Annotated in this window: 52 protein-coding genes and 2 pseudogenes (1 of these 54 running past the window's edge); 32 read left to right on the top strand and 22 right to left on the bottom strand. The window is 62.8% G+C overall.

Annotated elements, in window-relative coordinates:
• The 3 genes and pseudogenes from J7S20_RS15600 to J7S20_RS15610 form a co-directional block, all read right to left on the bottom strand.
• Positions 1-172: transposase (locus tag J7S20_RS15600; protein WP_284055234.1), on the bottom strand; the 172-nt coding region annotated here is incomplete at its 3' end.
• 198 nt (positions 173-370) lie between these two features.
• Positions 371-856: pseudogene (locus tag J7S20_RS15605) on the bottom strand (DDE-type integrase/transposase/recombinase); the annotation flags it as partial.
• Positions 857-895: 39 nt separating this feature from the next.
• Complete coding sequence (locus J7S20_RS15610) at positions 896-1,282, bottom strand: hypothetical protein (protein WP_284055175.1); 387 nt, start codon at positions 1,280-1,282, stop codon at positions 896-898.
• Between the two features lie 109 nt (positions 1,283-1,391).
• On the opposite strand from J7S20_RS15610, the pseudogene J7S20_RS15615 reads away from it, so the two are divergent.
• The 3 genes and pseudogenes from J7S20_RS15615 (at position 1,392) to J7S20_RS15625 (ending at position 3,156) form a co-directional block, all read left to right on the top strand.
• Positions 1,392-2,158, top strand: a pseudogene (locus J7S20_RS15615) (IS5 family transposase).
• Positions 2,159-2,175: 17 nt separating this feature from the next.
• Positions 2,176-2,616, top strand: coding sequence for a hypothetical protein (locus tag J7S20_RS15620; protein ID WP_284055176.1), 441 nt, complete (start codon positions 2,176-2,178; stop codon positions 2,614-2,616).
• Between the two features lie 72 nt (positions 2,617-2,688).
• On the top strand, positions 2,689-3,156 hold the full coding sequence (locus J7S20_RS15625; RefSeq protein WP_284055177.1) for a hypothetical protein: 468 nt from the start codon (positions 2,689-2,691) through the stop codon (positions 3,154-3,156).
• Positions 3,157-3,240: 84 nt separating this feature from the next.
• Here the strand turns inward: J7S20_RS15625 and J7S20_RS15630 are convergent, their stop codons facing one another.
• Together J7S20_RS15630 and rpsU are read right to left on the bottom strand one after the other, a co-directional pair.
• On the bottom strand, positions 3,241-3,840 hold the full coding sequence (locus J7S20_RS15630; RefSeq protein ID WP_284055178.1) for an FKBP-type peptidyl-prolyl cis-trans isomerase: 600 nt from the start codon (positions 3,838-3,840) through the stop codon (positions 3,241-3,243).
• Positions 3,841-3,939: 99 nt separating this feature from the next.
• A complete protein-coding gene (gene rpsU, locus J7S20_RS15635; protein ID WP_055983274.1) occupies positions 3,940-4,146 on the bottom strand; it encodes a 30S ribosomal protein S21 in 207 nt (68 codons plus the stop codon).
• Positions 4,147-4,377: 231 nt separating this feature from the next.
• On the opposite strand from rpsU, the gene J7S20_RS15640 reads away from it, so the two are divergent.
• A complete protein-coding gene (locus J7S20_RS15640; protein WP_284055179.1) occupies positions 4,378-5,667 on the top strand; it encodes a dicarboxylate/amino acid:cation symporter in 1,290 nt (429 codons plus the stop codon).
• A 514-nt stretch (positions 5,668-6,181) separates the two neighbouring features.
• On the opposite strand, the gene J7S20_RS15645 is transcribed toward J7S20_RS15640, so the two are convergent.
• From J7S20_RS15645 to J7S20_RS15655, 3 genes are all read right to left on the bottom strand, one after another.
• Positions 6,182-6,400, bottom strand: coding sequence for a hypothetical protein (locus J7S20_RS15645; protein WP_284055180.1), 219 nt, complete (start codon positions 6,398-6,400; stop codon positions 6,182-6,184).
• Positions 6,401-6,741: 341 nt separating this feature from the next.
• On the bottom strand, positions 6,742-6,954 hold the full coding sequence (locus tag J7S20_RS15650; protein ID WP_284055181.1) for a hypothetical protein: 213 nt from the start codon (positions 6,952-6,954) through the stop codon (positions 6,742-6,744).
• Between the two features lie 7 nt (positions 6,955-6,961).
• Entirely contained in the window at positions 6,962-7,117 is a 156-nt protein-coding gene (locus tag J7S20_RS15655; protein WP_284055182.1) for a hypothetical protein, read from the bottom strand.
• 157 nt (positions 7,118-7,274) lie between these two features.
• Here J7S20_RS15655 and J7S20_RS15660 point away from each other — a divergent pair, with 157 nt between their 5' ends.
• The 3 genes from J7S20_RS15660 (at position 7,275) to rfbB (ending at position 10,740) form a co-directional block, all read left to right on the top strand.
• Positions 7,275-8,570, top strand: a complete 1,296-nt coding sequence (locus J7S20_RS15660; protein WP_284055183.1) for an MFS transporter — start codon at positions 7,275-7,277, stop codon at positions 8,568-8,570.
• A gap of 174 nt (positions 8,571-8,744) precedes the next feature.
• Positions 8,745-9,656, top strand: a complete 912-nt coding sequence (rfbA, locus tag J7S20_RS15665; protein ID WP_284055184.1) for a glucose-1-phosphate thymidylyltransferase RfbA — start codon at positions 8,745-8,747, stop codon at positions 9,654-9,656.
• Positions 9,649-10,740, top strand: coding sequence for a dTDP-glucose 4,6-dehydratase (rfbB, locus tag J7S20_RS15670; RefSeq protein WP_284055185.1), 1,092 nt, complete (start codon positions 9,649-9,651; stop codon positions 10,738-10,740). The genes rfbA and rfbB overlap by 8 nt, the downstream gene beginning before the upstream one ends.
• A gap of 24 nt (positions 10,741-10,764) precedes the next feature.
• On the opposite strand, the gene J7S20_RS15675 is transcribed toward rfbB, so the two are convergent.
• The 3 genes from J7S20_RS15675 to J7S20_RS15685 all read right to left on the bottom strand — a co-directional run bounded on the left by J7S20_RS15675 (position 10,765) and on the right by J7S20_RS15685 (position 15,167).
• Entirely contained in the window at positions 10,765-11,157 is a 393-nt protein-coding gene (locus J7S20_RS15675) for a response regulator (RefSeq protein ID WP_284055186.1), read from the bottom strand.
• A 65-nt stretch (positions 11,158-11,222) separates the two neighbouring features.
• Positions 11,223-13,727: an ATP-binding protein gene (locus J7S20_RS15680; protein ID WP_284055187.1), complete on the bottom strand. Its 2,505-nt coding sequence runs from the start codon at positions 13,725-13,727 to the stop codon at positions 11,223-11,225.
• Positions 13,728-13,772: 45 nt separating this feature from the next.
• Positions 13,773-15,167 carry an EAL domain-containing protein gene (locus J7S20_RS15685; RefSeq protein WP_347709246.1) on the bottom strand — a complete coding sequence of 465 codons (1,395 nt, stop codon included), beginning with the start codon at positions 15,165-15,167 and terminating at the stop codon, positions 13,773-13,775.
• A 597-nt stretch (positions 15,168-15,764) separates the two neighbouring features.
• Between J7S20_RS15685 and J7S20_RS15695 the strand changes: the two genes are divergently transcribed.
• The 9 genes from J7S20_RS15695 to J7S20_RS15735 all read left to right on the top strand — a co-directional run bounded on the left by J7S20_RS15695 (position 15,765) and on the right by J7S20_RS15735 (position 25,908).
• Positions 15,765-17,072, top strand: a complete 1,308-nt coding sequence (locus tag J7S20_RS15695; protein WP_284055190.1) for a UDP-glucose dehydrogenase family protein — start codon at positions 15,765-15,767, stop codon at positions 17,070-17,072.
• Between the two features lie 128 nt (positions 17,073-17,200).
• A complete protein-coding gene (locus J7S20_RS15700) occupies positions 17,201-17,965 on the top strand; it encodes a metallophosphoesterase family protein (RefSeq protein ID WP_284055191.1) in 765 nt (254 codons plus the stop codon).
• Positions 17,966-18,272: 307 nt separating this feature from the next.
• Entirely contained in the window at positions 18,273-19,277 is a 1,005-nt protein-coding gene (locus J7S20_RS15705) for an NAD-dependent epimerase/dehydratase family protein (protein WP_284055192.1), read from the top strand.
• 111 nt (positions 19,278-19,388) lie between these two features.
• Positions 19,389-20,285 (top strand): sulfate adenylyltransferase subunit CysD, encoded by an 897-nt coding sequence (gene cysD, locus J7S20_RS15710; protein WP_284055193.1) that lies wholly within the window; start codon positions 19,389-19,391, stop codon positions 20,283-20,285.
• Positions 20,285-22,210 (top strand): sulfate adenylyltransferase subunit CysN, encoded by a 1,926-nt coding sequence (gene cysN, locus J7S20_RS15715; RefSeq protein ID WP_284055194.1) that lies wholly within the window; start codon positions 20,285-20,287, stop codon positions 22,208-22,210. The genes cysD and cysN overlap by 1 nt, the downstream gene beginning before the upstream one ends.
• The gene (locus J7S20_RS15720) at positions 22,207-22,938 is read left to right on the top strand and encodes a 3'(2'),5'-bisphosphate nucleotidase CysQ (RefSeq protein ID WP_284055195.1); all 732 of its coding nucleotides are present in this window, start codon (positions 22,207-22,209) and stop codon (positions 22,936-22,938) included. The genes cysN and J7S20_RS15720 overlap by 4 nt, the downstream gene beginning before the upstream one ends.
• Before the next feature lie 70 nt (positions 22,939-23,008).
• Entirely contained in the window at positions 23,009-23,377 is a 369-nt protein-coding gene (locus J7S20_RS15725; protein WP_284055196.1) for a hypothetical protein, read from the top strand.
• 51 nt (positions 23,378-23,428) lie between these two features.
• A complete protein-coding gene (locus J7S20_RS15730) occupies positions 23,429-24,307 on the top strand; it encodes an HpcH/HpaI aldolase/citrate lyase family protein (protein ID WP_284055197.1) in 879 nt (292 codons plus the stop codon).
• A gap of 59 nt (positions 24,308-24,366) precedes the next feature.
• Entirely contained in the window at positions 24,367-25,908 is a 1,542-nt protein-coding gene (locus tag J7S20_RS15735; RefSeq protein ID WP_284055198.1) for a tetratricopeptide repeat protein, read from the top strand.
• A gap of 22 nt (positions 25,909-25,930) precedes the next feature.
• Here J7S20_RS15735 and J7S20_RS15740 read toward each other — a convergent pair whose 3' ends face one another.
• From J7S20_RS15740 to J7S20_RS15750, 3 genes are all read right to left on the bottom strand, one after another.
• A complete protein-coding gene (locus tag J7S20_RS15740) occupies positions 25,931-27,337 on the bottom strand; it encodes an alpha-amylase family glycosyl hydrolase (RefSeq protein WP_284055199.1) in 1,407 nt (468 codons plus the stop codon).
• Positions 27,334-28,827 (bottom strand): MFS transporter, encoded by a 1,494-nt coding sequence (locus J7S20_RS15745; RefSeq protein WP_284055200.1) that lies wholly within the window; start codon positions 28,825-28,827, stop codon positions 27,334-27,336. The genes J7S20_RS15740 and J7S20_RS15745 overlap by 4 nt, the downstream gene beginning before the upstream one ends.
• A gap of 171 nt (positions 28,828-28,998) precedes the next feature.
• Positions 28,999-30,027, bottom strand: a complete 1,029-nt coding sequence (locus tag J7S20_RS15750) for a LacI family DNA-binding transcriptional regulator (protein WP_284055201.1) — start codon at positions 30,025-30,027, stop codon at positions 28,999-29,001.
• A gap of 238 nt (positions 30,028-30,265) precedes the next feature.
• On the opposite strand from J7S20_RS15750, the gene J7S20_RS15755 reads away from it, so the two are divergent.
• From J7S20_RS15755 to J7S20_RS15775, 5 genes are all read left to right on the top strand, one after another.
• Positions 30,266-33,106 carry a TonB-dependent receptor gene (locus J7S20_RS15755; RefSeq protein ID WP_284055202.1) on the top strand — a complete coding sequence of 947 codons (2,841 nt, stop codon included), beginning with the start codon at positions 30,266-30,268 and terminating at the stop codon, positions 33,104-33,106.
• A 121-nt stretch (positions 33,107-33,227) separates the two neighbouring features.
• Positions 33,228-34,748 (top strand): tryptophan halogenase family protein, encoded by a 1,521-nt coding sequence (locus J7S20_RS15760; RefSeq protein WP_284055203.1) that lies wholly within the window; start codon positions 33,228-33,230, stop codon positions 34,746-34,748.
• Positions 34,745-36,559, top strand: a complete 1,815-nt coding sequence (locus tag J7S20_RS15765) for an alpha-amylase family glycosyl hydrolase (RefSeq protein WP_284055204.1) — start codon at positions 34,745-34,747, stop codon at positions 36,557-36,559. The genes J7S20_RS15760 and J7S20_RS15765 overlap by 4 nt, the downstream gene beginning before the upstream one ends.
• A 14-nt stretch (positions 36,560-36,573) precedes the next feature.
• The gene (locus tag J7S20_RS15770) at positions 36,574-38,193 is read left to right on the top strand and encodes an alpha-amylase family glycosyl hydrolase (protein ID WP_284055235.1); all 1,620 of its coding nucleotides are present in this window, start codon (positions 36,574-36,576) and stop codon (positions 38,191-38,193) included.
• Positions 38,190-40,253 carry a glycoside hydrolase family 97 protein gene (locus J7S20_RS15775; protein WP_284055205.1) on the top strand — a complete coding sequence of 688 codons (2,064 nt, stop codon included), beginning with the start codon at positions 38,190-38,192 and terminating at the stop codon, positions 40,251-40,253. Before J7S20_RS15770 ends, J7S20_RS15775 begins: the two co-directional genes overlap by 4 nt.
• Before the next feature lie 46 nt (positions 40,254-40,299).
• Here J7S20_RS15775 and glmS read toward each other — a convergent pair whose 3' ends face one another.
• On the bottom strand, positions 40,300-42,123 hold the full coding sequence (gene glmS, locus J7S20_RS15780) for a glutamine--fructose-6-phosphate transaminase (isomerizing) (protein ID WP_284055206.1): 1,824 nt from the start codon (positions 42,121-42,123) through the stop codon (positions 40,300-40,302).
• Positions 42,124-42,127: 4 nt separating this feature from the next.
• Positions 42,128-43,489: a bifunctional UDP-N-acetylglucosamine diphosphorylase/glucosamine-1-phosphate N-acetyltransferase GlmU gene (glmU, locus tag J7S20_RS15785; RefSeq protein ID WP_284055207.1), complete on the bottom strand. Its 1,362-nt coding sequence runs from the start codon at positions 43,487-43,489 to the stop codon at positions 42,128-42,130.
• 76 nt (positions 43,490-43,565) lie between these two features.
• On the opposite strand from glmU, the gene J7S20_RS15790 reads away from it, so the two are divergent.
• Positions 43,566-44,234, top strand: coding sequence for an HAD-IA family hydrolase (locus tag J7S20_RS15790; protein ID WP_284055208.1), 669 nt, complete (start codon positions 43,566-43,568; stop codon positions 44,232-44,234).
• Positions 44,235-44,249: 15 nt separating this feature from the next.
• Here J7S20_RS15790 and J7S20_RS15795 read toward each other — a convergent pair whose 3' ends face one another.
• From J7S20_RS15795 to J7S20_RS15810, 4 genes are read right to left on the bottom strand one after another with little or no spacing between them, the layout of a single operon-like run.
• Entirely contained in the window at positions 44,250-45,257 is a 1,008-nt protein-coding gene (locus J7S20_RS15795) for a nucleotidyltransferase domain-containing protein (RefSeq protein ID WP_284055209.1), read from the bottom strand.
• Positions 45,254-46,117: an HprK-related kinase A gene (locus tag J7S20_RS15800; RefSeq protein ID WP_284055210.1), complete on the bottom strand. Its 864-nt coding sequence runs from the start codon at positions 46,115-46,117 to the stop codon at positions 45,254-45,256. The genes J7S20_RS15795 and J7S20_RS15800 overlap by 4 nt, the downstream gene beginning before the upstream one ends.
• On the bottom strand, positions 46,114-46,395 hold the full coding sequence (locus J7S20_RS15805; protein ID WP_284055211.1) for an HPr-rel-A system PqqD family peptide chaperone: 282 nt from the start codon (positions 46,393-46,395) through the stop codon (positions 46,114-46,116). Before J7S20_RS15805 ends, J7S20_RS15800 begins: the two co-directional genes overlap by 4 nt.
• A gap of 47 nt (positions 46,396-46,442) precedes the next feature.
• Complete coding sequence (locus J7S20_RS15810) at positions 46,443-46,838, bottom strand: hypothetical protein (RefSeq protein ID WP_284055212.1); 396 nt, start codon at positions 46,836-46,838, stop codon at positions 46,443-46,445.
• A 107-nt stretch (positions 46,839-46,945) separates the two neighbouring features.
• On the opposite strand from J7S20_RS15810, the gene J7S20_RS15815 reads away from it, so the two are divergent.
• From J7S20_RS15815 to J7S20_RS15860, 10 genes are all read left to right on the top strand, one after another.
• Positions 46,946-48,250, top strand: a complete 1,305-nt coding sequence (locus tag J7S20_RS15815) for an ATP-binding protein (RefSeq protein ID WP_284055213.1) — start codon at positions 46,946-46,948, stop codon at positions 48,248-48,250.
• Entirely contained in the window at positions 48,247-49,290 is a 1,044-nt protein-coding gene (locus J7S20_RS15820; RefSeq protein WP_284055214.1) for a substrate-binding domain-containing protein, read from the top strand. Before J7S20_RS15815 ends, J7S20_RS15820 begins: the two co-directional genes overlap by 4 nt.
• A 27-nt stretch (positions 49,291-49,317) precedes the next feature.
• The gene (gene pstC, locus J7S20_RS15825) at positions 49,318-50,694 is read left to right on the top strand and encodes a phosphate ABC transporter permease subunit PstC (protein WP_284055215.1); all 1,377 of its coding nucleotides are present in this window, start codon (positions 49,318-49,320) and stop codon (positions 50,692-50,694) included.
• The gene (gene pstA / locus J7S20_RS15830) at positions 50,687-51,964 is read left to right on the top strand and encodes a phosphate ABC transporter permease PstA (protein ID WP_284055216.1); all 1,278 of its coding nucleotides are present in this window, start codon (positions 50,687-50,689) and stop codon (positions 51,962-51,964) included. Before pstC ends, pstA begins: the two co-directional genes overlap by 8 nt.
• Before the next feature lie 80 nt (positions 51,965-52,044).
• The gene (gene pstB / locus J7S20_RS15835) at positions 52,045-52,791 is read left to right on the top strand and encodes a phosphate ABC transporter ATP-binding protein PstB (protein WP_284055236.1); all 747 of its coding nucleotides are present in this window, start codon (positions 52,045-52,047) and stop codon (positions 52,789-52,791) included.
• Between the two features lie 14 nt (positions 52,792-52,805).
• Positions 52,806-53,501 carry a phosphate signaling complex protein PhoU gene (gene phoU / locus J7S20_RS15840; RefSeq protein ID WP_284055217.1) on the top strand — a complete coding sequence of 232 codons (696 nt, stop codon included), beginning with the start codon at positions 52,806-52,808 and terminating at the stop codon, positions 53,499-53,501.
• Positions 53,502-53,505: 4 nt separating this feature from the next.
• Complete coding sequence (gene phoB / locus J7S20_RS15845; protein ID WP_284055218.1) at positions 53,506-54,198, top strand: phosphate regulon transcriptional regulator PhoB; 693 nt, start codon at positions 53,506-53,508, stop codon at positions 54,196-54,198.
• A 96-nt stretch (positions 54,199-54,294) separates the two neighbouring features.
• The gene (locus J7S20_RS15850) at positions 54,295-54,612 is read left to right on the top strand and encodes a hypothetical protein (RefSeq protein WP_284055219.1); all 318 of its coding nucleotides are present in this window, start codon (positions 54,295-54,297) and stop codon (positions 54,610-54,612) included.
• A gap of 133 nt (positions 54,613-54,745) precedes the next feature.
• Positions 54,746-55,645, top strand: a complete 900-nt coding sequence (locus tag J7S20_RS15855) for an SDR family NAD(P)-dependent oxidoreductase (protein ID WP_284055220.1) — start codon at positions 54,746-54,748, stop codon at positions 55,643-55,645.
• 75 nt (positions 55,646-55,720) lie between these two features.
• Entirely contained in the window at positions 55,721-56,752 is a 1,032-nt protein-coding gene (locus J7S20_RS15860; RefSeq protein ID WP_284055221.1) for a hypothetical protein, read from the top strand.
• A 94-nt stretch (positions 56,753-56,846) separates the two neighbouring features.
• On the opposite strand, the gene J7S20_RS15865 is transcribed toward J7S20_RS15860, so the two are convergent.
• Both J7S20_RS15865 and epsC read right to left on the bottom strand, forming a co-directional pair.
• A complete protein-coding gene (locus tag J7S20_RS15865) occupies positions 56,847-57,191 on the bottom strand; it encodes a DUF2794 domain-containing protein (protein ID WP_284055222.1) in 345 nt (114 codons plus the stop codon).
• Positions 57,191-57,671, bottom strand: the 3' portion of a protein-coding gene (gene epsC, locus J7S20_RS15870) for a serine O-acetyltransferase EpsC (protein WP_284055223.1). Its footprint extends 215 nt past the window's final position; the window shows 481 of its 696 coding nt (coding positions 216-696); the start codon falls outside the window, past its right edge; the stop codon is at positions 57,191-57,193. The genes J7S20_RS15865 and epsC overlap by 1 nt, the downstream gene beginning before the upstream one ends.

The raw sequence follows: 57,671 nt of genomic DNA on the forward strand, positions 1-57,671 counted from the left end.
TCCTCGGCCCGTAGCAGGCCGGCGCATCGACCCAGCGCCCGCCCGACTTCACCACATGGATGATGCCGCTGATCACGCGTCGATCATCAACCCGGGCGCCCCCGCGCACCTTGTTCGGCAACAGCGGACGAAGCCGCTCAAACTGCGCCTCACTCAACCAAAATTCGCTCAAATCCACGCTCCTGCTCTCACAGAGCTTGAATCACATCCGAGCCGTAAACTGAACCTCACTTATAGGTCCTGACCCTAGATCAAGGAATTTGGGTTCCGGTTTAATCGCTGGAATGATCCGGTCTCGATGTGCCGGGCGCTGATTTCGACTTCCCGGCCGTTGAACCGCCCCGAGATTGCCGAGGCCGTTTGGCTTGAGTTATACTGCGATGGGTGTGTCGTCCAGCATGGCGTAGTATTGTTCGTCGGCTTCGGCGGGCGGGATATTGCCGATCGGCTCGAGCAACCGCCTGTTGTTGAACCAGTCCACCCATTCAAGTGTGGCATATTCGACGGCTTCGGACGAGCGCCATGGTCCGCGCCGGTGGATGACCTCGGCTTTGTAGAGTCGGTTGATGGTCTCGGCCAAGGCGTTGTCATAGCTGTCGCCGACGCTGCCCACCGAGGGCTCGATCCCGGCCTCGGCAAGGCGCCCGGCGTATTTGATTGAGACATACTGGCTGACGCAGTCGGCGTGATGGATGAGGCCACCACGATGGACCGGGCGACGATCGTGGATGGCTTGCTCGAGGGCATCCAGAACGAAGCTGGTGTGGGCTGTTCTGCTAACCCGCCAGCCCAAGATGTAGCGGGCATAGACGTCGATCACGAAGGCGACATAGACGAACCCCGCCCAGGTCGCGACTTAGGCCGTGAACCCATAAACAGTTAACGGTCGTTGACCTCAGCAGTCATTTTCCTGCTTCTTCGATGCCGCACGTAGAGCATCTCGTCGCTCCATGAATGGCTGTAGCAGCGTGGTGTAATCTCTAAACGACAGAGCAAACGACACGGCGAATGCTACGCCCAACGCGATGAAGAACGCTCCGTAGTCGGCAGTGGCGATGACCTGGTAGATGCCGTACGCGCCAGCCGCCCCGAAAGCGATAAGCGTCGCTGCCTGCGCAATTGCCTGACGTCGCTCGAAAGCGGCAATGACGGCATCGTATTCCTCGGCGGAAACAGGAGCACTGTATTTTGATCGGGGTGGCTGGAATACGATGTTGCCGTCAGCGCCCGTACGAAAGTTCGCTTCGAAGCGGTCAATAAGGTCTTGTCTTCGAAGGAACACGCGCAGCCCTCAATCACTATCCGCATATCTTGCCACGGCTTGTTCGACACCGCCACGCTTAGATCTCTGCGCACTTTCAATTGGCGCAAATTTCTGATTCACGCTTGCCATGAGCCGATATGACCTAACCGATTTCGAGTGGCGTGTGATCGAACCCCTGTTGCCCAATAAGCCGCGAGGCGTGCCCCGTGTTGATGACCGGCGTGTGCTGAATGGTATCTTCTGGGTGCTGCGGTCGGGAGCGCCATGGCGTGACCTGCCGGAACGCTATGGTCCGCGCACGACATGCTACAACCGCTTCGTGCGATGGCGAAAGGCCGGCGTGTGGGATCGGATGATGGACGCCATCACCGCCGCTCATGATGGTGACGTCCAGATGATCGACAGCACTTCCGTTCGTGCCCATCAACAGGCCGCGACGGCAAAAAGGGGGATCGAGATCATTGTCTCGGTCGCTCCCGAGGCGGACTTACGACCAAAATCCACGTGGTCGTCGACGGGCAAGGCCTCCCGATCCGACTAAGCCTTACCGCTGGGTAAAGTCATGATGGGCAAGCTGCTAACGATCTGCTCGACCATGTTGGCCCTGGAACAATAGTGCTGGCCGATAAGGCCTATGATGCTGACCACATCCGGACCACTCTCCGGGAGAAGGGAGCGTTTGCCAACATCCCGCCCAAGGCGAACCGGCGATCCAAACCCTACTTCAGCACGTGGCTCTACCGCGAACGGAACCTGATCGAACGCTTCTTCTCCAAGCTGAAGCACTTCCGTCGCGTTGCCACACGCTACGACAAGCTGTCCGAAAACTTTCTCGCCATGGTCCAACTCGCCTCAATGCGGCTGTGGCTCCGCGTTTATGAGTCTACGGCCTAAAACGCTCAAGCTCGCTGGTGAACCTGCTTCAGCGCAGCAGCCAGCTAAATGAAGGCATTAGTGAATATTACGGCTACCGTGTGCTCGTGGCACGCAATCTCGCGGCGATTTTCCATGAGCTGCACGCAGCCGGGCATCACATGATCGACTTAGAGCCGGCCAATCTGCACTTCTACCCCGCCACGGGTTGGATTGCGATTGTCGACACCGACGGCTTCAGCATTTCAAGGCCGTTCGGGCGAAACGGTGCCAGCATGGTGAGGGACGATTATATCGCTCCCGCAAGCTATGACCGGAAAGCGGAAAAGCTAGGTGAACCGCAAAACCGCTTCGCGCTGGCGGTCATCATCTTACAGACGCTGAACAACGGCATTCACCCTTTTTCCGGGACCAGCGAAGAAGGCTTCAGCCATCCTTCGGACATCCAGACGCGTATCCGTAAGGGGCTTTATGCATAAGGCGCCGCGTCGCAAGGCGAGGTCGCGCCGGCGATTGCAAGCGTTCACAAAGCGTTCCGGCGCAACACCCAGATGCTGTTCGACCGTTCGTTCCTGCCAGTCCATCGTCGTCCGACCGCGCAGCAATGGCGCGATCATATCTGCGAGCTAGTGGCGGCGGGGATCGACTTTCTCTCGCCGCAACCGATCATCCCGCTGCCGACCGGGACCGTGATCGCGCAGTCGGATTTCGAAGATATCGACGCCGTGGGTCGGGGCACCTTTGCCAAGGTACGTCTCTATTCGGTAGCGCCGTTCGACCAAAGTATATCGGGCTTGGTGCGCAGCGGCCCGGACGAGTTGTTCGAGGTGATCAGATATTGCCTGCAGTTGAGGAGCTGTCTGGCATTTCAGATGCGTCTTCGCTCGATGACAAGGCCTGGCTCTACGTGCCGCGCGGCAGCGGCGGGAACGCCATATCAAAAGCGACGGCCTTCGCCCGTTGAAGCCCGCCCCCAATCCATTGGCAGCGGCAATATTCGGCTAAGCACTCAGGAATAGATGCGAAGGGCGCTGACGTTCGGCGCGCCCTGACAGGCGGTTCCGGCTTTGGGCCGATATACGGGTGCGAAAACTCGGACGAGATTATTGGTTCGGCGCACCACCCGGCGCCGCGCCGGCACCACCCGGCATGCCGCCCTGCATCTGCATCTGCATCATGCGCTGGTACATCTGCTGCGGGATGAATTCGAGCAGCTCCACATCGAACACGAGCATCGCGTCGTTGGGGATGGTGTTGGGGTCGGGCGACTTCGAGCCATAGGCCTGGTCGGCCGGAATCCAGAAACGGTATTTGGCGCCCTTGCTCATCAGCTTCATGCCCTCGCTGAAGCCGGGAATGACGCCGTTGACGGGCATCGGGGTCGGCTGCTGCGACTGGTCGAACACCGTGCCGTCGCGCAGCTTTCCGGTATAGTTGATGAGCGCGACATCGTCGTCGGTCGGATGCGCCCCCTCGCCCTTCTGCAGAACCTTGTACTGCAGGCCCGACGGTGTCGTTTCAACACCCGGCTGTTTGGCGTGCCACGCCAGGAATTGCGCATCGCTGCCCTGCGTCGCGATCGTCTCGGCAGTGCCGCGCCATGCGAGCAGCAACGCCGCCGCCACCGCGACGATGACACCGAGCCAGAGCCAGACGAGATAGCTGCGCTTGACGGGCTGGATCGGAACGGCGGTGACGGACATAAGCAGGATTCCCGGCGAGAGGATGCGACCGGCACGGCCGGCCGCGCTAACTTCTCATAATTCGCGGCGAAACTTCACGAAAGTTTCGCCGCAGCGCAATTACCGTGCGCCGTCGCGCTCGGCACGCTTGCGCTCGAGCTTGCGGGCACGACGAATGGCCGCCGCACGCTCACGCGCGCGCTTCTCGCTGGGCTTTTCATAATGACGGCGCAGCTTCATCTCGCGATAAACGCCCTCACGCTGCAGCTTCTTCTTGAGCGCCCGCAGCGCCTGGTCGACGTTATTGTCGCGTACGATGATTTGCATAAGGCCGTCTGAACTCCGAATTCATCTATTGCATTAGAAATGGCCGCAGGAACCGAATAGTTCCGCGGCGTATGGCGCGCCTATATCAGGCGAATCCCTTTTCCACAAGCGCCGACGCGTTCAGATGCGCAAAAATCGCTCGGCAATACCGGCAACGCCGCGCGCGCATCAGATCGCGCTTGCCCCGTCCGATGCTGCATATAGGGTCGCGCCAGGAATGAAAGGGGCAGGATGATCGCGACCGACACCGTCAGGGGCCAACGGCGCCCCTTCTGGACACATCTGTACGTTCAGGTGCTGATCGCGATCGCGCTCGGCGCGCTGGTCGGACAGATCTGGCCCGACACCGGTGCGGCGCTGAAACCGCTCGGCGACGCATTCATCAAACTGGTCAAGATGATCATCGCACCGGTGATTTTCCTCACGCTCGTCACCGGCATCGCCGGCATCCGCGACCTCGGCGAGGTCGGGCGAGTGGCGTTGAAGGCGTTCGTCTATTTCCTGTTCTTCTCCACGCTCGCGCTCATCATCGGGCTGATCGTCGCCAACACCGTGCAGCCGGGTGCGAGCCTCCATATCGACCCCGCCTCGCTCGATCCCGGCTCTGTCGCCGATTATGCGAGCAAAGCGCACGACGTCACGCTGACCGGCTTCCTGCTCGGCATCATTCCCGATTCGCTGCTCTCGCCGCTCGTCGGCGACAATATCCTGCAGGTCTTGCTTATTTCGATCCTGACCGGGGTGGCACTGGTCTTGATCGGCGAACCCGGCCAGCCGATCCTCGCCATGCTCGAACGCATCTCGGCCGTGGTGTTCCGCATCGTCGGCCTGCTGATGCGGCTTGCCCCCATCGGCGCGTTCGGTGCGATCGCCTTCACCGTCGGCAATTACGGCGTTGCAAGCCTCGCCGAGCTCGTCGGCCTATTCTATCTGACTGCCATCATGTTCGTCGTGATCGTGCTGGGCACCGTCGCTCGGCTGGCGGGCTTTTCGATCTTCAAGCTCATCCGCTACCTGCGCGCCGAATTGCTGCTCGTGCTCGGCACCTCGTCTTCCGAGGCCGCGCTTCCCGCGCTGATCGAGAAGATGGAGGATGCCGGATGCGACAAGACGGTGGTCGGGCTCGTCGTTCCCACCGGCTACAGCTTCAACCTCGACGGCACCAACATCTATATGACGCTGGCAGCGCTGTTCATCGCGCAGGCGACCGGCATCGATCTGTCGATTGGCGAACAGCTCGCGCTGCTCGCCGTGGCGATGCTGTCTTCCAAGGGCGCGGCAGGCGTTACCGGCGCCGGGTTCATCACGCTCGCCGCGACGCTCTCGATCGTGCCGACGGTGCCGGTCGCAGGCATGGCGCTGATCCTCGGCATCGACCGGTTCATGAGCGAATGCCGCAGCCTGACCAATTTCATCGGCAATGCGGTCGCCACGGTTGTAGTAGCCAAATGGGAGGGCCAGCTGGACCCGAAGCGCCTGCGCGCAGCACTCGACGGCAGGACCGAAGAAGACTGGGAATAAGGGAGGCGGCTAGTCCTGCTGAACGATCACCCTGTCCTCTCTTCCCACACGTACCCAGCGCCGTTTTTCGATACGCCGCATCTTCACGCCGCAATATCGGCATTGGCGGAAAAGCTCGCCGTCCTCTCGATACGTCCGGTCCATGGCCCGCTGATGCTGGCCCTTTGCGCAACGCAATAATCCTGCGGCACGTCGCAACATAGAAAATCGAAACCCTTAGAACTATTTGCAGCCTTGAAGGCAGGCCGCCCGGAATACGCCACACTGCGACCTATGCAATCCGTAAAATATCCAGTCACGACTCACGCCTGCGACCCGCCGCCATGGTTCGCTCCGTTGGATGCCGCGGAATCCTTACCGCTATTGGCCGTCGAACACAGCGACGTTCCGCATCGGCAATGACGAGGCATCGCCTCCGATGGACATGAAAAACCCCGCATCCGACAAAATCTTGCCGGATCCGGGGCCAGTCAGATGCGAGCGGCAAAAGCCACCCGGCATGTCAGGTCAGGAATCAGCCGGGACTGTCCGCATTTCCATTGTTATCAACGGCAATGATGACGCCGCCGGCGACGATGCCTGCGCCAAGCACCAGCGGAATGATCGCGCCACTCGCCAGCTTGCTCTTCTTGTCCACCTTGGTCGAATGACGGACCTGCGAGGTGGCGACCTTTGCCTGCGGAAGCGCGGAGCTTGCCCGGGTCGCTTCACCCGCCATCGCCGCGCTAGACATTGCGAGACCCGCCATCGCGCCTATCGTGATACCTGTTCGAAAGATGTTCATACTGCCTCCCTTGTTGGCTTAAACCTATCAGTCGACGGTTCGCACATGGAACGACCGCCCTCTCCTAAACTGCCTCCCGAATATGCCCTTTTTACCTGGCGAATATTCAGGGGATAAATCGGTTGCGCGATTAGCGCACACCATCGGCCAATATTCAACGGAAAAAACTAACACGGCCTCGCCGTTAATTGCGAGGCATCCGTTGGCACAACTTGAGAGACATATGTCAGCTATTGGGGCCGTATCGGATCAAATTGTGCTGATCGGTCAAAATGGCAGCCCCAGGCCAATCAGCCAGGGCTGTCGGCCGTACCGTCATCGCCGGTCACAGCAAGGACCAGGCCGCCGATGACCGCAGCCGTAGCAAGGCCCACCGGAACGATCGCGCCCGATGTCAGCTTGCTCTTCTTTTCGACATGCTGCGAATGGCGAACATTCGATGTCGCAACCTGGCTGTTGGCCGGCGGCAGCGCATCGGCAGCGCGGGTAGTCTCTGCAGCCATGGCAGCACTAGAAACGCACAAACCAGCGGCGGCGCCAATTGTCATGAGTGAGCGAAAACTCTTCATTGCCGTCTCCGTTAAAAATCTCGACACGAAGGCTGAGCAGTGCGCCCGCCTTCAGATCGCGTCCCGCCGCTGATTTCGCCGGGAACACGAACGCCACCAACCAACGACGCCCACGATTGTTCAATCGAAACCGGACTTATCGTGAGCCGGCGGCAGATTCGGCCGTGACAGACGTCGGCGGCCCCACTCGATACTTGTTGCAATCGGCGCAACAGTCCTACCGTTGCGCCGATTGCTTTGGGGGGAGGGAGACGATGAATTTCACCAGCAACGCACCACTGGCGCCCGCCCGGCTGCGGTCGATCATCGGCGGGTCGGCGGGCAATCTGGTCGAATGGTATGACTGGTACGCCTATGCGGCCTTCGCGATCTATTTCGCGCCGCATTTCTTTCCCGAAGGCGACCGCACCGTCCAGTTGATGAGTACCGCAGCGGTATTCGCGCTTGGCTTTTTCATGCGCCCGATCGGCGGGTGGCTGATGGGCATTTATTCGGACAATAAAGGGCGCAAGGCGGGGCTGACGCTCTCTGTGACGCTGATGTGCTTCGGATCGCTGATTATCGCGGTCACCCCCGATTATGGCGCGATCGGCGTGGCGGCACCTGCACTGCTGCTGGTCGCGCGACTGCTGCAAGGCCTGTCGGTCGGCGGCGAATATGGTGCGAGCGCGACCTATCTGTCCGAAATCGCCACGCGCAAGCGGCGTGGGTTTTACGCATCCTTTCAATATGTAACGCTGATTTCCGGGCAACTGGTCGCGCTGCTGGTGCTCGTCATCCTGCAGGCGGTGCTGAGCGAAGCGGCACTGGATGGATGGGGCTGGCGTGTGCCGTTCGCGATCGGCGGCGTACTCGCGATCAGCGTGTATTTTCTGCGCCGGGGGCTGATCGAGACCGAGAGTTTCCGCAATGTCGAGCGCGAAAGCGCGCCGAAATCGGGATTTCTGTCGCTGGTCGCCCAGCATCCGGGCGAAGCCGTAACGGTGTTGCTGCTGACCGCGGGCGGCACGCTCGCCTTTTACGCATACGCGATCTACATGCAGAAATTCCTCGTCAATACGAGCGGATTCGACCGCGAGACCGCATCGGCGATCAGTGCAGGGTCGCTGTTCGTTTTCATGTGCCTGCAACCCGCCATCGGCGCGCTTTCCGATCGGGTCGGGCGCAAGACAGTCATGTCGGCTTTCGGTATATTGGGCGTGATCTTCACCTACCCGATCTTCACCACGCTGGAGACGGTGCGCAGCCCATGGGCGGCGTTCGCGATCGCCACCGGCGCGCTGGCGATCGTCAGCGGCTATTCGGCGATTTCGGGCCTCGTGAAGGCCGAGTTGTTCCCGACGCATATTCGCGCACTTGGCGTTGCCCTTCCCTATGCCATCGCTAACGCGATCTTTGGCGGCACCGCAGAATATGTCGCGCTATGGCTGAAGAACGAAGGCTGGGAGCGCGGATTCTACTGGTATGTAACCGCAATGATCGGCGTGTCGCTGGTCACCTATCTGACCATGAAGGACACGGCAAAGCACAGCCGGATATTGGAAGATTGAACGCGCGAGCGGCGGTTGTCGACGCGTTCATTTGCCAATATCCGTTCACTCCGCCTTCCGGTTCGGCCACCGCTCCCGCGATACACGCTTTTTTCAGACGATGGCGCCATGATTGCGGCTTGACTGTTTGGGGGAACGCTATGCCGCAGGGTCGGCTGAGATATCCGGGGGCGGATGATGGTTAGCGCGCGCAAGGGGATCCTGCTCGCGGGGGGCTCGGCGACGCGGCTGTACCCGTTGACGCTGCGCGTATCGAAGCAGTTGATGCCGGTCTATGACAAGCCGATGATCTATTACCCGCTGACGGTCCTGATGATGGCCGGTATCCGCGAGGTGCTGATCATCACGACCCCGCACGATCAGCCGGCATTCCAGGCACTGCTCGGCGACGGGTCGCAATGGGGCATGGCGCTCGAATATGCCGAACAGCCCGCACCCGAGGGACTGGCCCATGCCTTTCTGATCGGCGAAGAGTTTCTGGCCGGCGGACCGTCGGCGATGATCCTCGGCGACAATATCTTTTACGGAAACCGCCTGACGCAAATGCTGCGCTCGGCCGATGGGCGCAGCGATGGCGCGACCATCTTCGGTTATACGGTCGCCAATCCGAGCGATTACGGCGTGGTCGCCTTCGACGATAGCGGGCGGGCGCTGTCGCTGGAGGAGAAGCCTTTGGCGCCCAAGTCCGATTGCGCCGTGACCGGCCTGTATTTCTATGACGGCGACGCACCGCGGCTTGCCGCCGATATCGGCAAGTCGGCGCGCGGCGAATATGAGATCACCTGCCTGAACCGCCGCTACCTCGAAGCCGGCAAGCTCCATGTCGAACGGATGGGGCGCGGGTTTGCCTGGCTAGACACCGGCACGCACAGTTCGCTGCTCGATGCGGGATTGTTCGTCCGCATTACCGAGGACCGACAGGGCCTGAAGATCAGCTGCCCGGAGGAAGTCGCATGGCGGCAGGGATTTATCGATGATGACGCGCTCGAAACACTCGCCGCGCCGCTCGTCAAAAGCGGTTATGGCAATTATCTGATGCGCCAGCTCGCCAGCGGCCGAAGCGATCCGGACATGCTCTATGGCTAGGCTGCTGGTAACGGGCGGCGCCGGCTTTATCGGCGCGAATTTCGTGCGATACTGGCAGGGCACGCGCCCGGGCGACGACATCACCGTGCTCGACGCACTGACCTACGCCGGCAGGCGCGACAACCTGCCCGACGGCCAGAGCGTGCGCTTCGTCCATGGCAGCATCAACGACGGCACGCTCGTCGAACGCTTGATGCGCGATTTCGATATCGACACGATCGTGCATTTCGCTGCCGAAAGCCATGTCGATCGCTCGATCAGCGACCCCGATGCGTTTATAGCGACCAACGTGATGGGCACCCAGACGATGCTCAGGGTTGCAAAACAGGTCTGGCTCGATGGCAGCGGCAAGCCGCACCGGTTCCACCACATCTCCACCGACGAGGTATATGGCACGCTCGGCCGTGACGAGCCCGCCTTCACCGAAGAGGCGCAATATGCACCGAACTCGCCCTATGCCGCGTCCAAGGCGGCGTCGGATCATCTCGTTCGCGCCTTTCACCGGACCTATGGACTGCAGGTCACCACGAGCAACTGTTCGAACAATTTCGGGCCGTATCAGCACCCCGAAAAGCTTATCCCGTTGTTCCTCTCGAACGCGCTGTCGGGCCTTCCGCTACCGATTTACGGCGACGGAATGAATGTTCGCGACTGGCTGTTCGTCGGCGATCACTGCGAGGGTATCGGGTGCATTCTCGACGATGGAGAGATAGGCGAAACCTATAATATCGGCGGCGGAACCGAGGTTCCCAACCTGGTCGTGATCGAAGCGATCTGCGATTTCGTCGACCGGAGCTTCGCCGAGGACCGCGCGATGGCGCTCCACTTTCCCGACGCGCCCGCCGCGAGCGGACAACCGACGGCGATCCTCAAACGGTTCGTTACCGACCGCCCGGGCCATGACCGCCGCTACGCGATCAACGCCGCCAAGATCGAAGGCGCGCTAGGCTTTCGCCCGGGCCATGATTTCGAGACGGCTCTGGCGCTGACCTGTCGCTGGTACATCGACAACCCGGCATGGTGGGGACACCTGGCCGAGAAATTGCACCGGGTCAGACAGCGGGTCAGACAGCGGGTCGGCTAGCAAGCCTGTGCGGGCACGCCGAGGCTAGAGCAGCATTGCCCCCTCGCCGCCCTTCTTCGCGAGAATGGCGCCGATCGCGTCGAACAGCGCATCCATCGCCACGGGCTTGAACAGCACTTCGTCCGCCCCGGCCTTCATGCAGCGCTCTTTGAGATCGACCGCGGTGTCGGCGGTGACGACGATGATCGGCAATTCAGCCTTTTCATCTTCACGCGCCCGGATGCGGCTGATCGCTTCGAACCCGTCCATCCCCGGCATCCGCAGATCGACCAGAATGACATCGAAATCCTCGCGGTCGATGCGCTCGAGCCCTACTTCGGCCCGGTCCGCCTCTTCCATGTTCGCGCCGGCGACGTCGAGCATGTCACGCACGACCCGCCGGTTCATCGGATCATCCTCGATGAACAAAACCCTCATTGGCGGTACTCCACCGCACAGAGGCAACACCTGTTCTTGATACGCATAATCAGTTCGCTATTGCCTTATGCCGCTCGCGACACAAGAGGCGGATTGTCCTGTGATTCGTCATTGCCGCCAAACAGCCGCTGCGCGAGCGCGGCGCCGGCGATCGGTTTTTCGATCAAGTGCTTGATGCCGCTGGACTCGATCGCGGCGCGGGTAGCCGCATCGGGCGATTTCCACAACACCGCAACGACCGAAGATTTTTTTTGCGCAGCATCGGCGATGTCCGAAAGCGCGGCGAACGCACCATTTTCATCCTGCGAAACCGTCGCTTCGTCGATCAGTACGCAGGCGTAGTTGTGCGCAGCAACCGCCTCGCAGGCTTCGGCGGCGGTTCCGGCGAAATCGACCGCACCGGCACGCGGTTCGAGCAGCGCCTTCAGCATGCTTCGCGCGATCGGGTTGCGGTCGAGGATCAGCAACCCCGCATCCTCAGTCGGTTCGCCGCGCTGCTGCGTCGCCCCTGCAGGCGCGGCAACGCGGACCAGCGGAAGGTCGATGGTGAACACCGCCCCCTCGCCCGGCACGCTTTCGACCGAAATATCGCCGCCCAGCGCCATCGACAGGTTCCGGCAAATCGATAGCCCAAGCCCCGTGCCGCCATATTGCCGCGTGGTCCCGGCATCGACCTGTTTGAACGATTCGAAAATCTCTGCCTGCTTCTCTTCGGGAATACCGATCCCGCTGTCGGACACGGCGATTTTCAGCCGCTCGCCGTCTTCGCCCTGTTCGGCCCAGGCGCGCAAGCCGACCGAGCCTTCCTGGGTGAATTTGAGCGCGTTCGACAGCAGGTTGAAGATCACCTGGCGCAAGCGGCTGGGATCGCTTTCGATCCACTGCGGCGCTCCATCCAGATCGAGATCGAAGCCCAGACCGCGGCCCCGCGCCTGCTCTTCCCACATCCGCGAGACCTCGCGGAGCGTTTCGGCAAGATTCATCGGCACCTGCTCGACGGTCATGTTGCCCGTCTCCATCTTGGCCACGTCGAGAATATCGTCGACCAGCGAACGCATGGTCGTTCCCGCACCATGCACGACGCCGAGCCGTTCGCGCACCGTCTCGGGCAGCGAAGCATCGCGGAGCATGACCTGCGTCATGCCCAGAATACCGTTGAGCGGGGTACGAATTTCATGGCTGGTAGTGGCGAGGAATTCGGTCTTCGCCGCCAGCGCGCGTTCCAGCGCGACATTGCTGGCCGCCAGATTGGTGTTGGCCGCGCGCACCTCGTTGCGGCTGCGCCGGATCGTGACAAGGCCGAAGCTGAGCATCCCGATCAGGATCAGCGTGGCGCCGCCGATACTGATGAACAGGATACGCTGAAACCGGGCCTGTGCACGTTCATATTCGACATTGCGGCGCAGTTCCTCCGCCTTCAGCTTGGCAATGCGCAGTTCCTGATTCTTGTAATCGAAACGCGCAGCCGCCAGCGCAGCGTTGGTCGAAGATGCGACCTTGGTAGCCTTGTCGGTAATCCGCTTGAGCATTTCGAGGTGTTGCAGCGCAAGATGGCTATCACCTGTTGCTGCATAGATTTGATATGCAATGTGGTGCGCGTCGCGATACTCGGCGGAAGCATCATTTGGATCTATGTGCTGAAAGGCACTGGAGATTAGTCTTTTTGCCTTTGTTATATTTTTTCGCGCGAATGCGATTCGTGCTTCGGTTACTACTAGAACCCATCTGTAAAGGCGCGTTTCGGGCTGATCGGTAAGAGAGAGCCCCTTGTTGAGCGTCCGCTCAGCCTCATCATATCGGTCGGCTTCAACTTGCGCGCGAGCTAGGTTTCCAAGCACCCTGACCTGCATCACGGCGCTCTCAATCTTCTTGGCGTTGCCGAGCGCCTTGCGATATTGTTCGATCGCTCCGTCATACTGCTCAAGTTGCAGCAAGACATTCCCCAGATTATTCTGTTGGGTTAGGTCGATCAGGGCATCGCCATGATAGACATCGCCAGCCTGACGATAATATTTCGCCGCCTGCTGATTGTCGTTCGCATATTCGTAGAGCATGGCGATCATCTGCAGCGCCTTGGCCTGGCTCCTGCGATCGTCTACCTGCTGGAATATGCGGAAAGCTTCATGAGCGCTGGCCAATGCCTTGGCCGGTTCATTGTTATCCATTTCCAGGAAAACGAGCGACAGGAGCAGGTCACCGCGCAACTTGAGCGGCCGGTCGATGTTCGCAATGCGTTTTAGAGCGCTTTCGATGAAGGGCCGCGCCTTGCTCTCGGCATTCGTCCGCAAATATGCTTCGGCGCGCAGCCACTGAGCGGTTGCCAGCGTAAAGTTTTTCTCTTCCGAATCGCCCGGCATCGACTTCGCGAAACGTTCTGCCGCTTTTGCGGATTCCTGCGCCTCGCGCGGATTATACACCATTTGCCGCTTAGCGGCGGCGATCTGCTGCCGCACCCCGACCGGAAAGGCAGGATCGGCAGCCAGCGCAACGCCTGGTGCGACGCAAGCGAAGGAAATCGTAAAGATCACCAGCGCCAGCAACCACCGGTAATGGGGCGAGATCAACCTCATATGCGGTATCGTTACCGTGGGTAAATTAATTCCGCGCTAACCGGCTCAGGCGCGCTTCCAAAATCCCTCTCGACCGGCAAACGAAGGCCGGCGAACCGCGGTGGCAGCAAGATGCGCATCTTCATCGAGATAGGTCATGAACGCATCGAACCCGATCGGCCGGCTGATCAGATAGCCCTGAACCAGATCGCAACCCATGACACCAAGCAGCGCAAGCGCCGCGGACGTTTCGACACCTTCGGCGGTCACCTGCATTTCCATCGCGTGCGCAAGGTCAATGGTCGAGCGAACGATGAGTGGATCACGGTTGCTGCTGGTGAGCTGCGTTACGAAAAGCTTGTCGATTTTCAATTCGCTAGCAGGCAGTTGCTTGAGATAGGCGAGCGACGAGAGACCGGCGCCGTAGTCGTCGATCGCCAACGGCACGCCGATCGCAGCGATTTCCTGAAGGTGGCGCAGGGCAATCTCGGGATCGCGGATCACGGCGGTCTCGGTGATTTCAAACCCGATCCGGGCATCGCATTCGCGGATGATCCGGCAAGCATGCGCGACGAATTCAGCATCGGCCAGCAGGACGCCGGAGATGTTGATGAAGATCGGAAAATCATATCCCGCCCGAACCAGCTTCTGCTGGTCGGCGATCACGCGCTTCAACGTCCAGATCGTGAGTTCGCCGATTTCCCCTCCCTTTTCCGCGGACGAGATGAAGTCGCCGGGGAGGATGAGACCGCGCGTCGGATGTTGCCAGCGGATCAGGGCCTCGGCGCTTGCCACTTCCTGCTGACGAATATGTACCTTGGGCTGATATTGGACGAAAAGCTCGCCCGCGCGCAGCGCTCGCGGCAGATCTCGCGCGAGCGCCGAGCGGTCGAAATCGAACTCGCCCTCAATCAGGTCGTGGACAACAAGCCCGCCGCCGCGTCGCGCCTGGTCGAGCGCGCGCTCGGCAACCTCGATTACCCGAACAGCCTCCACGTCGATGGCGGGGGCGGAACATGCGCCGATGCGAACGCTCAACATGTGATGTTCGCCGTCGATCAGGAACGGTTCGTTGAAAAGCGATTCGATGCGCCGGATCGCGTCTCCGGCCTTTTCCCGTTCATCGAAGCACAACTCGACTTCCAGAAGCGTCCGCGCGACAACCGTGGTCCGCTGGTCCGGAAACGAGGCGGCAATCCTGTCGGCCATGTCGAACACGACATTGTTGGCCCGGTTCACGCCGAGGTGACGGCGAAGCGGCGCGAAGTTGGCGATATCGACGAGGCACAATGCTCGCCAGAAACGGGCCTCGGGCAGACCCGGCTCGTCATTTCCAGAGCGTGGGGCAGCCGCATCCACAGCGCCGCACGCCGCCGATAGCGCATCAGGATTGCGGCGTGCCGACCCGATTTCGCCAGGGCGTCTGCCAGCAGACTGAGGATAATGCTCCGGTACCATCATCGACCAACCTAGATCGCGACCTTGAACGAAGCGTTAAATCGGCATCGGGGCCATTCCCTATCCCTGCACAATCCCGCAGGAGAGCGATTGCATTATGTTTAATTTCTTGTTAACCAAGCGGTGCTCGCAGAATTTTGAGCACAAGGGAGAACAAGAATGCTCGCGATGTTTTTCAAGGACGGTATCGGCGGCGACGCGATCAAGCCCTGGTAACCCAGAATACATCCGGGCTGGCCGCTCGTGCGTAGCGTGAGTGCCAGCCCGGTATTTCTTTCAGACAGTTTTTGACCACCGGACATGTGCTGTCGCGGTGGTTTTTTTGATGTTGGCGGGATGCCCGTAGCGGCACCGGTAGGCGCGTCGCATAATCGGGCCGTTCACCAACCGGTCTGACGCCCTGCCCGCTCGCGCATTCGGGACAATTGCGCCGAAGTTGGCCGACCCGGCCGCGAACTTCGTACCGAACTTTAGGACCAGCCCCTTGCTTCGCCCCCGAAATAGGGTCAAACGCGGCCGGCGACCGTATCGCCGATGGCCGCCACGTTATGCAGCATGGCCGGGAAGCTCGATACGACCTGAAATTAAAAGGGATTTTCGATGCGGATAGTGATGATCGGCTCTGGCTATGTCGGCCTGGTGTCGGGCGCATGTTTCGCCGATTTCGGCCATGACGTCGTCTGCGTCGACAAGGACGAGGCCAAGATCGCCAAGCTGCGCGAGGGCGGCATTCCGATCTACGAACCCGGCCTTGAACAGCTGGTCGCGACAAACGTCGCGGCTGGGCGCCTTTCCTTCACGACCGATCTCGCCGGGCCGGTTGCGGACGCCGATGTCGTCTTCATCGGGGTGGGCACGCCCACCCGCCGCGGCGATGGCCATGCCGATCTCAGCTATGTCTATGGCGCCGCGCGCGAAATTGCCGCAGCCATCAAGGGCTTCACCGTCGTGGTCACCAAATCGACCGTTCCCGTGGGTACGGGCGACGAGGTCGCGCGCATCATTCGCGAAACCAACCCCGATGCCGATTTCGCAGTCGCATCCAATCCCGAATTCCTGCGTGAAGGCGCCGCGATCGAAGATTTCAAGCGCCCCGATCGCATCGTCGTCGGTATCGAGGATGAACGCGCGCGCGCACCGATGGAAGCGGTTTACCGTCCGCTTTATCTCAACCGCTCGCCCATCCTCTTCACCGGACGGCGGACCAGCGAACTCATCAAATACGCCGCAAACGGCTTTCTTGCGATGAAGATCACCTTCATCAACGAAATCGCGGATCTGTGCGAGAAGGTCGGCGCGGACGTGCAGGACGTTTCGCGCGGGATCGGCCTCGACAACCGTATCGGCCCGAAATTCCTCCACGCCGGCCCGGGATATGGCGGATCGTGCTTCCCGAAGGACACGCTGGCGCTCGCCAAGACCGCGGAAGACAATGAAGCGCCGCTGCGCCTGATCGAGACGACCGTCGCGGTAAACGATACGCGCAAGCGTGCGATGGCGAGAAAGGTCATCGCGGCGCTCGACGGAGAGGTGCGCGGCAAGCGGATCGGCATTTTGGGCCTGACCTTCAAGCCAAACACCGACGACATGCGCGAAGCCCCTTCTATCGCGATCATCCAGGCGCTAACCGACGCCGGGGCAGAGGTCTGCGCTTACGATCCCGAGGGCATGGAACTCGCCAAGGGCGTGTTGCCGGAAATCGAATATGCCGATTCGGCCTATGCCGCGGCGAAAGATGCATCGGCTGCCGTAATCGTCACCGAATGGGACGCCTTTCGCGCCCTCGATTTCGAGCGATTGAAAAATACGATGGCGCAAGCGGTACTGGTAGACCTGCGCAATGTGTACAAACCGCACGAGGCCGAAGCAGCAGGCATGCGCTATTTCGGCATCGGGCGCGGCGCCTGACGGACCTTTTGCACGGCAAGGAGGTTGAATAGCGCTCGCCGGACCATTCAGCCTGAGTGAAGCTAACCGGGACTAAACGGCCCGTTTCCGAATCGCATCGAACCATAATGTAAAGCAAACCGACCGCCATGTTCCCTTTCCTGAAATCGCTGCGAAATCCACAAAGGGCGCAACATGCGCTACCCGAGGGTGAGCGCGTCTATGCGATCGGTGACATCCATGGACGCCTCGACCTGTTCGGAGAACTGCTTGCGAAGATCGACCGCGACGATGAGGAGCGCGCTCCGGCGAAAACGACGATCATCCTGCTGGGCGACCTGATCAATCGCGGTCCGAATTCGGCAGGCGTCATCCGCAAGGCGCGCGAACTGTGCGTAGAGCGCGGTATCGGGCGCGTCGTGAAGGGCAATCACGAAGAGATCTTCGTCAAGGCCGCATCGGGCAGCGGTAAGGCAGCGAGGATGCTGTGGCAGATGGGTGGTGACGCCACGTTGCTGTCTTACGGTTTCAGCCGAGAAGAAGCAGAGAACGGCACCTTCCAGGAGCTTGCCGAGCGGATGGCGGAGCGTATTCCGGACGAGGACGTAGCGTTTCTGGGCAAGGCAGAAGACTGGATCACCAAGGGCGACTATCTGTTCGTCCACGCCGGCATCCGGCCCGGGGTCCCTGTCGACCAGCAAACCAGTGCAGATTTGCGCTGGATCAGAGAGAAATTCCTCAACGCGAAGCGTAACGATGACACGATGGTGGTGCATGGTCATACACCGACGCGATCGGTCGACGAACGGCCCGACCGGCTTGGCGTGGATACGGGCGCCTATATGTGGGGTGTCCTGACTGCGGTGGGTATCGAGGACACCGATCGCTGGTTCCTCGAAGCACGAGAAGGCTAGATCAACGGTCGCTGGTTGCGAGCTCGCATTGTCTGGCGATCGACATCATCGAAGACCGGCCTGCGCAGCAATCCGGACTTTGTATGTTGTGCGGATGCAACGAGCCGGTACATGCAACGGATAGGATAGCTGGTTCAAACCTCAGCCGCGATCTGCTCGATTCAAGACCTGGAGGAAAGATGCCTGGTCCGCGCACCGCCCGAAATACGCAACGCCGACGACCTTCGGGACCGCGTCCGGAACGAGCAAACTGCATCATCGGACGATCGTCGATCCGGCACGCGCACTCGCAACGGCGTGTCGCGACATGACAGTGCTGGTGACGGGCGCCGCCGGCTTCATCGGCATGAGCGTGATCCGCGAACTTCTCGCACGCGGCGAGCAAGTTGTCGGAATCGACAATCTGAACGATTATTATTCCGTTCAGTTGAAGGAGGACCGGCTCCAGCATGTCCGGGCCAGCGACAACGGAAACTTCATCTTCGAACGGGTCGACTTTTCGGATGGCGACGCGCTCGAACGCGCGCTGGACGGCAAGGCATTCAACCGGATCGTCCATCTCGGCGCGCAAGCCGGAGTGCGGTACTCAATCGACAATCCCGCTGCCTATATCCAATCCAACCTGGTGGGGCATGCCAATCTCCTTGAGGTCGCACGACAGCGAGAGGTCGGGCATATGGTCTATGCGTCCTCCTCTTCGGTGTACGGAGGAAATGCGAAGCTGCCGTTCAGCGTAGGCGACCGCGTCGATCATCCGATGTCGCTTTATGCCGCCACGAAAAAGGCCGACGAACTGATGAGCGAAACCTACGCCCATCTCTATCGGCTGCCGCTGACCGGCCTTCGTTTCTTCACCGTATATGGCCCATGGGGACGCCCCGACATGGCGATGTGGCTGTTTACGGAGGCCATCTTCCAGAACCGCCCGATCAAGGTTTTCAATCACGGCCATATGCGCCGCGATTTCACCTATATCGACGATATCGTGGCCGGGGTCATAGCGTGCCTCGACCATCCCCCGACGGACGACGGCGATTTGAAGCCGGGCGGAAGCGCAGCGCCCCATGCGATCTACAATATCGGCAACAACCGATCCGAGGAATTGGGCCGCATGATCTCGCTGATCGAGACCGCCTGCGGGCGTGAAGCGATCAAGGAATTCTGCGAGATGCAGCCCGGCGATGTCCCCGCCACCTATGCCGATATCGACGCCATCCAACAAGCGCTTGGATATACTCCATCTACCCCGATCGACGTGGGTGTGCCGAGATTCGTCGAATGGTACCGCGATTATCGAGGCATCGCGTCATGATTGAAATACTCGATCATGTTTGTGTGCGCGAATAGCTGACAGCTAAGTCATCGCCCCCTAAAGCGAATATACGCTGGCCGCACACGTCTCTCCTCGCTATCTGACGGACCCATGAACCTAACCCATCTTGAACGGCTCGAAGCCGAAAGCATCCATATCCTGCGCGAGGTCGTCGCTGAGGCCGAAAAGCCGGTGATGCTCTATTCGGTCGGCAAGGATTCGGCGGTGATGCTGCATCTGGCGAAGAAGGCCTTTTATCCCTCGCCCCCGCCCTTTCCGCTGCTGCATGTCGACACGACATGGAAATTCCGTGCGATGTACGAATTGCGCGACCGCGCGGCAAAGGACGCAGGGATGGACCTGCTCGTCCACCAGAACCCGGAGGCGAAGGCGCAAGGGATCAATCCCTTCGACCATGGCAGCCGGCACACCGACATGTGGAAGACCGAGGGGTTGAAGCAGGCGCTTGAAAAATACGGCTTCGACGCAGCATTTGGCGGTGCGCGGCGCGACGAGGAAAAGAGCCGTGCCAAGGAGCGCATTTTCAGCTTTCGGTCGGCCAGTCATCGCTGGGACCCCAAGGCGCAGCGCCCCGAGCTGTGGCACCTGTACAATGCGCGCAAGAACAAGGGCGAAAGCATTCGCGTGTTCCCGCTGTCGAACTGGACCGAGCTCGACATCTGGCAATATATCCAGCTCGAACAGATCGAGATCGTACCGCTTTATTTCGCGGCTCCTCGCCCGACCGTGGAGCGCGACGGCCTGATCCTGATGGTCGATGACGAACGGTTCCGCCTGAACGACGGCGAGGAGCCGGTCACGCGATCTGTCCGGTTCCGCACGCTGGGATGCTATCCGCTGACAGGCGCGGTCGAGAGTAGCGCGGCGACCCTGTCCGAGGTCATCCAGGAAATGCTGTTGACGACCACGTCCGAGCGGCAGGGGCGCGCCATCGACCACGATCAGGCGGCCAGCATGGAGAAGAAGAAGCAGGAGGGCTATTTCTGATGACCGCCCAAGAGCCCGCCTACAAGGTCGACGCGCTGATTGCCGAAGATATCGATACCTATCTTGCGCTGCACCAGCGCAAGTCGATGCTTCGTTTCATCACCTGCGGCTCGGTCGACGACGGCAAATCGACGCTGATCGGCCGGTTGCTGTACGATTCGAAGATGATCTTCGAGGACCAGCTTGCCGCACTCGAATCGGATTCGAAACGCGCCGGCACACAAGGTCAGGACATCGATTTCGCACTGCTGGTCGACGGCCTCGCCGCCGAGCGCGAACAGGGCATCACCATCGATGTCGCGTACCGGTTTTTCGCCACCGAGAAGCGCAAGTTCATCGTCGCCGACACGCCGGGACATGAACAATATACGCGCAACATGGTGACCGGCGCCTCGACCGCCGACCTTGCCGTCATCCTGATCGACGCGCGCAAGGGCGTGCTGACGCAGACGCGGCGGCACAGCTATCTCGCGCATCTGGTCGGCATCCGGAACATCGTTCTTGCCGTGAACAAGATGGACCTGGTCGAGTATGACCGCGACACGTTCGATGCGATCGTCGCCGATTATCGCGAATTCGCGACCAGCATCGGCATCGACGACTTTACGGCCATTCCGCTTTCGGGCCTGCGCGGCGACAACATCGCCAGCGTGTCGGACGCGATGCCATGGTATGACGGCCCCGCGCTGATCGACCATCTCGAGACGGTCGATATCGACCTGACATCGGAACAGGACAAGCCGTTCCGCATGGCGGTGCAATGGGTGAACCGGCCCAATCTCGACTTCCGGGGTTTTTCGGGAACGATCGCGTCCGGATCGGTCCGGCCGGGCGACGCCATACGGGTACTTCCGTCCGGGCGCACCAGCGCGATATCGCGGATCGTGACCATGGACGGCGACCTCGATCATGCGGTTGCAGGACAATCGGTGACGCTGGTGCTTGCCGACGAGGTCGATTGCTCGCGCGGCGACGCGATTGCCGCAGCCGACGCGCCACCGCAGGTTGCCGACCAGTTCGAGGCGACGCTCGTCTGGATGGCCGAGCAGGAATTGCAGCCGGGTCGCGCCTATTGGTTGAAGCTCGGCACGCAGACCGTCAGCGCAACGGTGCAACCGCCCAAATACGCCACCGACGTCAACACCATGGCCGAACTGTCGGTCAAGACGCTGGGACTGAACGATATCGGCGTGGCGGAGGTCTATACCGACCGCGGGATCGTGTTCGAACCCTATGCCGACAATGCCGAACTCGGCGGTTTCATCCTGATCGACAAGGCGACCAACGCCACGGTCGGGGCAGGCCTGCTGAACTTTGCGCTCCGGCGCAGCCAGAATATCCACTGGCAGTCGGTCGAAATCGGGCGCGAGGCACATGCCGCGCAAAAGAACCAGCGGCCACGCCTGTTGTGGTTCACCGGCCTGTCCGGATCGGGCAAGTCGACGATCGCCAACATGGTGGAGAAGCGGTTGCACGCGCTCGGCAAGCACAGCTTCCTGCTCGACGGCGACAATGTGCGGCATGGGCTGAACCGCGATCTGGGCTTTACCGAAACCGACCGGATCGAGAATATCCGCCGCGTCGGCGAGGTTGCGAAGCTGATGACCGACGCCGGACTGATCGTCCTGACCGCTTTCATCTCCCCGTTCCGCGCCGAGCGCGAAATGGTGCGCAAAATGCTCCCCGAAGGCGAGTTCGTCGAAATTTTCGTCGATACGCCGCTCGAGGTGGCAGAGCAGCGCGATGTGAAGGGACTCTACAAAAAGGCGCGTGCCGGCGAATTGCAGAACTTCACCGGCATCGACAGCCCCTATGAGCCGCCGGAAGCGCCCGACATCCGCATCGATACGACAAAAATCGAGCCGGATGAGGCAGCCGAACGCATCGTGGATCACATTCTTGGCATGGCGGGTACCAGCAAATGACCGATGTTGAGCTGGCAAACGCCATAGCCCGTGAAGCAGGCGAACTGCTCTGCAGCATTCGCTCCGAAGGCAAACAGCAGGGCAAGGAACTGGGCAGGCGCGGAGACCAAGAAGCCAATACGCTCATCCTCGACCGTCTGAAAGAAGCACGTCCCGACGATTTCGTCCTTTCCGAAGAGGCCAAGGACGATCTTTCGCGCTGCGCGGCCAAGCGTGTGTGGATTGTCGATCCTCTCGACGGCACGCGCGAATATTCGGAAGGTCGTGAGGATTGGGCCGTGCATATCGGCCTCGCGATCGACGGCGTTCCTGTAATCGGCGCAGTTGCATTGCCGGCATTGGACCTGGTTCTCGATACGTCGCTGTCGGCGCCGCTTTCTGACGGAGCCGGATCGCCGCGCATCGTGGTGAGCCGAACCCGTCCGCCGCGTGAGGCGGAAGCGGTGGCCGAAGCACTACGTGGCACCATGGTGCCCATGGGCTCGGCTGGCGCCAAAGCGATGGCGGTCGTGCGCGGGGAAGCCGATATCTACATCCATTCAGGCGGTCAGTATGAATGGGATAGCTGCGCTCCGGTCGCGGTGGCCAAGGCAGCAGGCCTGCACGCATCGCGCATCGACGGGGCACCGCTGATATATAATTGCGAAGACGTTTCGTTGCCCGATCTGCTTATATGCCGTCCCGAGCATGCCGAAGCGGTTCTGGCGGTAACCCGGTCCGCCGACTGAGCGGGCGCGACCGCGAGAATGACGATTGTAATCCGATAACCGCGGTTGAACCCGCCCTGCTGCAGGCCCCATGCGACACCATCATCTTCTTAACCACGCAGAGACAGGCATCCCGGCCCACTACCACGCGTTCATCGAGTGGATCAGCCAGGAAACCGGCATGTCGGACAGCCTGCTGCACGTGCATACGGGCATGTTGGTGCTGGTGGTTGCGCGGTTGCTCACGCGGCGATCGCTCGGCACCTTCGTCCCGTTAATGTGGGTGACGATTGCAGAGATGGGCAACGAGGTCATGGACAGGCTTTGGTTCGGCAACTGGAACTGGCCGGACACATCGAGTGACATCGCCAACACCCTGTTCTGGCCCGCGTTGATCAGCATCGCGGTTCGTCTGCGCCCGATGATCGACGGACGGGTACGTCGCCGGCGCGGGGGCTAGCGCAATCGGCGTCCCATCGGCACAAGGCACGCAAAGATTTTGGAGAGCCGAATGCCCGTGACGCCGATGACCGCCCGTTCGCTGCTGTTCGCCCCGGGAGATTCGCCGCGCAAGCTGGAAAAGGCCGGGGCGAGCGGTGCCGATCTGATCCTGTGCGACCTCGAAGATTCGGTGTCGCCCGCCAACAAGCAGGCGGCGCGCGAAACGGTTGCCGCGCACCTTCGCAGCGCCGAGCGCGCGCAGCCGCAATGGGTGCGGATCAATCCGCTCGACACCGAATACGCGCTAGGCGATCTCGCCGCGATCGTCCCTGCCCGACCTGAGGGCATCATGCTGCCCAAGGCGACGCGGACCGAGGTTGACCGGCTGCATCATTATCTGACCGCGCTCGAAGCTTCGGCCGGGCTTCCCCTCGGCGAAATCGGCGTCATCGTCGTCGCGACCGAGACCGCGCAGGCCGTTTTCGGGCTTGGCGATTATGCGGATGCGCCGCGCCTCGCCGCGCTCACCTGGGGCGCGGAGGACAGCGCGACCGCGCTGGGCGCGACCGACAACCGCGACGAGAGCGGCGAATATGATTTCCCGTATCAGCTGTTCCGCTCGCTCTGCCTCGCCGGGGCAGCCGCTGCCGGCGTGACGCCGATCGAGACGATTCACGGCGATTTTCGTGATCTCGACGGGCTGAAATCGGTCGCAGCCAAGGCGCGACGCGCGGGCTTTCGCGGGATGATGGCGATCCACCCGGCGCAGGTCGCGGTCATCAACGACGCCTTCTCGCCCTCTCCCGCCGAAATCGAGCGCGCGCAGCGTATCGTTGCCGCTTTCGAGGACAATCCGGGTGCGGGCACGATCGGCCTTGATGGCGAAATGCTCGACATGCCGCACCTGAAGCGCGCCCGCGCGGTGCTCGGGATGCGCCGAATCGGGTAATTCAACCCTTTCAAAAGGGACGTTATTCTGCAAACCTCCGGTCTCGGGGGGAGACGAATATGCGGAAATGGCTGACGGGATCGCTGGTCGCGGCAATGTGCACTGCTGCCGCGGCAGCACCGGCCGCGGCGCATTGGCGCAAGGCAACCAGCGATCACTTCATCATCTATGCCGACAGCTCGGAAAGCTGGCTTCGTCGCTTCGCGACGAAACTCGAACAGTTCGATTCGGGGTTCCGCTTCCTGCGCCAGATGAAGCCGTTGCCGGGCGAAAAGTCGAACCGCATGACCGTGTACGTGCTGACGAACAGCGACCGCGTGGCACAGCTGTGCGGCGATTGCGGCAATGTCGCGGGCTTTTATCAACCGCGTGTCGGCGGGTCGGTCGCCTTCACCTTCAAACGGCAAGCTGGAGAGAATGGAATCAGCCCGCAGGTCGTGCTGTTCCACGAATATTCGCACCATATGCTGCTCGAAAACTATTCGGTCGCCTATCCGAAATGGTTCAGCGAAGGCTTCGCCGAATTCTATTCGACGGCGACGTTCGATTCCGACGGCGCGATGAACCTCGGAAAGCCGGCCAATCACCGCGCATACGCCCTGTTCCGCCTCAGCCCGATCCCGCTGCGGACGCTGCTTGCGCCAGGCAGCGAGGAAATGGACGATAGCGAAACCGAAAGCTTTTATGGACGGTCCTGGCTGCTGACGCACATGCTGACCTTCGACGATAAGCGTTCGGGCCAGTTGCATGAATATCTGACGCTGGTGTCTTCGGGAACGCCGAGCCTGGAAGCGGCGAAAAAGGCGTTCGGCGATCTCGACAAGCTGGAAAAGGAGCTCGATCGCTATCTGAGCCACAACCGCATGAGCTATTTCAAGATTGCCGGCGACAAGCTGCACGTCGGCCCGATCAAGATCGTCGAGACAAGCGAGGGACAGGACGAGATGATGCGGCTGCGCATCCGATCGGACCGCGGCGTCAATCGCAAGCAGGCGCGCGACATCGTTGAGGACGCTCGGGCAAAGGCGGCCGACTTCCCGAACGACCCGGCGGTTCAGACCGAGCTTGCCGAGATGGAATATGACGCCGGCAACGACGATGCGGCCGAAGCCGCGGCCGACCGGGCCATCGCCGCCGATCCAGCCCGTCGCGATGCCCTGCTCTACAAGGCACGCGTCGAAATGCGCCGTGCATTGGCCGCCGACGACCATCGTCCCGAAACGTGGGAAAAGGCACGCAGCTGGATCGTCAAGGCGAACCGGCTCGACCCCAATGCCGCCGAGCCGCTGCTCTATTACTACCGAAGCTTCGTCGACGCCGGAGAAACGCCGAGCAAGATGGCGAGGATCGGGCTTGAACGCGCCTTTACCCTCTCACCGCAGGATCCGGGGCTGCGCATGCTGTTTATCCGCCAATTGCTGGAGGATGCGGACGTGAAGCTCGCGCGCAAGCTGTCGATGGCGCTCGCCTATTCGCCGCATGGCGGCAACAAGATGGCAAAGGCCATCATCGAAGCTATCGACGCTGGCCTCCCCGGACCGAAGATCGTCCAGACGCTGGACGCCGCATCGGCAACACAACAGACCGCATCGAAGGACTGACCGGGGCGGCGCACCATCCGGTTCAGTCGCTGGCGAACAGACGATAGCCCCAGGCCGGAAGCTGCATCGTGCTGCCGGCGGCAAATGTCGCCTGCGCATCGCTGCGGAATTCGCGGTACTGGCCCGCCTGCAAGGTGGTCGGGAAGGTCACGGTCACCGGCTCGGCCGAAAAGTTGAATGCGCCGAAGACCTTGTCGCTGCCTTCCTGCCGCACCCAGCTGAACACCTGTTTGGGCTTGTCGTTATCCACCTTCACCATCCGCGCGCCCCATTTGCCGTTGTGAAGCGCCTTGTTGGCATCGCGAAAGGCGATCAGGTCGTGAAACAGCGTATCGAGCTTGCAATCGGGATGCGCCTGCCACGCGATCGGGTCTTTGTCGAAGAATTCCAGCCGCTTGTCGTTGCATGCCTCCTGACCATTATAGATCATCGGAATGCCCTCACCGGTAAAGCTGAGCGCGATTACGGCGGGTAGCGCATCGCCGAAATTCTCATACTGCGTGCCTTCCCACGCATTGCTGTCGTGGTTGGCGACGTAATCGAGCCGCATCGCCGTTTTTGGCCATGCGCTCTCATTCTCGCTGTAATAGCCGTAGAGCGCGGTCGCATCGACCTGGCCCTGCGCGACCTTTTTCATCGTATCGTGCCATTCCCAGGCATAGGTCGCGTCGAAGGCCTTGCGCGTGAATTCGGGATATTTCCATTCGGCGAGCATGAAGACCGGCTTGATCGCCTCCAAATCGGCACGCACGCCTTCCCAAAAATCGAGCGGGACATAGCCGGCGACATCGGCACGGTAGCCGTCGATGCCGAAATCCTTCACCCAATATACCATCGCTTCGGTCATCGCTTTGCGCAGACCCGGCTTCGAATAATCGAGGTCGATGATGTCGGTCCAGTCGAGCCACGGCGTCGGCGTGAAATCGCCCTTCCAGTCATGTACGTACCAGTCGGGATGCTGCTTCACCCAGACATTGTCCCAGGCGGTATGGTTCGCCACCCAGTCGAGAATGACGTGCATGCCCAGCCGGTGCGCCTCATCGACAAAGGCCTTCAGGTCGGCCTTGGTGCCGAATTCGGGGTTCACCGCGCGATAGTCCTTTGCCGAATAGGGCGAACCGAGCTCGCCCTTGCGGTTCTTCTCGCCGATCGGATGGATGGGCATCAGCCAGATGATATCGACGCCGAGCTTTTTCAGCCGGGGCAGTTGCTTCTGCGCCGCCCTGAACGTGCCCTCCGGCGTGAATTGCCGGGTGTTGATCTGGTAGAGGACACCGGTTTCGCTCCACGGCGCATTATGGATCGTCGAATAGGGCTTGGGCTGATAATCGGCGAGTGTGCGCTGATCGAGCGGCTTGCGCGCGGTCTGCGCGGCGGCAGGCGGTGTCGCGAGGATGCTCGCTGCGAGCGCAAGGGCCAGGGTCTTCATGCTTGCTCCAGTTCGGTTTCGGCGGCGCGGACCCGCAACATCGCGAGCGCGGCGAGCGCCATGACGGCGGCGGCGAAGGCCATCGTCCAGATCGGTTCGGTAGGGAAAAACGCTTTCATGATGCTGCCCATCACGGTGGCGACGAGCAGTTGCGGCACGACAATGAAGATGTTGAACAGGCCCATATAGATGCCGAGCTTTCGCTGCGGCAGGCTAGAGGCGAGGATCGCATAGGGCATGGCGAGGATCGAAGCCCAGGCGATGCCGATGCCGATTTCGCTCGCGATCAGCCAGTTCGGGTCCCGGATCACGAAGAAACTGGCGAAACCGGCAGCACCGCACAACAGGCAGACGATGTGCGTCCGCGCCTTGCCGATCCGGCGGGACAGCGCCGGCAGGATCGCAAGCGCCGCGACCGCCGCCACGCCATTATAGATCGCGAACAGGACGCCGACCCAGTTTCCGCCCTCGTTATACGCAGCACTCGCCGTATCGGTGGTGCCATAGACATATTGGGCGACGACCGGCGTGGTGTAGATCCACATGATGAACAGCGCCGACCAGGTGAAGAACTGGACGAGCGCAAGCCGCTTCATGATCGGCGGCATCCCGGCGAAATCGCCGACGATATGGCTGAGCACATTGTCGGTGTTGCCGCGTTTGGCCATGAGATGCGCGGCAAGCTTGCAGCCGTCATAGGCGATCAGCAGCGCGCCGAGCAGATAGAGTTCGCGCTCGAGCGCCAGCGTGGAGACCACGATCAGCACCAGCGCACCGACCCCGGTCCAGAGGCCGAACGAAAGTTTCGCCGGCTGCGGCGTCACGAGATGCGAGGCGTCCGCCTCATCACCAAACGAGGCCATCTCTTCCGGCGTGAACTCGCGGGTGGTGAAGACAGTCCACAACACTGCCGCGACCAGAGCCGCACCGCCGAACCAGAAACTGTAGCGCACCGTATCGGGCACGCCGCCGCCCGCCGTTTCATTCGCGACGCCAAGATGCGCCAGCAGATAGGGAAAGATCGACCCGACCACCGCACCCGCACCGATAAAGGCGGTCTGGACGGCATAACCGGCGGTGTGCTGGTCACGCCGCAACTGGTCGCCGACAAACGCGCGGAAGGGCTCCATCGACACATTCAGCGATGCGTCGAGCATCCACAGCATCATCGCCGCAAACCAGATGGCGGGCGATTCGGGCATGGCGAACAGCGCGATGCCCGCGAGAACTGCCCCGGCCAGGAAATAGGGTCGCCTGCGGCCGAGCCGCGTCCAGGTGCGATCCGAATAATGACCGATGATCGGCTGAACGATCAGACCCGTCAAAGGGGCTGCGATCCAGAGCACGGACAGCTTGTCGAGCGATTCGCCCAGCGACTGGAAAATGCGGCTCATATTCGCGTTTTGCAGCGCGAAGCCGATCTGGATTCCGAAGAACCCGAAGCTGAGATTCCACAATCCCGCCAGACTTTGGCGCGGCTTTTCGGTCATCGTCTCTCCCTGGCGGATATGCCCGGATCTTGTGCGCCCGGTGTCTGATGAAGCCGAAGCTTGCCCGAGCGCCGGAGGCGCGGCAATGGCGGCGCATACGAATACAGGCGATGACCGGGGTGCGGCGTTGCCCGACGCAACCCCTGTCGCAACGCCGATTTCATGGGTTGTTCAGCGCGCGGCGACGCTGCTTTCCCGCACCACCAGCCGGGTCGGCAGCGCGCGCGTTTCCGGCTGTTCGTCGGAAAGCTGTGCGAGCAGCGCCGTCACCAGCGCCTCGCCCGCCGCGCGCGTATCCTGCGTTACCGTCGTGAGCGGCGGCGTGGTCAGCGATGCTGCCGCGATGTCATCGAACCCGGCGATCGCGACGTCGCCCGGTACCTCGAACCCCTGCGCCTGAAGCGCCCGCATCGCCCCGATGGCGATCGAATCGCTGGCGGCGAAGATCGCATCATAGCTGGCACCGCGCCGCGCGAGTTCCGCCACTGCCTCGGCACCCGCAGCCTGTGTCGTGACGGCATCGACCTGCAATGCCGGATCGGGCTCGATCCCGGCTTCGCGCAATGCGCGTACATAGCCGCGATGCCGTTCCTCGAATTCGGGATAATGGCTGTCAGCGTGCCCCAGAAAGGCGATCCGGCGGCGCCCCTGCCCGATGAGATGCTGCGCGGCCATCGCGCCCCCGCCTTCATTGTCGGAGCCGAGCGTGCAGCCGGTCGCGTCTTGGCTGAGCGCGCCCCAGCGGACGAAGTGCGTGCCCTGCTTCACCAGATGCGCGAGCCGCGCCTGATACGCCTCGTAATCGCCATAGCCGAGCAGGATAATGCCATCGGCCTTGTGACTGTCCTGATAATCGACATGCCAGTCGCCGGAGAGCTGCTGGAAGGAAATCAGCAGGTCGTAGCCGGCGGCCGCGGCGCTGCGCGTGATCGACCCCAGCATCGACAGAAAGAAGGGGTTGATCATCGATTCGTCGGGCGTGGGATCTTCGAACAACAGCAGCGCGAGCGTGTTCGTCGCCTGGCGGCGCAGGCTGGATGCGTTCTTGTCGACCGCATAATTGAGCTGGCGGGCAATCGCCTCGATCCGCGCGCGGGTTTGCGGATTGACGTCCTTGCTCCCGCGCAACGCGCGCGAGACGGTCGGTTGCGACACGCCCGCAAGCTGCGCGATATCCAGCGATGTCGGCCGTCTAGCCAACCCCGAACGCACTCCCGTCATCCTCTGCCCCTGCCCCGTCCCCATCGGCGGAGTCGTTTAGAGCATAACCGCATACGTATGCTGTCCTGAATACGTATGCCGCCCCCTATGGCTACGCCGACGGGCGAAATATAGCCAGCCTCCACCAACGGCGCAGGAAAGACGCCGGGACATATTTTCGGACAGGATGCGCGCGGCGCCGGGGGCGCGAGCGCGATTGAGGCAAGGGGACATTTCCATGAATAATCCGTTCGCACGGCTCGCGGCGCGCGAGTTCCTTTCGTGCAGCAGCCGCGCGGTACTCGGCGCTTCGCTGGCGCTGACCTGCGCCGCGCCGGCTTTCGCGCAGGACACCACCGCCGCCGACCAGAATACGACCGCCCAGGCCGACGCGACAGCGCAAGGCGACAGTGCGGGCCAGGCGATCGTCGTTACCGGCATCCGCGCCTCGCTCGACAAATCGGCGGAAATCAAGCGGACCTCGACGATGATCGTCGACTCGGTCTCGGCCGAGGATATCGGCAAGCTGCCCGACGTTTCGATCGCGGATTCGCTGGCACGTCTGCCCGGCGTTACCGCGCAGCGTCTCGAAGGGCGCGATCAGCGCCTGTCGATCCGCGGCCTTGGCCCCGATTTCGGCACGACGCTGCTCAACGGTCGCGAACAGGTCACCGTCGGCGACAATCGCGGCGTCGAATATGACCAGTATCCGTCGGAATTCTTCCAGAACGTCAATGTGTACAAGAGCGCGAACGCGTCGCTGATCGCGGCCGGCATCTCCGGCACCGTCGATCTGCGCATGCTGCGCCCGCTCGATTATCACAAGCGCGTCGTGACCGCGAATGCACGCGGGCAGATGAACGGTACCGACAAGCTGAACCCCGATGGCACGCGCTACGGCTATCGCCTGACGGGCACGTATATCGACCAGTTCGCCGGCGATACGCTCGGCATCGCGCTCGGCGTATCGGCGACTTCGGCGCCGACGCAATATACCCGCTACAACGCCTGGGGCTTTCCCACCGATTCGAACGGCGACCTGATCCTCGGCGGTGCCAAGCCCTATGTGCAGTCGAACCTGCTCGACCGCATCGGCGCGGTCGGCACGATCGAATATCAGCCGAGCGAAGCATGGCATTCGACGCTGGACGTGCTCTATTCGCACTTCTCCGAAACGCAGCGCCTGCGCGGCATCGAATTTCCGTTGGTCTGGGGCGGCGTTCCCTACACGGTCAATTCGGCCAATGACGGCTTCGTAGAATCGGCTACCTTCACCGATGTTCACGGTGTCCAGCGCAACGATTATAACAAGCGCACCGCCGACAATTATTCGATCGGCTGGAACAACGTGTTCGAGGTCGCGGACGGCCTGCACTTCACGGTCGACGCCAGCTGGTCGCATGCCGACCGCACCGACTTCCTGCTCGAAACCTATAGCGGCACCGGGTACAACAAGTCGGGACCGGGCGACACCGTCACGATCACGCGCAATTCGGACGGCACGTTCCGTATCGAGCCGACGCTCGATTATACCGACACCGGCACCTTCAAGATCACCGATCCGCAAGGCTGGGGCTATAACGGCACGCAGCCCGTCGTGCAGGCCGGATTCCTCAACCGCCCGAGCTTCAAGGACGACCTGAAATCGCTGCGCGCCAGCCTGAACGGCGACATCTATGGCAGCGTGTTTTCGAGCTGGGAGGTCGGCGCCAACTACAGCCGCCGCAAGAAGACCTCGGCCTATACCTCCTACTTCCTCTGCCCCAAGGGCGGCGGCACCGATTGCACGGTCGCCAGCGGCACGCCGACATCCGCACCGGTACCGAGCGAAGCCGTGCTGAACGGCACGACGCAGCTAAACTATCTGGGCGTTCCGGGTGTGCTGACGATCGATCCGCTCTACATCTACAACAATGTGCTGAACGCGGTTTACGACAACCGTCCGGTTTCGCTGGTTCGCGACAATACGGTCACCGAAAATGTCTGGACCGGCTATGCGATGCTCAACCTGAACGGCATGGCCGGCGGGAAGAAGCTGAAGGGCTCTATCGGCCTGCAGGTCGTCCATACCAAGCAAAGCTCGAACGGCAGCATCTCTAACTTCTCCGACGGTGTCGTGACGGTCCTTCCGGCATCGGATAGCGTGAGCTACACCGACTTCCTGCCCAGCGCGACGATGTCGGTCGAACTCCTGCCGCTGACCTATGTCAAAATGGGTGCGTCTCAGACGATGGTGCGTCCGCGCATGGATCAGGAACGCGTCAACCGCGAGCTGGGCATCGATCCGTCGAACGTCGGCCTGGGCGGCGGTCCGCAGTACAGCCCGTTCAGCTTCAACGGCGGCAATGTGAACCTGCGCCCCTACAAGTCGATCAATATCGACCTGTCGCTGGAAAAATACTTTGCGGGCGGCGGCTATATTGCGATTGCCGGCTACTACAAGGCGCTCAGCGATTACGTCGACAGCAATGCCAGCGTCGCCTATGACTTCAGCGATTATCTGTATCTCGCACCGCAGGCGGTCCGCGATACGATCATCAACAGCGGCGGTCAGATCGGCCTGAACAAGCGCCCCGAGAACAGCGGAAGCGGTTACCTGCAGGGTGTGGAGGCAACGCTGTCGCTACCCTTCTCCGAAATCACGCCCGCGCTCGACGGGTTCGGCTTCTTCGGCAGCGCATCCTATACCGACAGCTCGATCAAGCTGGGGAGCAATCCCACCGAATCGATCACACTGCCGGGTCTTTCGGACTGGGTGTTGAACGCCTCCGCCTATTACGAGAAGAGCGGTTTCCAGGCACGGGTCAACTATCGCCGCCGTTCGTCCTTCCTGGGTGAGGTTGCCGGCCTTTCGGCCAACCCGACCTTCCGAACGGTTCGCGGCGAAGGCATCGTCGATGCCCAGATCGGGTACGAGTTCCAGGAAGGTTCCTCGCTCGCCGGTCTGTCGATCATGCTCCAAGGCAAGAACCTGACCGATCAGCCGTTCGTCACCTATCAGAATGACGACGAGCGCCAGGTCATCGATTACCAGCGTTACGGCCGCGAATATTATGTGAGCGTCGGCTACAAATTCTGATTCTCCCCCCTGGGACGGCGGGCGCATGTTGCCCGCCGTCTCGACTTTTTGGGCGTGGGCATCGACGATGGTCACGCCCCGGGAGGCATGGGATCGCAATCCGGCGAAGAGGGGTAGCGACATGACAGGCTCCGCTCCGATCAGGATCGTAATCGCCGGTGGTGGCACCGCCGGATGGATGGCGGCGGCAAGCTTTGCCCGTTTCCTCGAAAGCGGTTTCGACATCACGCTGGTCGAATCGGACGCGATCGGCACGGTCGGCGTGGGCGAAGCGACCATCCCGCAGATCCGGCTGTTCAACGATGCGCTGGGCCTGGACGAAGATGCGTTCCTCCGCGCGACGCATGGCACCTACAAGCTGGCGATCGAGTTCGTCGACTGGCTCCGGCCCGGCAGCCGGTACATGCATGCATTCGGCGATGTCGGGCGCGACGTCGGACTGCTGCCCTTTCAGCAATATTGGCTGCGCGCGGTCGCAGAGGGACGCGCGAGGCCCGAACTGGCGCCCTATTCGCTGAACAATGTGGCGGCGCTTGCCGGCAAGATGCAACGCGGCCGCCCCCGCACCGCCCAGGTGTTGCCGGACATGCCCTACGCCTTTCACTTCGACGCCACGCTCTATGCGCGGCACCTGCGCAGCTACGCCGAAGCGCGCGGCGTCCGGCGCGTCGAAGGCAGGATCGAACAGGTTCGCCGCGACGGCGAAAGCGGCGATGCCGCGGCGCTCACGCTCGACGGCGGGCGCGAGATCGCGGGCGACTTCTTCATCGACTGTACCGGCTTTCACGCGCTGCTGATCGGCGAAGCGCTGGGGGCCGGCTATGACGACTGGACGCACTGGCTGCCGTGCGACCGCGCGCAGGCGGTGCCATCGTCGCGCGCCGAGGATTTCACCCCCTATACTCGCTCCACCGCGCACCGCGCCGGCTGGCAATGGCGGATCCCTCTGCAGCATCGCACCGGAAACGGCATCGTGTATTCGAGCGCGCATCTGAGCGACGACGAAGCGAGCGCGATGCTGCTGCAAAATGTCGAGGGCGAAGCGCAGGGCGACCCGCGCGTCATCCCCTTCACCACCGGAAAGCGGCGCGAGATGTGGAAGCACAATGTCGTCGCGATGGGGCTGTCGGCGGGCTTCATGGAGCCGCTTGAATCGACGAGCATCCACATGATCCAGTCAGCGATCTCTCGCCTCTTGAAGCTGCTTCCCGGCCGGACCGCAGTGCAGGCCGATCGCGACGAGTTCAACCGGCAGAGCGACTTCGAATGGGAGCGCATCCGCGACTTCCTGATCCTCCATTACCACGCCAACGAGCGCGAGGAACCCTTCTGGCAAGCCTGCCGAGAGATGGCGCTGCCCGACGCGCTTGCGGCCAAGATCGCGCTGTGGCGCGGCAGCGGCCACATCACGCGCGAGCATGAGGAACTGTTTACCGAGGTCGGCTGGCTGCAGGTATTTGTCGGCCAGGGCATGATGCCGCGCGGCCACCATCCCATCGCCGACGCCATCCCCGGCGACGATCTGAGCGAGTATATGTCGATGATAGAGCAACTAAACGCGCGCGAGGTCGCGCAGATGCCCGGCCATGCCGACTTCATCGCGCAGCATTGCGCCGCGCGCCAAAAAACGGTGTCGGCATGATCGGCGCGGCACTGCTGGCGGCGCTCCTCGCAAGCGCACCGGCCACCGACACGACGGCACAGTTGCGCGAACGGCCACCCGAGGACGAAGTAATCTATTTCGTCCTTCCCGACCGGTTTGAAAACGGCGATCCGGCAAACGACCGCGGCGGCCTGAAGGGCGACCGGCTGAAAACCGGATACGACCCGACCGACAAGGGATTTTATCACGGCGGCGACCTGAAAGGGCTGACCGACCGGCTCGATTATCTGCAAGGCCTTGGCATCACCGCGATCTGGGTGGCGCCGATCTTCAAGAACAAGCCCGTCCAAGGCCCGAAGGGTCAGGAAAGCGCGGGCTATCACGGCTATTGGGTGACCGACTTCACCCGCGTCGATCCGCATTTCGGCACCAATGCCGATTTCCGGACCTTCGTGAACGCCGCGCATGCGCGCGGGATGAAGGTCTATATGGACATCATCGCCAACCACACCGCCGACGTGATCCAGTACCGCGAGTGCCAGAAGCAGCCGGACTGCCCCTATCGGCCAAAGGGCGAATATCCCTATTCGACGCGCGGCGACAGCGACGGCGCACGCATCAACAGGGGTTTCCTGGGCGACGACCGGCAGACCGCGGCCAATTTCGCGAAGCTGACCGACCCGCGCTGGGCCTATACGCCGTTCGTGCCGAAGGACGAGCGCAACGTGAAAGTCCCCGCCTGGCTCAACGATCCGATCTATTACCACAATCGCGGCAACTCGACCTTCGAGGGCGAGAGCGCGACCTATGGCGATTTCGCCGGACTCGACGATCTGATGACCGAAAATCCGCGCGTGGTTTCGGGCTTCATCGACATTTTCGGCGCGTGGATCGACAATTTCGGCATCGACGGCTTTCGCATCGACACCGCCCGGCATGTGAACCCCGAATTCTGGCAGCAATTCGCACCCGCGATGCTGGCGCGGGCCAAGGCCGACGGCATACCCAATTTCCACATTTTCGGAGAGGTCTATAGCGAGGCGGTCGATCCGGGGTATCTCGCCGAATATACGCGGCGCGACAAACTGCCCGCCGTGCTCGATTTCGCCTTTCAGGCTGCTGCGCGCGACCTGCTGTCTGGCAAGACGGGCACCGATATCTACGCCAGGCTGATCGCCGGCGACGTGCTGTACGAAGGCGGAGAAAAGACCGCGCGCCGGCTGCCGATCTTTCTGGGCAACCACGATATGGGCCGGATGGGCCACATGCTCGACGAGGCGTTTCCCGATGCGAGCGAAGCCGAGCGGCTGAAGCGGCTGATGCTCGGCAACGTCCTGATGTTCACCTCACGCGGGGTACCGGTCGTCTATTCGGGCGACGAGCAAGGCTTTACCGGCGATGGCGGCGATCAGGCCGCGCGCGAGGACATGTTCGCGAGCAAGGTCGCGAGCTATGACGACAATGATCTGGTCGGCACCGCAGCCACCACCGCGACGGAAAATTTCGACACCGCGCATCCGCTTTACCGGCAGATCGCCGCGCTTTCGGCGATCCGGCGCGCCAATCCGGCACTGATGGACGGGCGCACCGTCATTCGCGAGACATCGAAAGAGCCGGGAATGCTCGCCTATACGCGCGGCGCCGATGACGGGCATGAAATCCTCGTCGCGATCAACAGCTCGACCGAAAGCATCACGCGCGACGTAGCGGTCGGCGTGCTGTCGGCCCGATTCACCACGCTTGCGGGACAATGCCCCGCCGCCGCCGCGGCTCCGGGCAGCGTTACCGTCACCCTCCCCCCGCTCGGCTATGCGATCTGCCGGGCAGAACCTTCCCAGGACAGCCAGTGAACGCAACCCAGGCCATGCCGCAGACCGATACTTCCACCGCCGTTCCATGGTGGAAGGGTGCCGCGATCTATCAGATCTACCCGCGCAGCTTTGCCGATTCGAACGGAGACGGCATCGGCGATCTTCCGGGCATTACCGCGCATCTCGATTATGTCGCGGAGCTTGGCGTCGATGCGATCTGGCTGTCGCCCTTCTTCACCTCGCCGATGAAGGATTTCGGCTATGACGTCGCCGATTATCGCGGTGTCGACCCGATCTTCGGTACGATCGAGGATTTCGACGCGCTGGTTGCGCGCGCGCACGAACTCGACCTCAAGATCCTGATCGATCAGGTCTATTCGCATTGTTCGGACGAACATCCCTGGTTCCTCGAAAGCCGGTCGAGCCGCGACAATCCCAAGGCGGACTGGTTCGTATGGGCCGATGCCAAGCCCGACGGCAGCCCGCCGACCAACTGGCAATCGGTGTTCGGCGGACCGGCATGGACCTGGGACGCACGGCGCGGACAATATTATCTGCACAATTTCCTGAAGGATCAGCCGCAACTCAACATCCATAACGAGGCGGTGCAGCAGGCGGTGCTGGACGTCGCCCGCTTCTGGCTCGACCGCGGCGTGGACGGCTTTCGCCTCGACGCGATCAACTTCGCGATGCACGATCCTGAATTTCGCGACAATCCACCCGCCCCGCCGTCGGAAAAGCCGCGCACGCGCCCCTTCGATTTTCAGCTCAAGCGGTTCAACCAGAGCCATCCCGACATTCCCCGTTTCGTCGAGCGGCTGCGCGCACTGACCGACAGCTATGGCGCGAAATTCACCGTGGCGGAGGTCGGCGGCGACGATGCCGAACGCGAGATGAAGCTGTTCACCGAGGGCAACAAGCGCTTCAACAGCGCCTATGGATTCGACTTCCTCTATGCCGACGCACTGTCGCCCAAAATGGTCGCGGACGCGGTGTCGCGCTGGCCCGAACAGCCGGGCATGGGCTGGCCGAGCTGGGCATTCGAGAACCATGATGCGCCGCGCGCGCTGTCGCGTTGGGCGAGCGCCGAGGACGCCGACCGCTTCGCGCGGATGAAGATGCTTCTGCTGGCGGCGCTGCGCGGCAACATCTTCATCTATTATGGCGAGGAACTGGGCCTGACACAGGTCTCTATTCCCTTCGACAAGCTTCAGGACCCGGAGGCAATCGCCAACTGGCCGATGACGCTCAGCCGCGACGGCGCGCGAACGCCGATGCCCTGGCGACACGATGCGCCCAACTGCGGGTTCGGCGATGCCGAACCATGGTTGCCGATCGGCCCCGATCACGCCGCACTGGCGGTCGATGTCCAGCGCGCCGACCCGGAATCGCTGTACAGCCTGACGCGGAACCTGCTCGCGCTCCGCCGGGATACGCCGGCGCTCCGCACGGGCGATATCGCCATCGTCCATGCCGACGACCGGCTGCTCGTCATCGATCGGCGGGTGGACAGCCAGCATGTCCGGTGCCTATTCAACCTCGGCACGGCAGACGCGCCCTGGCCGTCGCATCTGGAAGCGGACGGAACGGTCATCGCGGCGGTCAACGGCGCCGACACGACCCGCCTGCCCCCGCTTTCCGGCCTGTACCTCGAGTTGCGGAGCAGCAAATGACCCTTTCCCGAACCTTTACCCGTACCGCTGCGCTGCTCGCGCTCGGCGCCGCCGCGATCGGCTCTGCGCAAGCCAAGGATATCGCGTCGGTCACGTCGCCCGACGGGCATATCAAGGTGACGGTCGCGATCGGCGACGAAGCGCGGCTGACCTATTCGGTGTCGCGCGACGGCACGCCGCTCATCACGCCATCGCGGATCGGCTTCACCTTTACCGACATGGACCCGATGGAGCGCGGCTTTCAGTTCGACGGCGCATCGACATCCTCGTCCGACACGCGCTGGGAACAGCCCTGGGGCGAACGCCGCTACGTCACCGACAACCACAACGAGCTGGTGGTGAAGGTTCACCAGAACGGGTCGTCGGACGCATTCAAGGAAGCGCCTGCCGAACGCCGGATCACGCTGCGTTTCCGCGTCTTCGACAACGGCGTCGGCTTCCGCACCGAATTCGGCGCCAGGCCCGGCGGCGGCGCGTGGCACATCGCCGACGAGGACAGCGAGTTCAACATCGCCGAACCCGGCACCGCCTGGTGGATCCAGGCCGGCGACTGGAACCGGTACGAATATCTCTACCACAAGACGCCGATCGACGCCGTCTCCGTCGCGCACACGCCGATGACGATGAAGCTGCAGGACGGGACCTGGCTGTCGTTCCACGAAGCATCGCTGGTCGATTACTCCGGCATGTGGCTCAAGCGGCTCGAGGGCGGACGGTTCCGCTCGACGCTCGCCCCGTCGAGCCACGGCGCCAAGGTGATCCGCACCGGCCCGTTCACGACGCCGTGGCGCACGATCCGCATCGCCTCGGACGCGCCGGGATTGTACGACAACGACCTCGAACTCAATCTCAACGAACCCAACAAGCTGGGCGATGTCAGCTGGGTGAAGCCGTTCAAATATGTCGGCATCTGGTGGAAGATGCACCTTGACGAATGGAGCTGGAATTCGGGGCCTAAACACGGCGCGACCACCGAACATGCCAAGCAATATATCGATTTCGCCGCGAAGCACGGGTTCAACGAAGTCCTTGTCGAGGGCTGGAATGTCGGCTGGGACGTGCCGTGGGGCCGCGGTTTCGACTTCACCAAACCCTATCCCGATTTCGACCTGAAGGCGGTGACCGATTACGCCCGCAAAAAGGGGGTGAAGTTCCTCGGCCATAACGAAACAGGCGGCAACATCGCCAATTACGAAGCGCAGCTCGACGATGCGATGTCGCTGTATCAGAGCCTTGGCATGAATGCGGTAAAGACGGGCTATGTCGCCGATGCCGGCGGCATTACCGCGCCGGGCGACACGCCAGGCACCGAGCGTATGGAATGGCATGACGGCCAGCGCACCGTCGAACACCATATGAAGGTCGTGAAGGATGCCGCCCAGCACCACATCATGATCGACGATCACGAGCCGGTGAAGGATACCGGGCTGCGGCGCACCTATCCCAACTGGGTCAGCCGCGAAGGCGCGCGGGGCATGGAATATAACGCCTGGGGCGTACCCAAGAACCCGCCGAGCCACATCCCCAACGTCTATTTCACGCGAATGTTGTCGGGGCCGTTCGACTATACGCCGGGGGTACTGTCGCTCGTCGGTCGGGGCAATACGCCGATCGAATCGACCATCGCGCGGCAGCTTGCGCTCTATGTCGTGATCTATTCGCCGATCCAGATGGCGGCGGATACGCCGGAAAACTATGCCAAGCACCCGAACGAGCTGACCTTTATCGAAAAGGTGCCGACCGACTGGGCACAGACGCACACGCTGATGGGCGAACCCGGCGCCTATGTCGTCACCGCGCGAAAGGACCGGAACAGCGATGACTGGTATGTCGGCGGCGTCACCAACGAAAAGGCCCGCGACGTTACCGTGGACCTGAGCTTCCTCGACCCGGGCAAGACCTACACGGCCAAAATCTGGCGCGACGCCCCGGACGCCGACTATCGCACCGAGACGCGCTTCCACGATGTCATCGAGACGCGGAAGGTGAAGAAGGGCGACACATGGCCGGTACACATCGCACCGGGCGGCGGCTTCGCGATCCGTATCGCAGCGGAATGAGCCATATGGCGAGTGCCCCTTTCCGCGCAGGAAGGGGCACTCGCTGCTATTCGACGGTGACGCTCTTCGCGAGGTTGCGCGGCTGATCGACGTCGGTGCCCTTGGCCACGGCGACGTGATAGGCAAGCAATTGCACCGGCACCGCATAGACGATCGGCGCGATCAGCGGGTGAACCTTCGGCATCTCGATCGTCGCGACCGCATCCTCGCCCGCCTGGGCCAGCCCGTCGGCGTCTGAAATCAGCACGACCTTCGCCCCGCGCGCCTGCGCTTCCTGCATGTTCGACACGGTCTTGTCGAACAACGGTCCCGACGGCGCGATCACGATCAGCGGGACATTGTCGTCGATCAACGCGATCGGCCCGTGCTTCATTTCACCCGAGGCATAACCTTCGGCGTGGATATAGCTGATTTCCTTGAGCTTCAGCGCCCCTTCGAGCGCGAGCGGAAAATCGGTTCCACGGCCGAGATAGAGCACGTCGCGGGCATCGGCGATCGTATCGGCCATGTCGGCAATCGCATCGTCATAGGCGAGCGCTTCGTTGATCGCGGCCGGCACTTCGACGAGATGGTGCACGATCTCGCGCTCCTGAACCTCGTCCAGCTTGCCTTTGACCCGCGCGAGATTAACCGCCAGCGCAGCCATGACGGCGAGCTGGCAGGTAAAGGCCTTGGTCGAGGCGACACCGATTTCCGGCCCGGCATGGGTGGGCATCAAGAGGTCGACCTCGCGCGCCATCGAGCTGGTCGGGACGTTGATGATCCCCGCGGTCGTGACGCCCGCTTCCTTCATGTGGCGAAGCGCCGCCAGCGTGTCGGCGGTCTCGCCCGATTGCGACACCACCACGCCGAGCGTGTTCGGCAGCAGCACCGGATCGCGGTAGCGGTATTCGGAGGCGACATCGACCTCGACCGGAAGCCGCGCAAACTGTTCGATCCAGTATTTGCCGATCATTCCGACATAGCTCGCCGTACCGCACGCGATGATGACGACGCGTTCGATCGACGACAGGTCGAAATCCATGTCGGGAAGCGCGACCTGCTCTTCGAGCGGGCGGATATAGGATCGCAGCGTCTGCGCGACGACGACCGGCTGCTCATAGATTTCCTTGAGCATGAAGTGGCGGTGATTGCCCTTGTCGATCATCGCGCCGGTCACGCCCGAGATCGTGACCGGCCGCTCGACCGGATGGTTGTCGCGGTCGTAAATCTGTGTGCCGTCACGGGTGAGGACCGCCCAGTCGCCCTCCTCCAGATACGCGATCCGCTGCGTGAGCGGCGCGAGCGCGAGCGCGTCGGACCCCAGATAGGTCTCGTCATCGCCATAGCCGACGACGAGCGGCGATCCGAGCCGCGCGCCGATCAGCAGATCGGGATGATCGGCAAACAGGATGGCAAGCGCGAAGGCGCCGTGGAGACGCGGCAGCACGGTGGCGACCGCGTCGCGCGGGTCTTTGCCGCGATCGAGTTCGCGGTCGATCAGGTGTGCGACAACCTCCGTATCGGTCTGACTGCCGAATTTCCGCCCGTCGGCGATCAGTTCGTCGCGCAGCGGCTTGAAATTCTCGATGATGCCATTGTGGACGACGGTGACCCTGCCCGCCTGATGCGGATGGGCATTGTCCTCGGTCGGCGCGCCATGTGTCGCCCAGCGGGTATGCGCGATGCCGATCCGGCCCGGCAGCGGTTGCTCGGCGAGCAGCTTGCCGAGATTGACCAGTTTCCCCTCGGCGCGACGACGATCGACACCGCCATCATGAATGGTGGCGATGCCCGCTGAATCGTAGCCGCGATATTCGAGCCGCTTCAGGCCGTCGAACAGGCGTTCGGCGACATCCTCGCGCCCGAGGATTCCAACGATACCGCACATAGGCTTACCTTCCCGCCTTCTTCTTCGCCGCCATCATCTCGCGAAAGCGCTTCGCGCGACCCGGCTTGGCCACCTGCTCGCCGCGCGCCAGCGCCAGTGCATCGGCCTCGACGTCGCGCGTCACCACCGATCCCGCACCGACGATCGCACCGTCTCCGATCGAAACCGGAGCGACCAGCGCGCTGTTCGATCCGATAAAGGCACCCTCGCCAATCCGCGTGCGATATTTGAAAAACCCGTCATAATTGCAGGTGATCGTGCCCGCACCGATATTCGCGCCTGCGCCGACCTCCGCATCGCCGAGATAGGTCAGGTGGCTGGCCTTGGCGCCGGGGCCGAGCACCGCCTTCTTCATCTCGACGAAGTTGCCGATCTTCGCCTTTTCACCGAGTACCGCACCGGGCCGGAGACGCGCATAGGGCCCGACCGAAGCACCCGCACCCACCGTTGCACCCTCGATATGGCTGAATCCGTGTATCGTCACGCCGTCGGCGATCGTTACGCCGGGTCCGAAAAACACATTGGGTTCGATGACCACGTCGCGGCCAATCGCGGTATCGTAGGAGAACCACACCGTTTCAGGCGCGATCAGCGTGGCGCCGGCCGCCATCGCCTCGGCCCGGCGACGCTGTTGCCAGGATGCTTCGACCCGGGCGAGTTCGGCGCGGCTGTTGACGCCCGCCACCTCTTCCTCGCGCGTCTCGATAACCGCGGAAGCGCGGTCTTCTCCGGCCGCCAGCATGACGATATCGGGCAGATAATATTCGCCCGCCGCATTGTCGTTGCCGACCTTTGCAAGCAGCGCGAAGAGATCGGTGGAGCGCACCGCCATCAGCCCCGAATTGCAAAGCGTCTCCGCGCGCTCCTCCGGCGAGGCGTCCTTGAATTCGACCATCCTGGCGATACGGTCGGTGCCCGGTTCGACGATCACCCGGCCATAGGCAGCGGGATCTTCGGGCCTAAAGCCGAGTACGACCGTAGCCGGCGCGTCGTCGGCATGCAGCCGATCGAGCATCGCGCGCATCGTGTCGGTCGAAACCAGCGGCACGTCGCCGTAGAGGATCAGCACATCGCCGTCGAAACCCGTCAGCGCATCTTCCGCCTGCGCGACCGCATGGCCGGTGCCGAGTTGTTCGGCCTGATGCGCGACGGCGATGCCGTGCGGTTCGATCGCATCCTCGACCTGGTCGCGGCCCGCACCGACCACGACGACCGTCTTTTCAGGCTCCAGCGCGGCGACGGTATCGACGAGGTGCAGCAGCATCGCGCGCCCCGCGATCGGGTGCAGCACCTTGTGAAGATCGGATTTCATCCGCGTGCCCTTGCCCGCGGCAAGTATGACGGCGGCGATCGGTTTCGACGTCATTTGTTCTCCTTCGCGCCGACGCCCCTGCCATGATTGGGTTGCAACTTCCATAGCGATGCTGGCAATCGCATGGACGATGACCAGAATTCCTTTCGATATCGTCGGCTTCGACCTCGACGGCACCATACTCGACACGAGCGGCGACCTGACCGCAGCGGTAAATCACACGCTGCAGGCCGCCGGACGCCCGCCGCTCGACAAGGCGGCGGTCACGAGCAAGGTCGGTGGCGGCGCGAAGAACCTGCTGATTCAGGCGCTGGAGGATACCGGTGGCTGCCCGCCCGACGAGTTCCGGCGGCTCTACAAGCTGCTGCTCGGATATTACGAAGCCAATATCGCCGTCCATACCCGCCCGTTCGACGGCGCGCTCGATGCCATCGACCTGCTGCGCGAGGCTGGGGTTACGACCGCCATCGTCACCAACAAGTTCGAAAACCTTGCCGAGAAGGTGCTGGGCGAACTCGATATTCGCGACCGTTTCGCCTGCGTGATCGGGGGCGACACGATGGGCAAGGGCTTCGCCAAGCCGCACCGCGCACCGATCGACGAAATGATACGGCGCTGCGGCGGCGGGCGGACCGCATTTGTCGGCGATTCGATCTACGATGTCGAAGCGGCGAAGAATGCCGGCGTACCGGCGATCGCGGTCAGTTTCGGCTTTCTGTTGCAGCCGGTGGATGAAATGGGCGCCGATGCGGTGATCGATCACTACCGCGAACTGCCCGGTGCCTTGCGCACGCTATAGGGCGATCGCCAGCGCCTAACCGACCGGACGATACCCTTTGCGCCATTTGGTCCAGAGATGCCGGGCGAGCATTTTCGGCGGCATGCGCAACAGGTGCGATCGGACGTAGAAGCCCTGTTCGGTCAGCTTGCGCGTTTTGCGCCCCCAGCCGTCGCGCGCGAGCAGCCGGCGTTTGAACAGCGTGTCTGCAACGTTTCGCCTGTGCCAGGCGTCAGGAATTTCCGTGCCGTACACGTCGACGGCCAGCCGCGCGGCGCGGAGCACAGCCGCGCGCAGGCCGTGATGTGCGGCGCGCGCTTCCAGCCCGTCGGTTCCGAATTCGCCGATCAGGCAGTGGATGTCCCACAGATTGCGCATTCCCCCCGCAAGGTCGCCGTCGGCGATCAGGTGCGCGGCGGCGTGGCAGATCATGTCCATCGGCGCGAGGATGCGCAGGCCGTTCGGCAGCGCCTCGCTGTCGCCGACGAGCGCCGCGGCATCGGGGGTGATTGGTGCGGTGAGCGGCAGAACGGTGTGATGAACATCGATCATCCGGTCGCGTTCGCGGTGGATGAGCGGCGGCAATTCGTGCATCCACCGCCGATAATAGGCGTCGTCATAGGGATCGGGCTTGACCCATTCCCAGCCCGCCGAAAGCAGCGCAGCCTCCACTCCGTCGATCGCATCGCGCGGGACGAGAATATCGAGGTCGCCGATCGAGCGCCCCCTGCCCGCCTCCAGCCCCGCGGCGACATAGGCGGTGCCTTTCAGGAGCACGACCGGTGCCCCTATCTTCGCCAGCGCGCGACGCGCCATTTCGGCTTCCCACAGGGCGGCGGTGCGCCCCTGTGCCGCCGACGCTCGCGCATCGGCCAGGATTCGCGACACCGCACCCGGCATCGGCAACCCGTCAAGCCGGTGGCCAAGCGTGCCGACCATCTGTTCGGCGCGGGCAGCGGCAATCAGGCCGGTCCAGCCATCGGCATCGAGCGCCTCGACCTGTGAGGGATCGCGCATGATCCGCGCCAGCAAGGTGCCGCTCATGCGGTCTGCTCCCACAGGGTTTCGACCTGCGCCACCGCGGTTTGGGCATCGGGATAGTCGATCGCACGCGCCGGCACGGTGGTGACGAGCCGGGTCAGCGCATCATAGCCACGCTCGGCGAGCGCGAGATAGTTGGTCGATGCCTGGGTCAGCCGGACGAAGGATTCGCTCGGCAATACGGGGCGCTCGGCGGCTTCATGGCCGAAGGTCGGAAACAGGATGAGCGCAGGGCTGGCGGGCCGATCCATCGTCTCCACCGCGCGCGCATCGGGGACGAGGTGACGGATATCGCCCTTGGGCGTATCGGGCATCGGCGGACCGAAGCGCCCGTCCGGCAGCGCGTGTTCCATTACCGCGACCGCCTGGTTTTTCAGGCTGATGAGCCGGGGAAAGGCGTGGACCAGCCCGGTTTCGGGATCGATCAGCGCGAATTCGTCGCCCATCAGCCGCCACCCCCGCGCCATCAGAAGCGCAGCGAGCGTGGATTTGCCCGCGCCCGAAACGCCCGTCATCAAAACCGCGCGCCCGTCGCGCTCCGCCGCCGAGGCATGGAGCAGCAGATAGCGTCGCTGCGCGAGCGCCATTTGCAGGTTCATCCCCATCTCCGCCGCCAACAGCCCCAGCCGAAGCGGCAGCGGCGCGGCGTCGGGAATGGTGTAGTCGCCCGAAATCATCACCGAGGGGCGCACCACCCGGCGCCACGGTCGCGCGGCAAACAGGCGCACGGTAAAGTCCGGAATCCCGTCCTCCGGCCTGGGATAGTCGCGGTAGAGCGTCTCGAGCTGCGCGACAGGCCCGCGCCAGTCCGATCCGACACGGAAGCCCACCGGGCCGATACGGACGTCGAACCGGTGCCTCACAGCGCTTCGACCAGTCCGGCGGCGACCAGTTCCTCTACCCGGGCTTCTAGCGCGCGAACATCGGCGTCGCCGATATCGAACCGTCCCGAAAGCTGCGCGAGCAGCGCGTCGAGCGTCAGCGGATCGGGGTGCAGCGCCTCCAGTATCTCGGGCACCGGCGATGCCACGACATGCGTCTGGCCCGAGGCGCGGTGATAGAGCGCGACCATCGCATCGAGCGTCACCGCCCGCAGGCTATCCGGCGCCGCCGCCCGGTATCGTGTTGCTTCCCCCGTCACGGCCCCCTTGTGCCGTCAGAAGCCTGACAAGTCGATAAGACCGCGCCTCAGCCGCGCGGCATTTGCAGCGACGCGAAGCAGGTGAACCCGCTGGTACCCGCCTGCAGCCGCCGGATATATTGCGTATAGGCTTGGCTGGTTTCGTAATCGGTGCCGGGCAGCGTGCCGCCCGCCAGCGCCTTTTTTACATCCTCGCCCTTGAACGGTGCCGCCGCCGGGGGATAGGCGCCGGGCGTGCCGGCGGGGACGAGCGTGCCGTCCTGCGCGATATAGCTGCCCGCGCGTTGCGGATCGGGAACGGGAATTTCGCAGGTCGAAATCGACGCGGTCGTCTGTGCCAGCGCCGGGCGGATCGAGACGATCGCCGATGCGCTGACCGCGCCGAGCATGAGCGCACGGCGGCCGGTCGAAACCGATTCGGATTGCGGCTTGTCGTCCTGCATGACGGCATCATTCTGCCGGTAAAGCCGTTTCGCAATGGTAAAAGATCGTTAAGAACGCGAACCACGCTTTGGCGGGGCGCAATAAATCGGCTAGGGCGCGTGCCGCGATGGAACACTTCTTCGAGCCGCGAACGCTGATCGCGATCCTGCTGGTTGCCTGCTGCGCGGCGATCGGGCTCGTGATGGGCGCCGATATCGACGCGATGCTGATTGTCCTGGTCGGCGGCGTTGCGGCGGTTCTGATGGCATCCGGCACCGGCGAGCCCCATGCCGGCGATGCCGAACCCGGCGCCGAACGGCGGCATTATAACGAACCGGGGCTGATGGACGTTCTGGAAGCGGTCGGAGAGCCCCTGCTCGTCGTTGCCGACAACCGCGTCTGGCGGGCCAACAAGGCCGCGCACGCGCTGCTTGGCCAGCATATCGTCGGCGAGGATGTCCGCCTTGCGATTCGCCACCCCGCCGCCGCCGAACGACTGTTGAGCGACGCCGGCCGCGCATCGGGCGAGCCGATCAACCTGATCGGCCTGGGACGGCGCGACCAGAGCTGGGAAATGCGCGTTCGCGCGGTCGGCGACGGCATTCGCATCGTCCATCTGGTCGACCGCACCGGCAGCTACGCGACCGAGCGAATCCGCGTCGATTTCGTCGCCAATGCCAGCCACGAACTGCGCACCCCGCTGGCATCGCTGCTGGGTTTTATCGAGACGCTGGGCGAGGAAGCGGGGGAAGACCCCGAAACGCGCGCGCGCTTCCTGAAGGTGATGTTCGACGAGGCGGTGCGGATGCAGCGGCTCGTCGACGACCTGATGAGCCTGTCGCGCATCGAGGCCGAAAAATACCGCGAGCCCGCCGATTCGGTCGATCTGGGCGCGCTTGCGCAAGAGGTCTGCGCAGAGCTTTCGGCAAGCGGCGACCCGCGCGCCACCGACCTTTCCTGTGCCATCGATTCGGGCATTCTGGTCCGCGGCGACCGCGCGCAATTGTCGCAGCTTCTCCACAACATCGTCGGCAACGCCATGAAATATGGCCGCGCGGGCACACCCGTCACGATCGCGCTTCACGAGGCCGATCGCGCAATGGCGGCGCTGAGCGTCAGCGACGAGGGCGAAGGTATCGCACCCGAACATCTGCCCCGGCTTACCGAACGCTTTTACCGCGTCGATCCGGGCCGCAGCCGCAAGATCGGGGGCACCGGCCTGGGCCTTGCCATCGTCAAGCACATCGTCGAACGGCATCGCGGGCGACTTGATATTTCTAGCGTGCCGGGCAAGGGAACGACCGTGCGCATTCTGCTTCCGCAGGCGCCGCTGTCATCAACACGTAATGAAAATGCAACAGAGGCGGGCGCGGAGAGCAGCATTCGCCTCACCGATTCCAAGATCACCGTTACTGAAGGGAAAACGCAATGATCCGCCGTCTTGCGCTGATCGCCATCGCATCCACCGCGCTCGCATCCTGCGGCCAGCAGGCCTCTCGCGACTCGATACGGATCGTCGGCTCGTCCACCGTCTATCCGTTCTCGACGATCGTCGCCGAGCAGATGGTGAACAAGAATCCCTCGTTGAAGACGCCGGTGATCGAATCGACCGGCACCGGTGGCGGCATGAAGCTGTTCTGCGCCGGCGTCGGCCCCGACCATCCCGATATCGAGGACGCGTCGCGCCGCATGACGCCGGGCGAATATCAGACCTGCAAGACCAACGGTGTCGACGGCATCATGGAAGTTCAGGTCGGCATGGACGGCGTCGCCTTCGCCGAATCGAAAAAGGGTCCGAAGCTGCAGCTGACCAAGGTCCAGCTCTACAAGGCGCTCGCGGCCAATCCGGGCGGCAAGCCCAATACCAACAAGTTCTGGAGCGATGTCGATCCGTCGCTGCCGCACATTCCGATCCAGGTGTTCGGCCCGCCTTCGACCAGCGGCACGCGCGACGCGCTGTCCGAACTGATCCTCGCCAAGGGTTGCGAGGAAAGCGATCCCGAGGCCGCCAAGCTGAAGTCGGACAAGGACGCCTATGCCACGCGCTGCACCGAAATCCGCAGCGACGGCGCCTATGTCGACAAGGGCGAGAACGACAATATCATCGTCCAGAATCTGAGCGTCAGCCCCAATGCCATCGGCATTTTCGGCTACAGCTATCTCGAGGAAAATCGCGACCGTCTGAACGGCATTCCGATCGACGGCGTCGACCCGACCTACCAGAATATCGCCGACCGCAAATATCCCGGTTCGCGTCCGCTGTTCATCTATGTGAAGAAGCAGCACATCGGCGCGATCCCCGGCATCAAGGATTTCATGAATCAGTATGCCGCGTCCTGGGGTCCCGACGGCCCGCTGGTGAAGAAGGGCATGATTGCCGCCCCCGCCGATGTTCGCGCGCAGTCGAAAAAGATCATCGACCAGGAAATCGCGCTCGACCCGGCGGCGCTGAAAGACGACGAGCTGCATTGATCTGAGCCGCGTACTGGACGCCGAATCGTGACTGTTTTCGCGCTTTTCTTCCTCGTTGTGGGGCTCGGCCTGATCGGCTGGCTTACCGCCCGTGCCCGGGCGTCGCGCTTTGCGACGCTCGGCGCGGGCAAGCGCCATTCGTTGCCGAGCCAGCATGGCTGGTATGTCGCGCTGTGGACGGCGGCCCCCGCGCTGTTGTTCCTCGCGATATGGTCTGCCGTGTCGCCGTCGCTGGCCACGCAGGAGGTGCTGGCGTCGCCGGCAGCGGCGGAACTGCCTGCATTCGGTTTCCAGCGCGAGGCGATATTGTCCGAGGCGCGGACGCTTGCCGAGGGCAATTCGTTCGGCGCGTTCAATGAAGAAGCCAAGGCGCTTGCGCCTGCTTATGCGAAGGCGCAGTCGAAATATCGCTGGATCGGCACGGCGCTCGCGCTGCTTCTCGCCTTTGCCGGCGGTGCCTATGCGTTCAGCCGGGTAAGCCCGATGTTCCGCGCGCGCACCCGTGTCGAACGCACGGTGATGATCGCGTTGTTGCTGGCATCGCTGATCGCGATCCTGACAACGGTCGGCATCTTCGTGTCGCTACTGATTGAATCGGCGCGTTTCTTTTCGGTCGTTCCGCTGACCGACTTCCTGTTCGGCACGCATTGGAGCCCACAGATCATCAAGTCGAGCGACCCCGGCGCGTCGCTCGGCGCGGTGCCGCTGTTCTGGGGCACCTTCTTCATCGGTGCGATCATCGCGATGATCGTCGCCATCCCATTCGGCCTGATGAGCGCGATCTACCTGACGCAATATGCCGCCCCGTCAGTGCGTAAGTGGATGAAGCCGATCCTGGAGATTCTCGCCGGCGTTCCCACCGTGGTCTATGGCTATTTCGCCGCGCTGACGGTGGCGCCTGCGGTGCGCGACTTCGCCGTCTCGCTGGGCTTTACCTATGCGAGTTCCGAGAGCGCGCTTGCCGCGGGCCTCGTCATGGGCGTGATGATTATTCCGTTCGTATCGTCGATGGCCGACGATTCGATCGCCGCGGTTCCGGGCGCCATGCGCGACGGATCGCTGGCGATGGGCGCAACGACATCGGAAACGATCAGCAAGGTGCTGCTGCCGGCGGCGCTTCCGGGCGTGGTGGCGGGTATTCTGCTCGCCGTGAGCCGAGCGATCGGCGAGACGATGATCGTCGTGATGGCGGCATCGGGCGCGGCGACGATCACGCTCAATCCGTTCGAAAGCGCCACCACGGTCACCAAGCAGATCGTCGACCTGCTGACCGGCGAAGCCGCATTCGACAGCCCCAAGACGCTCGCGGCCTTCGCGCTGGGTCTGACGCTGTTCCTCATCACCTTCCTGCTCAACATCGTCGCGCTGCGCGTGGTGAAGAAATATCGCGAAGCCTATGAATAGCACGACCTCCCCCAACGCCGCCGAGCGCACGCCGACCGACTGGACGTCGCGCGCGATGCAGCGCCGCATCCGCCGGCGCTATGCCGCCGAGCGCCGGTTCAAGTTTTTCGGTCTGGCCGCGATCGTGCTGTCGGCGGGCTTTCTGGCCTTTCTGCTGATCGTCATGGTGTCGAATGGCATCGGCGGCTTCACGCGGACCGAGGTCAAGCTGCCGGTCGACTTCGCGCAGGCACAGCTGCCGGTCAGCGCGAGCCAGTTGCAAGGCCCCGGCGCCGACATGGCGCTCGCCAATGTCGGGATAGAGGATCTGACCGACAATTCGGCCAAGGCCGCGTTCGGCCCCGATGGCGATCTCGTCCTGTCCGACAGCGCGTGGACCAGCGTCCGCGATGCGCTGAAGGACGATCCGTCGCTGCTCGGCAAGCGCGCCGAAATCGACGTTCCCATCTCGTCCGACCTTCAGGAAGCGTTCGACGGCAACGGCACGCCGGAATTCAAGGCGATGGTCTCCCGGCTGAAGCAGAAGCACGCTTTCGACCAGAATTTCGATACCGGATTCCTGACCAAGGCCGACGCAACCGACCCCACGACGGTCGGCATCTGGGGCGCGGTGAAGGGATCGTTCTTCACGATGCTCGTCACGCTCGCCATCGCCTTTCCCATCGGCGTGCTGTCGGCGGTCTATCTCGAGGAATATGCGCCGCGGAACCGCTGGACCGATCTGATCGAGGTGTCGATCAACAATCTGGCCGCGGTGCCGTCGATCATCTTCGGTCTGCTCGGCCTCGCGGTGTTCCTTAGCTTCTTCCACCTGCCGCGTTCGGCCGCGCTGGTCGGCGGCCTGACGCTTGCCCTGATGATCATGCCCGTGATCGTCATCGCCAGCCGCAACGCGATCAAGGCGGTGCCGCCGTCGATACGCGATGCCGCGCTAGGCGTCGGGGCGAGCCGTATCCAGGTCGTCTTCCACCACGTCCTGCCGCTCGCCTTGCCCGGCATTCTGACCGGCACGATCATCGGCATGGCGCGCGCGCTCGGCGAGACCGCGCCGCTCCTGATGATCGGCATGCGCGCCTTCATCGCATCGCCTCCGGAAGGCTTTACCGACCCCGCAACGGTTCTGCCGGTCCAGATCTTCCTCTGGTCCGATCAGGTGAGCCGCGGCTTTGTCGAACGCACCTCCGCCGCGATTATCGTGCTATTGCTGTTCCTGCTCGCGATGAACGCGCTCGCCATCTATCTTCGTAACCGTTTCGAGACCCGCTGGTAATGACCGACACGCAAGCCCCCAACCCCGTCCGCGTGGACCAGACCGAGCCGGCGACGCCGAAAGCGGCGACGCACATCAAGATGTCGGCTCGCGACGTCAACGTGTTCTACGGCGCGACCCACGCGATCAAGGACGTGTCGATCGATGTCGACATGGAAAATGTCACCGCGTTCATCGGCCCGTCGGGCTGCGGCAAGTCCACGTTCCTGCGGACGCTGAACCGCATGAACGACACGATCCCGATCGCGAAGGTGACGGGCGACATCACGCTCGACGGCGAAGACATCTATTCGCCGCAGATGGACGTGGTGCAGCTGCGCGCGCGCGTCGGCATGGTGTTCCAGAAGCCCAACCCCTTCCCCAAGTCGATATACGAGAATGTCGCCTATGGGCCGCGTATTCACGGGCTTGCGCCGAACAAGGGCGCGATGGACCAGATCGTCGAGCAGTCGCTGAAGCGCGCCGGCCTGTGGGACGAGGTCAAGGATCGCCTGCACGACAGCGGCACCGCGCTTTCGGGCGGTCAGCAGCAGCGGCTGTGCATCGCGCGTGCGATCGCGGTCGACCCCGAAGTCATTCTGATGGACGAGCCCTGTTCGGCGCTCGATCCGATCGCGACCGCGAAGATCGAGGAACTGATCCACGCGCTGCGCGGCAAATACGCGATCGTGATCGTCACGCACAACATGCAGCAGGCGGCGCGCGTTTCGCAGAAGACCGCGTTTTTCCACCTCGGCAATCTCGTCGAATATGGCGAGACCTCGGATATCTTCACCAATCCGCGCGAAGAACGCACCAAGGATTACATCACCGGCCGTTACGGCTGATCGGGACCAGGCGAATGAACGAACACACGGTAAAGGCTTTCGACGAGGATATCGGCGAACTGCGCGGTCTGATCGCGCAGATGGGCGGCCTGGCCGAGGCTGCGATCGATGCGTCGATGGATGCGCTGAAGCGCCATGACCTGGAAGCTGCCGCTCGCATCATCGACGGCGACAAGCAGATCGACGAGCTTGAGACCGAGGTCGAGCGGCTCGCGGTCCGGCTGATCGCGCTGCGTGCGCCGATGGCCGACGACCTGCGCGAAGTGGTCGCCGCGCTGAAGATCGCGGGCGTGGTCGAGCGGATCGGCGACTATGCCAAGAACATCGCCAAGCGCGTCGCCGCGATCGACGGCCACAGCGTCATCGAGCCGCTGTCGCTGCTTCCGGCGATGGCGAACATGGCGACCGACATGGTGCGCAACGTCCTCGACGCCTTCGCGGCGCGCGACCCGGAGGCCGCGGTACGCGTCTGCGAACAGGACCGCGCGGTCGACGATTTCTACAATTCGATCTTCCGCACGCTCGTCACCTTCATGGTCGAGAACCCCAAGTCGATCAGTCAGGCCGCGCACATGCTGTTCATCGCCAAGAATCTGGAGCGTGTCGGCGACCACGCCACCAACGTCGCCGAAATGGTCTATTACGCCGCAACGGGCGACCATATGGGCGACCGCGACCAGGGCGACACCGTTCCACTGGCGGGGAGCTGACGCCATGAGCCGGGCAACGATGCTGCTGGTCGAGGACGATGCGGCGCTTGCCGAGCTCCTCACCTATCATTTTCGCCGCGAGGATTTCGAGGTCAAGCACACCGTTGACGGCGAAGAGGCTCTGCTGCTCGCGGCCGAAGCGACGCCCGACATCGTGCTGCTCGACTGGATGGTCGAGGGGCTGTCGGGGATCGAGGTCTGCCGCCGGCTGCGCCGCGCCTCGGAAACCGCCAACGTGCCCATCATCATGCTCACCGCGCGCGGTGAGGAAGAGGACCGGGTGCGCGGGCTGGAAACCGGCGCCGACGATTATGTCACCAAACCTTTTTCACCGCGCGAACTCGTCGCCCGCGTGAACGCCGTGCTGCGCAGGGTGCGCCCCGCACTGGCGGGCGAACAACTGACCTACGCCGATATCGAGATGGACACGGTGGGTCACAAGGTCCGCCGCGGCGGCGAGCTTGTGCCGCTTGGCCCGACCGAGTTCCGCCTGCTGCGCCACTTCCTCGAACATCCGGGCTGGGTATTCTCGCGCGAGCGGCTGCTCGACGCGGTATGGGGCCACGATTCCGAAATCGAATCGCGCACCGTCGACGTGCACATCCGCCGCCTGCGCAAGGCGATCAACCAGGGCGGCAAACCCGATATCATCCGCACAGTGCGGTCGGCGGGATATTCTCTCGATTCAGGCTCCTAGCATTCGCGACCGAAAAATTCGGACCAAATTGCGGGCTTGATCGTTCACTCGGCAGCGCATGCCCCCCGTGCGCTGAGACAATTCGGGAGAACGAAAATGAAGCTGATTGCATTGGCAGCCGCGCTGACGATGAGCGCCCCTGCATTTGCTCAGACCCCGCCGCAATCGAATCCGCCGCAGGTTTCCGCGGACGACCAGTCGACCCAGCCCGGCGCGATCCAATATACCGAGAGCGCCGGTGGGTATCAGCCGGCGAACCCGCCGATGACGGCCACTCCGACGGCAGGGCAGCCGGTCGTATTCAAACCGGCCCCGCAGCCTTCCGAGGCCTTTCCGCCCCCGCCGCCCAAGGCCAGCTATCCGATCTGCAAGCCGGGTCAGTATGACGGCTGTCGTCAGCGCGGCGGCCGATAACTCTATCATCGGGGCGCACGGACAAAATTCCGTGCGCCCTTTTTTCACATACCCATACTTTGATCGCCGGCTTTCGTTTCCCGGCAATCTGCCCTAGTCAGGCGTTCCCGAATTACGAAGGAGCGCCTTTTCCATGTCCATCCGTTTCGACAATCGCGTTGCCATCGTCACCGGCGCAGGCGGCGGCCTTGGCCGTGCCTATGCGCTCGAACTCGCCCGGCGCGGGGCAAAGGTCGTGGTCAACGACCTCGGCGGCGCGCGCGATGGCACCGGGCATTCCGATGCGGCGCTGAAGGTGGTCGAGGAAATTCGCGAAGCCGGCGGCGAAGCGATGTCGAACGGCGGCAGCGTCACCGAATATGAGCAGATGGAAGCCATGGTCGCCCAGGCGAAGGAAAAATGGGGCGGCGTCCACATCCTCATCAACAATGCCGGCGTCCTGCGCGACAAGAGCTTCGCCAAGATGGCGCCCGAGGATTTCGAGTTCGTCGTCGATGTCCATCTGAACGGATCGGCAAACTGCACCAAGGCGGTTTGGGAAACGATGCGCGAGCAGAATTACGGCCGCATATTGATGACGGCGTCGTCGACAGGGCTGTTCGGCAATTTCGGCCAAGCGAATTACGGCGCGGCGAAGCTGGGTCTCGCCGGCCTGACCAAGACGCTCTATCTCGAAGGCGCGAAATACAACATCAAGGTCAACACGCTGGCGCCCGTCGCCGGCACGCGCATGACCGAAGACATCTTCCCCGAAGCCGCGTTCAAGCTGTTCACGCCCGAAAGCGTGGCGCCGGCAGCGCTCTACCTCGTTTCCGAAGACGCTCCGTCGAACGCGATCGTCGGCGCCGGCGCCGGCGTATTCCAGGCCGCCTATGTCACGCTGACGCCCGGTGTGCGCCTGCAGGGCGACGAACTGACACCCGAAGGCGTTGCCGACCACTGGGGCGAGATCACCGATCGCACCGGCGAGATCGTGCCGCAGTCGGGCGGCGAACAGGCGCAAACCATCTTCGCGAAGTTGCAGGACGGCTGACGCCCAGTCCGGGCCATCCGTATTGTGTAGGTAATACACTGGTGATATAGCTCCCTCATACAGGGAGGTATTGCCATGTACAGCGAGAGCGAACTCGACAATGCGGTGGACGCGGGCGTGATCTCACGCGAAGCGGCCACCGCATTTCGCAACCATGTCGCACGCGAACGGCTTGCGCCGTCGGTGGACGAGGAACATTTCCGGCTCCTTTCCGGCTTCAACGACATCTTCGTCGCGATCGCAATCGCGCTGCTGCTGGTCGCGACCGGGCAGATCGGCGCGAAGGTCGGCCCGTGGATGGGCGGGATCGGCGTGGCGGCGGCTTCGTGGGGGCTTGCCGAATATTTCACGCGGGAACGGCGAATGGCGCTCCCCAGCATCCTGTTGCTGCTCGGTTTTGTCGGCGGCGTGGCGGGAGCGCTGGTGGGCGCGATGAACGCGATCAATCCCGACCTCCCCGACCGAATCGACATGCTGATCGCCGCCGGGATCGGCGTGGTGACCGCCGGGGCGGCATGGTTGCACTGGCGCCGTTTCATGGTGCCGATAACCGTCGCTGCCGGCGCGGTCGCCGTCGTCGGTGTCATCGTGGCGCTGGGTGCGGCCGCCGTCCCCGCGGCAGAGGCGGTCATCTATCCGCTCACGCTGGCCGGCGGGGTGGCGGTGTTCGCGACCGCGATGGTCTGGGACATGTCCGATCGTGAACGCCTGACGCGAAGGGCCGACGTGGCCTTCTGGCTCCACCTCGCCGCGGCCCCGCTGATCGCGCATCCGCTGTTTCACCTGCTCGGCGTCTTCAACCGCGACATCGGACCGGCGATCGCGGTGGTCGTGCTGGCGCTGTATGTCGCGTTCGGCTTCATCGCGCTGGCGGTGGATCGCCGTGCGCTGCTGGTCTCCAGCCTCGCCTATGTCCTCTACGCGCTCTACGCGCTGTTCACCAAGGCGGGCGCAGTCGAGCTGAGCGCCGCGTTCACCGCGTTCGTGATCGGATCGGCACTGCTGACGCTATCGGCATTCTGGCACCCGATGCGGCGCAGGGTGGTCGGCCTGCTCGGTTCGCTCGATCGTCGTCTGCCGCCGGTGCAGATGCCCGCAGCACACTGAACCTGCTCCATGCCCTCGCCCCTTGTAGGGCATGGAGGCTACCCCCGATGCCACCGTGCATCGGGGGTCTTTTTCCAGCCGGACGATATTGCCGTCAGTCGGCGACGAGCTTCAGCAGGCGCCGTTCGATCGGCGCCAGCACAGCGCCGAGGTCATGGCCGCGCTTGAGCGTCATCCCACCTTCGTTGACCAGCGCCCACATGCCCTGGCGGTTGCGCAGTTCAGGGCGCTTTTCGATGCGATATTCAGGGCGTTCGGCGGTCCGGCGGAAGGCAGAAAACACCGCCACATCGCGGCCGAAATCCATCGCATAGTCGCGCCAATGCCCCGCCGCGACCATTCGCCCGTAAAGATCGAGGATACGCGTCAATTCGGACCGTTCGAAGCCGATCTGGCTCGGCCGGCCCTTAGCGACGGGGAACGGAGTGACATTTCCCATCAGGCGCGGTCGCGGCGGTCCTGGGTATCGCGTGCCTCCTGCTCGGCCAGCACGTCGTCGAGACGCTTGCGCAGCGCCTCCAGCTCGCAGCGCAGCATCTCCACCTTCTGCGTCGCAGGATCGAACATTTCGCTGCACGGCGTACCATAGGGCACGAATTCACGCTTTCCGCCGCCACCGTCGACGACCGTGGGTCGTGCCGGGATGCCGACCATCGTCGCGCCTTCGGGCACGTCGCGCGTGACCACCGCATTGGCGCCGACGCGCGCGCGCTCGCCGACGGTGATCGGCCCGAGCACCTGCGCGCCCGACCCGATGATCGCGCCGTTGCTGATCGTCGGATGCCGCTTGCCGCCTACACCGGTATCGGGGCTCGTCCCGCCCAGCGTGACATTCTGATAGATCGTCACATTGTCGCCGATCTCCGCGGTTTCGCCGATGACGACGAAGCCGTGGTCGATAAAGAAATTGCGCCCGATC

It is taken from the genome of Stakelama marina (genome assembly GCF_018122655.1).
Taxonomy (GTDB): Bacteria; Pseudomonadota; Alphaproteobacteria; order Sphingomonadales; family Sphingomonadaceae; genus Sphingomonas; species Sphingomonas marina.

Excerpts from the sequence above, each read along its gene's own strand:
- rfbB (WP_284055185.1), top strand. The coding sequence starts at position 9,649 with ATGGCTAGGCTGCTGGTAACGGGCGGCGCCGGCTTTATCGGCGCGAAT.
- phoU (WP_284055217.1), top strand. The coding sequence starts at position 52,806 with ATGAACGAACACACGGTAAAGGCTTTCGACGAGGATATCGGCGAACTG.
- J7S20_RS15645 (WP_284055180.1), bottom strand. The coding sequence starts at position 6,400 with ATGTCTAGCGCGGCGATGGCGGGTGAAGCGACCCGGGCAAGCTCCGCG.
- J7S20_RS15705 (WP_284055192.1), top strand. The coding sequence starts at position 18,273 with ATGACAGTGCTGGTGACGGGCGCCGCCGGCTTCATCGGCATGAGCGTG.
- J7S20_RS15680 (WP_284055187.1), bottom strand. The coding sequence starts at position 13,727 with ATGAGGTTGATCTCGCCCCATTACCGGTGGTTGCTGGCGCTGGTGATC.
- rpsU (WP_055983274.1), bottom strand. The coding sequence starts at position 4,146 with ATGCAAATCATCGTACGCGACAATAACGTCGACCAGGCGCTGCGGGCG.
- J7S20_RS15675 (WP_284055186.1), bottom strand. The coding sequence starts at position 11,157 with ATGAGGGTTTTGTTCATCGAGGATGATCCGATGAACCGGCGGGTCGTG.
- J7S20_RS15660 (WP_284055183.1), top strand. The coding sequence starts at position 7,275 with ATGAATTTCACCAGCAACGCACCACTGGCGCCCGCCCGGCTGCGGTCG.
- J7S20_RS15860 (WP_284055221.1), top strand. The coding sequence starts at position 55,721 with ATGTACAGCGAGAGCGAACTCGACAATGCGGTGGACGCGGGCGTGATC.
- glmS (WP_284055206.1), bottom strand. The coding sequence starts at position 42,123 with ATGTGCGGTATCGTTGGAATCCTCGGGCGCGAGGATGTCGCCGAACGC.
- J7S20_RS15775 (WP_284055205.1), top strand. The coding sequence starts at position 38,190 with ATGACCCTTTCCCGAACCTTTACCCGTACCGCTGCGCTGCTCGCGCTC.
- J7S20_RS15740 (WP_284055199.1), bottom strand. The coding sequence starts at position 27,337 with ATGAAGACCCTGGCCCTTGCGCTCGCAGCGAGCATCCTCGCGACACCG.
- J7S20_RS15720 (WP_284055195.1), top strand. The coding sequence starts at position 22,207 with ATGACCGATGTTGAGCTGGCAAACGCCATAGCCCGTGAAGCAGGCGAA.
- J7S20_RS15695 (WP_284055190.1), top strand. The coding sequence starts at position 15,765 with ATGCGGATAGTGATGATCGGCTCTGGCTATGTCGGCCTGGTGTCGGGC.
- J7S20_RS15810 (WP_284055212.1), bottom strand. The coding sequence starts at position 46,838 with ATGCAGGACGACAAGCCGCAATCCGAATCGGTTTCGACCGGCCGCCGT.
- cysN (WP_284055194.1), top strand. The coding sequence starts at position 20,285 with ATGACCGCCCAAGAGCCCGCCTACAAGGTCGACGCGCTGATTGCCGAA.
- pstB (WP_284055236.1), top strand. The coding sequence starts at position 52,045 with ATGTCGGCTCGCGACGTCAACGTGTTCTACGGCGCGACCCACGCGATC.
- J7S20_RS15815 (WP_284055213.1), top strand. The coding sequence starts at position 46,946 with ATGGAACACTTCTTCGAGCCGCGAACGCTGATCGCGATCCTGCTGGTT.
- J7S20_RS15685 (WP_347709246.1), bottom strand. The coding sequence starts at position 15,167 with ATGATGGTACCGGAGCATTATCCTCAGTCTGCTGGCAGACGCCCTGGC.
- J7S20_RS15640 (WP_284055179.1), top strand. The coding sequence starts at position 4,378 with ATGATCGCGACCGACACCGTCAGGGGCCAACGGCGCCCCTTCTGGACA.
- pstA (WP_284055216.1), top strand. The coding sequence starts at position 50,687 with ATGAATAGCACGACCTCCCCCAACGCCGCCGAGCGCACGCCGACCGAC.
- J7S20_RS15735 (WP_284055198.1), top strand. The coding sequence starts at position 24,367 with ATGCGGAAATGGCTGACGGGATCGCTGGTCGCGGCAATGTGCACTGCT.
- cysD (WP_284055193.1), top strand. The coding sequence starts at position 19,389 with ATGAACCTAACCCATCTTGAACGGCTCGAAGCCGAAAGCATCCATATC.
- J7S20_RS15730 (WP_284055197.1), top strand. The coding sequence starts at position 23,429 with ATGCCCGTGACGCCGATGACCGCCCGTTCGCTGCTGTTCGCCCCGGGA.
- phoB (WP_284055218.1), top strand. The coding sequence starts at position 53,506 with ATGAGCCGGGCAACGATGCTGCTGGTCGAGGACGATGCGGCGCTTGCC.
- J7S20_RS15630 (WP_284055178.1), bottom strand. The coding sequence starts at position 3,840 with ATGTCCGTCACCGCCGTTCCGATCCAGCCCGTCAAGCGCAGCTATCTC.
- J7S20_RS15790 (WP_284055208.1), top strand. The coding sequence starts at position 43,566 with ATGACCAGAATTCCTTTCGATATCGTCGGCTTCGACCTCGACGGCACC.
- J7S20_RS15770 (WP_284055235.1), top strand. The coding sequence starts at position 36,574 with ATGCCGCAGACCGATACTTCCACCGCCGTTCCATGGTGGAAGGGTGCC.
- glmU (WP_284055207.1), bottom strand. The coding sequence starts at position 43,489 with ATGACGTCGAAACCGATCGCCGCCGTCATACTTGCCGCGGGCAAGGGC.
- J7S20_RS15625 (WP_284055177.1), top strand. The coding sequence starts at position 2,689 with ATGCTGTTCGACCGTTCGTTCCTGCCAGTCCATCGTCGTCCGACCGCG.
- rfbA (WP_284055184.1), top strand. The coding sequence starts at position 8,745 with ATGATGGTTAGCGCGCGCAAGGGGATCCTGCTCGCGGGGGGCTCGGCG.
- J7S20_RS15765 (WP_284055204.1), top strand. The coding sequence starts at position 34,745 with ATGATCGGCGCGGCACTGCTGGCGGCGCTCCTCGCAAGCGCACCGGCC.
- J7S20_RS15850 (WP_284055219.1), top strand. The coding sequence starts at position 54,295 with ATGAAGCTGATTGCATTGGCAGCCGCGCTGACGATGAGCGCCCCTGCA.
- J7S20_RS15745 (WP_284055200.1), bottom strand. The coding sequence starts at position 28,827 with ATGACCGAAAAGCCGCGCCAAAGTCTGGCGGGATTGTGGAATCTCAGC.
- J7S20_RS15865 (WP_284055222.1), bottom strand. The coding sequence starts at position 57,191 with ATGGGAAATGTCACTCCGTTCCCCGTCGCTAAGGGCCGGCCGAGCCAG.
- J7S20_RS15855 (WP_284055220.1), top strand. The coding sequence starts at position 54,746 with ATGTCCATCCGTTTCGACAATCGCGTTGCCATCGTCACCGGCGCAGGC.
- J7S20_RS15650 (WP_284055181.1), bottom strand. The coding sequence starts at position 6,954 with ATGGCTGCAGAGACTACCCGCGCTGCCGATGCGCTGCCGCCGGCCAAC.
- J7S20_RS15700 (WP_284055191.1), top strand. The coding sequence starts at position 17,201 with ATGTTCCCTTTCCTGAAATCGCTGCGAAATCCACAAAGGGCGCAACAT.
- J7S20_RS15795 (WP_284055209.1), bottom strand. The coding sequence starts at position 45,257 with ATGAGCGGCACCTTGCTGGCGCGGATCATGCGCGATCCCTCACAGGTC.
- J7S20_RS15725 (WP_284055196.1), top strand. The coding sequence starts at position 23,009 with ATGCGACACCATCATCTTCTTAACCACGCAGAGACAGGCATCCCGGCC.
- J7S20_RS15820 (WP_284055214.1), top strand. The coding sequence starts at position 48,247 with ATGATCCGCCGTCTTGCGCTGATCGCCATCGCATCCACCGCGCTCGCA.
- J7S20_RS15760 (WP_284055203.1), top strand. The coding sequence starts at position 33,228 with ATGACAGGCTCCGCTCCGATCAGGATCGTAATCGCCGGTGGTGGCACC.
- J7S20_RS15755 (WP_284055202.1), top strand. The coding sequence starts at position 30,266 with ATGAATAATCCGTTCGCACGGCTCGCGGCGCGCGAGTTCCTTTCGTGC.